The organism is Novosphingobium sp. 9U, assembly GCF_902506425.1.
Classification (GTDB): domain Bacteria; phylum Pseudomonadota; class Alphaproteobacteria; order Sphingomonadales; family Sphingomonadaceae; genus Novosphingobium.
The window spans coordinates 1-45,777 of record NZ_LR732540.1; the positions used below are offsets into that span (position 1 = coordinate 1).

The 45,777-nt window shown below is 66.6% G+C and carries 49 protein-coding genes, 1 tRNA gene and 1 pseudogene; 27 read left to right on the forward strand and 24 right to left on the reverse strand.

Annotation, left to right across the window (positions count from 1 at the left end; all coding sequences use genetic code 11):
• The 4 genes and pseudogenes from GV044_RS21985 to GV044_RS21470 all read left to right on the forward strand — a co-directional run.
• Positions 1 to 248 (forward strand): annotated as a pseudogene (locus GV044_RS21985) (12-oxophytodienoate reductase); the annotation flags it as partial.
• A gap of 18 nt (positions 249 to 266) precedes the next feature.
• The gene (locus tag GV044_RS21460) at positions 267 to 683 is read left to right on the forward strand and encodes a lysozyme inhibitor LprI family protein (RefSeq protein ID WP_159874504.1); all 417 of its coding nucleotides are present in this window, start codon (positions 267 to 269) and stop codon (positions 681 to 683) included.
• 94 nt (positions 684 to 777) lie between these two features.
• On the forward strand, positions 778 to 2,196 hold the full coding sequence (locus GV044_RS21465; protein ID WP_159874505.1) for a DUF4139 domain-containing protein: 1,419 nt from the start codon (positions 778 to 780) through the stop codon (positions 2,194 to 2,196).
• Complete coding sequence (locus GV044_RS21470) at positions 2,196 to 3,752, forward strand: DUF4139 domain-containing protein (RefSeq protein ID WP_159874506.1); 1,557 nt, start codon at positions 2,196 to 2,198, stop codon at positions 3,750 to 3,752. The genes GV044_RS21465 and GV044_RS21470 overlap by 1 nt, the downstream gene beginning before the upstream one ends.
• Here GV044_RS21470 and GV044_RS21475 read toward each other — a convergent pair.
• Together GV044_RS21475 and GV044_RS21480 are read right to left on the reverse strand one after the other, a co-directional pair.
• Complete coding sequence (locus GV044_RS21475; RefSeq protein WP_159874507.1) at positions 3,737 to 4,744, reverse strand: beta-propeller fold lactonase family protein; 1,008 nt, start codon at positions 4,742 to 4,744, stop codon at positions 3,737 to 3,739. The genes GV044_RS21470 and GV044_RS21475 overlap by 16 nt on opposite strands.
• Before the next feature lie 7 nt (positions 4,745 to 4,751).
• Positions 4,752 to 5,498: an SDR family oxidoreductase gene (locus tag GV044_RS21480; RefSeq protein WP_159874508.1), complete on the reverse strand. Its 747-nt coding sequence runs from the start codon at positions 5,496 to 5,498 to the stop codon at positions 4,752 to 4,754.
• A gap of 203 nt (positions 5,499 to 5,701) precedes the next feature.
• Between GV044_RS21480 and GV044_RS21485 the strand changes: the two genes are divergently transcribed.
• From GV044_RS21485 to GV044_RS21990, 4 genes are all read left to right on the forward strand, one after another.
• Positions 5,702 to 7,909, forward strand: a complete 2,208-nt coding sequence (locus GV044_RS21485; protein WP_159874509.1) for a hypothetical protein — start codon at positions 5,702 to 5,704, stop codon at positions 7,907 to 7,909.
• Entirely contained in the window at positions 7,906 to 8,958 is a 1,053-nt protein-coding gene (locus tag GV044_RS21490) for a zinc-binding dehydrogenase (protein WP_159874510.1), read from the forward strand. The genes GV044_RS21485 and GV044_RS21490 overlap by 4 nt, the downstream gene beginning before the upstream one ends.
• 137 nt (positions 8,959 to 9,095) lie before the next feature.
• Entirely contained in the window at positions 9,096 to 10,019 is a 924-nt protein-coding gene (locus tag GV044_RS21495; protein ID WP_201299203.1) for an MFS transporter, read from the forward strand.
• Positions 10,020 to 10,073: 54 nt separating this feature from the next.
• Entirely contained in the window at positions 10,074 to 10,325 is a 252-nt protein-coding gene (locus tag GV044_RS21990; protein ID WP_201299204.1) for a hypothetical protein, read from the forward strand.
• Positions 10,326 to 10,401: 76 nt separating this feature from the next.
• On the opposite strand, the gene GV044_RS21500 is transcribed toward GV044_RS21990, so the two are convergent.
• Positions 10,402 to 11,205: a TauD/TfdA family dioxygenase gene (locus tag GV044_RS21500; protein ID WP_159874511.1), complete on the reverse strand. Its 804-nt coding sequence runs from the start codon at positions 11,203 to 11,205 to the stop codon at positions 10,402 to 10,404.
• Positions 11,206 to 11,327: 122 nt separating this feature from the next.
• Here GV044_RS21500 and GV044_RS21505 point away from each other — a divergent pair, with 122 nt between their 5' ends.
• Positions 11,328 to 12,650 carry an amidohydrolase family protein gene (locus GV044_RS21505; protein ID WP_236555169.1) on the forward strand — a complete coding sequence of 441 codons (1,323 nt, stop codon included), beginning with the start codon at positions 11,328 to 11,330 and terminating at the stop codon, positions 12,648 to 12,650.
• Between the two features lie 150 nt (positions 12,651 to 12,800).
• Here the strand turns inward: GV044_RS21505 and dmpG are convergent, their stop codons facing one another.
• Positions 12,801 to 13,826: a 4-hydroxy-2-oxovalerate aldolase gene (gene dmpG, locus GV044_RS21510; protein ID WP_159874512.1), complete on the reverse strand. Its 1,026-nt coding sequence runs from the start codon at positions 13,824 to 13,826 to the stop codon at positions 12,801 to 12,803.
• Complete coding sequence (locus GV044_RS21515) at positions 13,826 to 14,767, reverse strand: acetaldehyde dehydrogenase (acetylating) (RefSeq protein ID WP_201299205.1); 942 nt, start codon at positions 14,765 to 14,767, stop codon at positions 13,826 to 13,828. Before GV044_RS21515 ends, dmpG begins: the two co-directional genes overlap by 1 nt.
• A gap of 77 nt (positions 14,768 to 14,844) precedes the next feature.
• Between GV044_RS21515 and GV044_RS21520 the strand changes: the two genes are divergently transcribed.
• The 4 genes from GV044_RS21520 to GV044_RS21535 all read left to right on the forward strand — a co-directional run bounded on the left by GV044_RS21520 (position 14,845) and on the right by GV044_RS21535 (position 18,247).
• On the forward strand, positions 14,845 to 15,657 hold the full coding sequence (locus GV044_RS21520) for an aspartate dehydrogenase (RefSeq protein ID WP_159874513.1): 813 nt from the start codon (positions 14,845 to 14,847) through the stop codon (positions 15,655 to 15,657).
• 71 nt (positions 15,658 to 15,728) lie between these two features.
• On the forward strand, positions 15,729 to 16,421 hold the full coding sequence (locus tag GV044_RS21525) for a GntR family transcriptional regulator (RefSeq protein WP_159874514.1): 693 nt from the start codon (positions 15,729 to 15,731) through the stop codon (positions 16,419 to 16,421).
• An 87-nt stretch (positions 16,422 to 16,508) separates the two neighbouring features.
• Positions 16,509 to 17,711: an NAD(P)/FAD-dependent oxidoreductase gene (locus GV044_RS21530; protein ID WP_236555170.1), complete on the forward strand. Its 1,203-nt coding sequence runs from the start codon at positions 16,509 to 16,511 to the stop codon at positions 17,709 to 17,711.
• Between the two features lie 14 nt (positions 17,712 to 17,725).
• Positions 17,726 to 18,247, forward strand: a complete 522-nt coding sequence (locus GV044_RS21535) for a cupin domain-containing protein (RefSeq protein ID WP_159874516.1) — start codon at positions 17,726 to 17,728, stop codon at positions 18,245 to 18,247.
• 245 nt (positions 18,248 to 18,492) lie between these two features.
• Here GV044_RS21535 and GV044_RS21540 read toward each other — a convergent pair whose 3' ends face one another.
• Genes GV044_RS21540 through GV044_RS21560 form a run of 5 tightly spaced genes read right to left on the reverse strand, consistent with a single transcriptional unit; the run spans position 18,493 to position 22,369 of the window.
• Positions 18,493 to 19,305 carry a protocatechuate 3,4-dioxygenase gene (locus tag GV044_RS21540; RefSeq protein WP_159874517.1) on the reverse strand — a complete coding sequence of 271 codons (813 nt, stop codon included), beginning with the start codon at positions 19,303 to 19,305 and terminating at the stop codon, positions 18,493 to 18,495.
• A 1-nt stretch (position 19,306) separates the two neighbouring features.
• Positions 19,307 to 19,564 carry a hypothetical protein gene (locus GV044_RS21545; protein WP_159874518.1) on the reverse strand — a complete coding sequence of 86 codons (258 nt, stop codon included), beginning with the start codon at positions 19,562 to 19,564 and terminating at the stop codon, positions 19,307 to 19,309.
• Entirely contained in the window at positions 19,561 to 20,385 is an 825-nt protein-coding gene (locus GV044_RS21550) for an alpha/beta fold hydrolase (protein WP_159874519.1), read from the reverse strand. Before GV044_RS21550 ends, GV044_RS21545 begins: the two co-directional genes overlap by 4 nt.
• Positions 20,386 to 20,396: 11 nt before the next feature.
• Positions 20,397 to 21,557, reverse strand: coding sequence for a Rieske 2Fe-2S domain-containing protein (locus GV044_RS21555; RefSeq protein ID WP_159874520.1), 1,161 nt, complete (start codon positions 21,555 to 21,557; stop codon positions 20,397 to 20,399).
• 26 nt (positions 21,558 to 21,583) lie between these two features.
• Positions 21,584 to 22,369, reverse strand: a complete 786-nt coding sequence (locus GV044_RS21560; protein ID WP_236555171.1) for a 2-keto-4-pentenoate hydratase — start codon at positions 22,367 to 22,369, stop codon at positions 21,584 to 21,586.
• Between the two features lie 69 nt (positions 22,370 to 22,438).
• Between GV044_RS21560 and GV044_RS21565 the strand changes: the two genes are divergently transcribed.
• Complete coding sequence (locus GV044_RS21565; RefSeq protein WP_159874522.1) at positions 22,439 to 23,434, forward strand: 2Fe-2S iron-sulfur cluster binding domain-containing protein; 996 nt, start codon at positions 22,439 to 22,441, stop codon at positions 23,432 to 23,434.
• Between the two features lie 89 nt (positions 23,435 to 23,523).
• Here the strand turns inward: GV044_RS21565 and GV044_RS21570 are convergent, their stop codons facing one another.
• Both GV044_RS21570 and GV044_RS21575 read right to left on the reverse strand, forming a co-directional pair.
• The gene (locus tag GV044_RS21570) at positions 23,524 to 23,814 is read right to left on the reverse strand and encodes a hypothetical protein (RefSeq protein WP_159874523.1); all 291 of its coding nucleotides are present in this window, start codon (positions 23,812 to 23,814) and stop codon (positions 23,524 to 23,526) included.
• 161 nt (positions 23,815 to 23,975) lie between these two features.
• A tRNA-Ser gene (locus GV044_RS21575) sits at positions 23,976 to 24,067 on the reverse strand.
• 258 nt (positions 24,068 to 24,325) lie between these two features.
• On the opposite strand from GV044_RS21575, the gene GV044_RS21580 reads away from it, so the two are divergent.
• From GV044_RS21580 to GV044_RS21590, 3 genes are all read left to right on the forward strand, one after another.
• Complete coding sequence (locus GV044_RS21580) at positions 24,326 to 25,141, forward strand: DUF1134 domain-containing protein (protein ID WP_236555172.1); 816 nt, start codon at positions 24,326 to 24,328, stop codon at positions 25,139 to 25,141.
• A 105-nt stretch (positions 25,142 to 25,246) separates the two neighbouring features.
• Positions 25,247 to 26,425, forward strand: a complete 1,179-nt coding sequence (locus GV044_RS21585) for an aromatic amino acid transaminase (RefSeq protein WP_159874524.1) — start codon at positions 25,247 to 25,249, stop codon at positions 26,423 to 26,425.
• A 20-nt stretch (positions 26,426 to 26,445) separates the two neighbouring features.
• A complete protein-coding gene (locus tag GV044_RS21590) occupies positions 26,446 to 27,045 on the forward strand; it encodes a GNAT family N-acetyltransferase (RefSeq protein ID WP_159874525.1) in 600 nt (199 codons plus the stop codon).
• Here the strand turns inward: GV044_RS21590 and GV044_RS21595 are convergent.
• From GV044_RS21595 to GV044_RS21620, 6 genes are all read right to left on the reverse strand, one after another.
• Positions 26,984 to 27,601, reverse strand: a complete 618-nt coding sequence (locus GV044_RS21595) for a riboflavin synthase (RefSeq protein ID WP_159874526.1) — start codon at positions 27,599 to 27,601, stop codon at positions 26,984 to 26,986. The two genes, GV044_RS21590 and GV044_RS21595, sit on opposite strands and share 62 nt — an antisense overlap.
• A 10-nt stretch (positions 27,602 to 27,611) precedes the next feature.
• Complete coding sequence (ribD, locus tag GV044_RS21600; protein WP_159874527.1) at positions 27,612 to 28,577, reverse strand: bifunctional diaminohydroxyphosphoribosylaminopyrimidine deaminase/5-amino-6-(5-phosphoribosylamino)uracil reductase RibD; 966 nt, start codon at positions 28,575 to 28,577, stop codon at positions 27,612 to 27,614.
• Positions 28,574 to 29,089, reverse strand: coding sequence for a hypothetical protein (locus tag GV044_RS21605; RefSeq protein WP_159874528.1), 516 nt, complete (start codon positions 29,087 to 29,089; stop codon positions 28,574 to 28,576). Before GV044_RS21605 ends, ribD begins: the two co-directional genes overlap by 4 nt.
• 48 nt (positions 29,090 to 29,137) lie before the next feature.
• Entirely contained in the window at positions 29,138 to 29,863 is a 726-nt protein-coding gene (locus GV044_RS21610; protein WP_159874547.1) for a M48 family metallopeptidase, read from the reverse strand.
• A 123-nt stretch (positions 29,864 to 29,986) separates the two neighbouring features.
• Complete coding sequence (locus GV044_RS21615) at positions 29,987 to 30,490, reverse strand: YcgN family cysteine cluster protein (protein WP_159874529.1); 504 nt, start codon at positions 30,488 to 30,490, stop codon at positions 29,987 to 29,989.
• A complete protein-coding gene (locus tag GV044_RS21620; RefSeq protein ID WP_159874530.1) occupies positions 30,478 to 31,098 on the reverse strand; it encodes an SCO family protein in 621 nt (206 codons plus the stop codon). Before GV044_RS21620 ends, GV044_RS21615 begins: the two co-directional genes overlap by 13 nt.
• Positions 31,099 to 31,198: 100 nt before the next feature.
• Here GV044_RS21620 and GV044_RS21625 point away from each other — a divergent pair, with 100 nt between their 5' ends.
• The 5 genes from GV044_RS21625 to ssb all read left to right on the forward strand — a co-directional run bounded on the left by GV044_RS21625 (position 31,199) and on the right by ssb (position 35,284).
• Positions 31,199 to 31,837 carry an ankyrin repeat domain-containing protein gene (locus GV044_RS21625; RefSeq protein WP_371741667.1) on the forward strand — a complete coding sequence of 213 codons (639 nt, stop codon included), beginning with the start codon at positions 31,199 to 31,201 and terminating at the stop codon, positions 31,835 to 31,837.
• Positions 31,838 to 31,841: 4 nt separating this feature from the next.
• Positions 31,842 to 32,528, forward strand: coding sequence for a COQ9 family protein (locus GV044_RS21630; protein ID WP_159874531.1), 687 nt, complete (start codon positions 31,842 to 31,844; stop codon positions 32,526 to 32,528).
• A 65-nt stretch (positions 32,529 to 32,593) separates the two neighbouring features.
• Positions 32,594 to 32,833, forward strand: coding sequence for a FeoA family protein (locus GV044_RS21635; RefSeq protein WP_159874532.1), 240 nt, complete (start codon positions 32,594 to 32,596; stop codon positions 32,831 to 32,833).
• A gap of 10 nt (positions 32,834 to 32,843) precedes the next feature.
• A complete protein-coding gene (locus tag GV044_RS21640; RefSeq protein ID WP_159874533.1) occupies positions 32,844 to 34,691 on the forward strand; it encodes a ferrous iron transporter B in 1,848 nt (615 codons plus the stop codon).
• Between the two features lie 23 nt (positions 34,692 to 34,714).
• Positions 34,715 to 35,284: a single-stranded DNA-binding protein gene (gene ssb / locus GV044_RS21645; protein ID WP_159874534.1), complete on the forward strand. Its 570-nt coding sequence runs from the start codon at positions 34,715 to 34,717 to the stop codon at positions 35,282 to 35,284.
• A gap of 46 nt (positions 35,285 to 35,330) precedes the next feature.
• On the opposite strand, the gene GV044_RS21650 is transcribed toward ssb, so the two are convergent.
• Together GV044_RS21650 and GV044_RS21655 are read right to left on the reverse strand one after the other, a co-directional pair.
• Entirely contained in the window at positions 35,331 to 35,843 is a 513-nt protein-coding gene (locus tag GV044_RS21650; protein ID WP_159874535.1) for a DUF177 domain-containing protein, read from the reverse strand.
• Positions 35,840 to 36,385 (reverse strand): ubiquinol-cytochrome C chaperone family protein, encoded by a 546-nt coding sequence (locus GV044_RS21655; RefSeq protein ID WP_236555173.1) that lies wholly within the window; start codon positions 36,383 to 36,385, stop codon positions 35,840 to 35,842. The genes GV044_RS21650 and GV044_RS21655 overlap by 4 nt, the downstream gene beginning before the upstream one ends.
• Positions 36,386 to 36,561: 176 nt before the next feature.
• Between GV044_RS21655 and GV044_RS21660 the strand changes: the two genes are divergently transcribed.
• From GV044_RS21660 to GV044_RS21680, 5 genes are all read left to right on the forward strand, one after another.
• Positions 36,562 to 37,050 (forward strand): outer membrane protein assembly factor BamE, encoded by a 489-nt coding sequence (locus GV044_RS21660; protein ID WP_159874550.1) that lies wholly within the window; start codon positions 36,562 to 36,564, stop codon positions 37,048 to 37,050.
• Between the two features lie 53 nt (positions 37,051 to 37,103).
• Complete coding sequence (gene hslV, locus GV044_RS21665) at positions 37,104 to 37,664, forward strand: ATP-dependent protease subunit HslV (protein WP_159874536.1); 561 nt, start codon at positions 37,104 to 37,106, stop codon at positions 37,662 to 37,664.
• Between the two features lie 119 nt (positions 37,665 to 37,783).
• Positions 37,784 to 39,085: an ATP-dependent protease ATPase subunit HslU gene (gene hslU / locus GV044_RS21670; RefSeq protein WP_159874537.1), complete on the forward strand. Its 1,302-nt coding sequence runs from the start codon at positions 37,784 to 37,786 to the stop codon at positions 39,083 to 39,085.
• A 174-nt stretch (positions 39,086 to 39,259) separates the two neighbouring features.
• Positions 39,260 to 39,658 carry a GFA family protein gene (locus tag GV044_RS21675; protein ID WP_159874538.1) on the forward strand — a complete coding sequence of 133 codons (399 nt, stop codon included), beginning with the start codon at positions 39,260 to 39,262 and terminating at the stop codon, positions 39,656 to 39,658.
• Between the two features lie 5 nt (positions 39,659 to 39,663).
• On the forward strand, positions 39,664 to 39,864 hold the full coding sequence (locus GV044_RS21680) for a DUF1737 domain-containing protein (RefSeq protein ID WP_159874539.1): 201 nt from the start codon (positions 39,664 to 39,666) through the stop codon (positions 39,862 to 39,864).
• Between the two features lie 75 nt (positions 39,865 to 39,939).
• On the opposite strand, the gene GV044_RS21685 is transcribed toward GV044_RS21680, so the two are convergent.
• The 4 genes from GV044_RS21685 to GV044_RS21700 form a co-directional block, all read right to left on the reverse strand.
• Complete coding sequence (locus GV044_RS21685; protein WP_159874540.1) at positions 39,940 to 41,760, reverse strand: ABC transporter ATP-binding protein/permease; 1,821 nt, start codon at positions 41,758 to 41,760, stop codon at positions 39,940 to 39,942.
• Between the two features lie 76 nt (positions 41,761 to 41,836).
• Positions 41,837 to 42,730, reverse strand: coding sequence for a retropepsin-like aspartic protease (locus GV044_RS21690; protein ID WP_159874541.1), 894 nt, complete (start codon positions 42,728 to 42,730; stop codon positions 41,837 to 41,839).
• Between the two features lie 109 nt (positions 42,731 to 42,839).
• Entirely contained in the window at positions 42,840 to 44,345 is a 1,506-nt protein-coding gene (locus GV044_RS21695) for an oligosaccharide flippase family protein (protein WP_159874542.1), read from the reverse strand.
• Positions 44,342 to 45,361 carry a glycosyltransferase gene (locus GV044_RS21700; RefSeq protein ID WP_159874543.1) on the reverse strand — a complete coding sequence of 340 codons (1,020 nt, stop codon included), beginning with the start codon at positions 45,359 to 45,361 and terminating at the stop codon, positions 44,342 to 44,344. The genes GV044_RS21695 and GV044_RS21700 overlap by 4 nt, the downstream gene beginning before the upstream one ends.
• Between the last annotated feature and the right edge of the window lie 416 nt (positions 45,362 to 45,777).

Sequence of the window (45,777 nt, forward strand, 5' to 3'; positions counted from 1 at the left end):
GCTCGATCGGGCTAGACCTCGATTTCCTCGTCAGCCTGGGAGAGGGCCGCACGGCCGAACTGGACCTCGCGCGCCTCGAAGACCTGATGCGGCGCTTCGATCGGGGCGACTTCGATCTCGTCGCCGTGGGCCGCGCGATGATCGCCGAGCCCGATTGGCCCAAGCTCGTGCAGGCAGGTGCGCTCGACCGATTGAAGCCGTTCGCGACAAGCCTGATGGCCGATCCGCTTATGGCGCATGTGAAGTAAGGCGGGCAGGGTGGCGGCATGAAGCTATCCGTCCTGTTCCTCCTTGCCCTGCCCACGGCCACTTGGGCGGCGGCCCCTGCCGACGATGCGACGCAGCGGTCACTCGACGCCTGCCTCGCCGCGCCTGGCGGAGCCTCTACTGCGGGACAGACCCAGTGCGAGGTGACGGCCCAGCAAAGCTACGACCGGCGGATGAACCGCGCCTACACGCAGCTCATGCGCAAGCTTCCGCCCGCCGCCGCGGCACGGCTGCGCGCCGCCCAACGGGCCTGGATTGCTTTCCGCGACGCGGATGAAGCCGCGCGATCGGCGCTGTATGAGACACGGCAGGGAACGATGTACGTGCCGATGCAGGCCGCAGCGAGTGCGCGCATCGTCTGCGACCGGGCGCTGGAGCTCGAAGGCCTGCTGCAGGTGATGACCATCGACGACTAGGAGGCCCGAACGCCGGCGGCTGTCATCGACGTTGCGTTGCAATGGCTTGCCGCACCCGGCATGGTGATGCCCTGAGAGTTTGGGGGGAACTGCAATGCGCATGGTACTGGCTGGCTGCATGGCCGCGTTGGTCGCCGCTCCGCTCGCTGCGCAGGAGGCGCCGACGCAGGAAGTCTTTGGGCAAACCAACGCGCAGGGCGACGTATCGGTCACCATCTACAACAACGATGTCGCGCTGGTTCAGGACGTGCGGACGCTCTCGCTCGGAAGTGGGCGCGTAAGCCAGAGCTTCCCGGACGTGAGCGCGCAGATCCGGCCCGAGACGGTATCGCTGGCCCTCGCCGATGCGGCCATTGTCGAGCAGAACTTCGACTTCGATCTGCTGACCCCGTCGAGCCTGATGGAGAAGGCAGTGGGCCAGACGATCACACTGGTGCGCACCAACCCGGCAACCGGTGCCGAGACTCGCGACGCGGCGAAAGTGCTGGCGGTGAACGGCGGCGTCGTGGTCGAAATCAACGGCCATGTCGAAGTGCTGCGCGACGATGGTCTGCCGGTGCGCGCCGTGTTCGACAGAGTACCTCCCGCCTTGCGCGCGCGCCCGACGCTGTCTGTGACGCTTGCCAGCACCCGCTCGGGCACCCGGCCCGCGGCGCTCTCGTATCTTACCGGCGGGCTGGGCTGGACCGCCGACTATGTCGCCTTGTTCGACGAGAAGAGCGGCAAGGTCGACGTGCAGGGCTGGGTCACGCTCAGCAACACCAGCGGTACCACCTTCCGCAGCGCCAAGACGCTGCTGGTCGCAGGCGATGTCGGCAGCACCGATGGCGACGACAACACGCGCTACCAGCCCCGCCCGCCCCGCGCCACCCGATACCAGCCTGGCACCGAGACGGCCGGGCGCGAGCAGCTGGGCGACTACTACCTCTATCCCCTGGCTGAACGGACCACCATCGCCGACAAGCAGACCAAGCAGGTCAGCTTCCTGGATGCCAAGGGCGTGGCGGCCAGCTCCGGCTATCGCTTCGAGAACACCTGGCTGGCACAGGCCGACCAGCTGCGCAGCGCACAAAGCGTGCTGCGTTTCGCCAATTCGGGCGCGGCGGGCCTGGGCGATGCACTGCCGGCGGGGACGGTGCGGGTCTACATGCGCGACGCGCGTGGCCAGCCGCAGTTCACCGGCGAGAACCGCATCGACCATACGCCACAAGGCTCCACCATCTCGCTGCCGACCGGCGATGCCTTCGACGTCAAGGTGCAGCCAGTGGTCGTCGCCCGCACGCGCCTGCCTAACGACCGCTGGCGCACCCAGATGCGCTACCGCCTGACCAATGCTCGCTCGCGCCCGGTCACCGTCGAACTGGTGCAGAGCGGTCTCGACTGGGTCGACACGCGGATCACCGAGGAGAGCCGCAAGAGCGAGCGGCGCGATGCCGGATCGACCGTGTGGCAAGTGCCGGTACCGGCCAATGCCGAGGCGGTGGTGACCGCCACGTTCGACACGCGCTACTGATGCGATTGCGGTTCTGCCCGGCCGTGCTGCTGGGCATGATCCTGGCCGCCGCGCCTGCATCGGGCCAGTCGGCGGAAGAGGGGCAGGTCGTCACCTCCAGCGGTCCTGACCGTCTCGCCCTGACGATCTACCGCGCGCCATACGGGCGCGGTGCGCTCCAGCTGTCGTACCTGAACGGCTTCGCGATGATCACCGAGACGCGCAAGGTACGGGTACCGCGCGGCCGCGCGACGCTGCGCTTCGAAGGCGTGGCCGAGGGCATCGTACCGGTCAGCGCCGTGATCGCCGGCCTGCCAGGCGGCACCATCGAGAAGAACCGCGACACGCGCCTGCTGTCCCCGGCATCGCTGGTGGACGGCACGCTGGGGCACCTGGTCACCATCGCGCGCACCGACAAGGCGACCGGGCGCACCGTTCGAGAGGATGCGACCGTGGTCGCCGGGCCGAGCGCCGCCACCCGCGGCGGGGTGGTGCTGCGCACGCCCACCGGGGTCGAGGCACTGCGATGTTCGGGCTTGCCGGAGAAGCTGGAGTTCGCACGCATCCCGGCGGGGCTGTCCAGCCAACCCGTGCTCAGCGTGGTGACCGACAGCCCTTCGGCACGGTCGGTCACGGTCAAGTTGACGTACCTGGCCAGCGGCTTCGATTGGCGCGCCAGCTACGTGGCGACGCTCGCGCGGGATGGCCAGTCGCTGGACCTGTTCGCATGGCTCACGGTCGGCAATCGCAATGCCCAGGCCTTCCCCGATGCCGACGTCAGTGCCGTGGCCGGGCGGATCAACCGGGTCTACACGCCGCAGGTGAACGCAAGGATCGCGGCCCTGCGGCTCGTCTGCTACCCGCAAGGTACCACGACGTCCGATTTGCGCATGCCGGAGGCGAGCGAGATCATCGTCACCGCCCGGCGTCGCAGCGAAGGCATAACGCCGCCAGCCTTGGTGATGGCGATGCCGGCTCCGCCACCGCCTCCACCACCTCCGCCTCCGCCGCCTGAGAACTTGGGCGACCTGAAGCTCTACCATGTGCCCCAGCATGTTTCGGTGCGCGCCAATGGCCAGAAGCAGATGGCGCTGCTCTCCAGCTCGGGCGTCAGGTACGAGCGGCGTTACCGGCTCACTGTCCGGCCCAATGCCTGGTTCCAGAATGCGCCGGCCTCGCCGGTGCTGGTTCTGACCAACACGCGCGAGGCGGGGCTCGGTATCGCGCTGCCTGCCGGGACAACGGCACTCTACGCCGCGAAATCTGACGGGGAGCGGCAACTCGTCGGCCTAGGCTCACTGACCGACCGCGCCGAAGGCGAAGTGTTCCGCCTTTCCGCGGGGAGCAGCTCGCAAGTGCTCGTCGATCACGCCCTGTCGGTGTCGCCGGCGCACGAAGGCGTGATCCGCGTGACCAACAGCAACGGTTTTGCGACGAAGATCGAAGTGCCGATCGGCGGGGGCGGCCAGAAGATCAAGGCACGCGGCGCTGACCTGCCGATCGTGGACGGCGTGCCGACCTGGTACGCGACAGTGCCGGCCGGCGGGACTGCGGAACTGCGCTACGGCTTCGACTGAGCCACGTCGGGGATCTCGATCAGGAACGCCGCGCCGGGTATGTTGGCGATTCGGCATGCGTCCTGCGCGTTCAGCGAGACATGCGCCACCCCGCCACCTTCCTCGTGCGCGACGATCACTTGGCCGCGATCCACCATGAGATGCCGGGGCGAGCTGCCGCCCGTATGGCTCCACTCGCGCAGGTGCAGCTGTTCGCCGTCGATGGCGAACCGCACGAGGCTGTCGTGGCCGCGGTTGGTGACCAGCACCGTCCCATCGCGATCGAGCGCCAAGTGGCCGCCCAGGTTGTCTCGAACGCCGTCATGCGGGCAGGTGGGCACGGCACCGACGCAGGCAAAGTCCGGACCTTCGCGCCGGAGCAGTAGCAACTGCGCGCTCAGCTCGCACACCAGTAAGTCATGCTCGGCATCCGGGTGCAACAGCAGATGACGCGGACCGGCGCCGGACGGGGCGGAAAACGCAGGCGCGGAGGCCACGATACGGCCGCGCTCCAGCTCGTGCCGGAACACGCGGTCGAGGCCGAGGTCGACATGGTACAGCACGTCATCCCCGTCGAACACGGCGCAATGAGCGTGCGGGCCCTCCTGGCGCTCGGGAACGGGGCCATGGCCTGACGGCCGATAACTTGAAAGCAGCTGGCGCGGTGCGCCGCTTTCTGGGTCGAGCGCAAAGGTGGTCAGCGTGCCATCGCCATAGTTCGCGCAGGCCAGAGTATGGCCATCGGGCGAAAGGCTGAGGAAGCATGGCAGTGCTCCGCCGCTCGGCAGGCTGGCGACGTGCTCCCAGGCGCCATCGAAGCGCCACGTCGCGATGCGCCCTTCCTCCTTCTCCTCGACCATGTAGGCGAGGCGGTGGCGATCGGACCACACGACGTACGATGCATCTTCGATGGCCCGCTCGCAGCCGGTCAACATCAGTCGGCCGCCATCGCGCTCGAGGCGGTAGAACCCTTCGCCGCCCTTCTCGCGGTACGATCCGACCCAGTTCGCCAAGGCGCGGTCAGCCCGTCTTCTGCTGGATCGGCTCGATCCGCAGCATGGGGATGTCGCAGCGGGTGGAGCGGGTCAGCACGAACTCGATGGCTTCCGCGATTTCTTCCGCGAACAGCATCTCGCCATGGGCGATTGCCTCGCGCTGTTCCTCGTCGGTGCACTCCTGCATGTCGCTGCCGACCGAACCGGGCTCGATCACGGTCACCCGCACGCCTTTGTCGCCCACCTCCTTGCGCAAGGTGAGCGCGAAGTGGTTGATGCCGCCCTTGGTCGCGGCATAGACGCTTTCGCCCGGCGCCATGATCTCCGGACTGATCGAACTCACCAGGACGATCAGGCCGGAACCTTGCGCGATCATGCGCTTGAGCGCGCCGCGCGCGCAGGCCAGGTAGCCGACGAGGTTGGTGTCGATGACATAGCGCCAATCCTCGTCGCTCATCTCGTGGAGCGGCTGGGCGCCGAGGGCCGCGCAGGCGATCAGCACGTCGATGCCGCCCAGGCGCTCATCGACCGCTTCGAAGATCCGCTCGATGTCCTCCGGCTTGCTGGAGTCGGCGGTCATGCCGCACTCGTCCGGCAGTCCGGCAAGTTCCAGCACCTGTGCGAGCGGTTCGGGTTCGCGCCCGAAGGTGAGCAGCTTGGCTTCCTGCTTGGCCAGCGCGAGAAACGTGGCTCTACCTATGCCGGTCGTCCCGCCGGTTAAAAGGATCCGTTTGCCAGCGATGGCCTCGTGAGGCGTCTTTTCCTGTGTCATGCACGATCAAGCGCACGCCGGTGCTGCAAGTTTCGCGAATGCAGGCGGGTCGGCGCTTTTCAGAAACCTTCGGACGCAGTTGCTTCTCGTACCTTAATCTAAGTCAAACAGGCAGTTATTTGCGTGAGAGGGCGTGGCAACTGATCGCAGCGGAACGCGTTCAGCCAGCACATTCGTCAACATGGCCGGAGGTACATGCCGCAATGCCCCAAGCCAGCACCATCGAAGCGATCTCTCCAGAGACGGCGCATGCCAGCAAGGTGCTCACCGACACGTCACCACCGCTCGCAAGCGCACGGCAGGGCGGACTGGATCTGGAGGCTCGCCTCGATCGAGATACCGTATGGCTGATTATGCGGCGCAACGGCGATGGCGGTCTGGCGCTGCGCATGCCGGTGTTCAGCGACGATGCCAAGCCGAGGGTCCTGAAAGTGGCCGGTGCGCTGCTGGCGTTGGAATGCAAAGGCACCCTTGGCACTGCGCACCTCGTGGTCACCGGCGAGCCGTTCGGGCTCGACCAGCTCCGCGCCACACTGCAGTTCAAGCCGGCTCAGGATCTCGCAATCGATTGGGTGCCGCGGGATCTCGTGCCGTTCAACGCTCGCGGCGAAGCCCAGGCGACCACCGGCAACATCGAGGCGCACCAGCGCAAGATGAACACTGGACTGCTGTACTTCACCTTGCAAGAGCCGGCTTTCGGCAAAGTGCTCTATCTGCAGAACCTGACTGCGTTAAACGATTACTTCAACGCCACCGGCAGCAATCCCGGTGAGGCGGTCACCGGTCGCTGGCCAGACCTGGGCTACCAGTTGCCGCGCAATCCCGAGACCGAGCGTGCCGTGCTGCCCAAGGGCCAGGACCTCACGCTCTACGACACGATCCTGTCGGTCCGCGGCTACCCGCAGACGGGCGAGACGGACTCGGCCTGGCAGTTCCTCGACATGCTGGGCGCGGTGTACCACTCGCTGAACCCACCCGAGCCGGGCTACCACGATTGGGTCAACCGGGCGCAACGCACCGTCGCCGACCTGGAGAGCGCGCCCGACACGCGCATCCGGCACTATGGCCACACGTATTTCCATCCCTACACCGCCAGCGAGTACCCGGACTCGATGGTGCAGCTGTCCATCGCCTCGGCCCTGCTCGACTGGGGGCAGTGGAACAAGGAAGAGCACCCGCTCGTCCGCGAGATCGTGGCAGGGCTGGGTAAGTTCTACGATCCCAAGCTCAAGACCTTGCGCCGCTACCTCCCCAACGTCGGCGAGGACAAGAACGCCAACGCAGTCGACAGCTGGTATCTCTACCACCCCATGCTCAACCTCTCGAACCTGGCGCTGGCGGGCAATGAGAAGGCGCGCGAGCTGTTCCTGGACAGCATCGAGTTCGGCATCAAGGCGGCGCATCACTTCGAATACAAGTGGCCGATCATGTACGACGTCACCGACTTCAGCGTCATCACCGATGTCGCTGAAGCGGACGACCGCGGGCAGACGGATGTGGGCGGCATCTACGCCTGGGTCATGCTCCAGGCGTTCGAGCTGACACACGAACGGCGCTTCCTGGACGAGGCGGAGAACGCCATCGCGGCAGCGCAAGGCATGCGCTTCGACCTCAACTATCAGGCGAACTTGACAGCTTGGGGTGCCGCGGCCTGTATCAGGCTGTGGCGGATCACCGACCGCGACGAGCATCTGCACCAGAGCTACGTCTATCTCGCCAGCTTCTTCCACAATTGCCAGATCTGGAAAAGCGACATCGGCCTGTCGCGCCACTGGACCAACTTCCTGGGCGTCACCTGCCTGCAGGACGCGCCCTACATGGCGGCCTACGAGTGCTTCGACAGCTTCGCTGCGTTCGAGCGCTACCTGGATTATGTCGGGGCCGACATCATCCCGGGCGTCAAGCTGCTGGTGAACGAGTTCTGCCGCTATGCGCTGGATCGGGCCTGGTTCTTCTACCCTGACGCGCTGCCTGAGGAGGCGCTCGCCACCGAGAACCGCAACGGCCATATCGATCCCAAATTGAATTTCCCGGTGGAGGATCTCTACCCCGACGGTCAGAAAAACGGCCAGGTCGGACAGGAGATCTACGGGGCGGGCGCGGCGCTGATCTATGCCACGCGCGCGTTTCACCGCCTCGACGACGCGCCGTTCCTGCTGTTCTGCGACAGCTTCGTGCGCGCCATGCATCGGTTGGACAGTCACACGCTGAACTTGCGGGTCGACGGGCATGAGACAACGCCGGTGCGCCTGGCGCTGCTACCGCTCGACGGCAAGGGCAAGACGCTGCAGCTCAAGCTCTGGACGGCCAACCGCGAAGAGCTCGAGATCACGCAAGTGGACGGGCGCTACGAAACCTGGGCGCCCTCCAACAATTCGCTGCTGCTGAGCTGGAAGGACGAAGCCCGATGAAAGCCGCGCTCAAGACGCAGGAAGGCACGTTCGAGGTCCGCGAGGTCGATCAGCCGGAACTGCCCGGACCCGACTGGGTGCTGGTACGCGTCCGTATCGCCGGGATTTGCGGCACCGACTTGCGGCACTGGCGCAAGCACGAGGCGGACTTGGCCGGCCACATCATGGGCCACGAACTCGCCGGCGACGTCGTGGCTGTCGGGGATGCGGTGAGCAACGTCGCCGTAGGTGATCGTGTCGTGGCGGAGACGGTGCTCGGCTGCGGCCATTGTGAATACTGCCGCGCACGCCAGTACAACATCTGCCCGGATCTCTACGCCACGCGGCGCCGCACCGTCTCGCGCGCCTATGGCCAGTTCCTGGTCGCGCCGGCGAGCCACATCTACCGCTTGCCTCAGCACATCAGCTTCGAGGAGGCCGCGCTGGTGGACACCTTCTCGGTCTGTCTGCATGCGCAGCACCTTTCCGGCTTGACCATCAACGATCGGGTCGCGGTGATCGGCGCCGGGCCGATCGGGCTAGGGCAACTGATGCTGGCCAAGGCCAGCGGGGCCGACATGTTGATCGTCGACCGCGTCGCGAGCTCGCTGGCGGTCGCACAAGACCTCGGCGCCGATCTGACGGTGAACCCTGAAGAGGACGATCCGGTCGCCGCGATCAAGGCGTTCACCGGCGGTCGAGGCGCGGACATCGTGTTCGAGTGCGCGGGCGGGACATCCATGCCTCAGACGCTACCGCTCGCCACGCAAATGGTCCGGCGCGGCGGCAAGGTGGTGATCATCGGCGGCTTCGATGCCGGCGTCACCGAGATCGGGCTGGAGTGGCAGCGCATCCAGATGAGCGAGATCCAGCTCATCCCTACCGCCAGCTTCGCCTGGCACAGGCTGAACAAGGAACAGGGCGAGGTGGTCGAGCTGATCGGCAAGGGCAAGCTCGACGCCAAGCGCCTGATCACCCACCGCTTTCCGCTCGACCGCATCAACGAGGCGTTCGCGTGCGGCGAAGGCAAGGCGCAGACCGGCGCCGTCTTCATCGCGATCGAGATGTAACCATTTGCGAGGATGAGAAGCCGTTTCGATCGGCATGACCCTCCGATCACATCATACAATCATACAGACATTGACAGCCAGACCGCTCCATCTATCCTGAGCCTTGTGCATCGGCACGGCAAGAAGGGTGGTGCAGCGTGGGGTCGTCTGGTTTTCGCTCTTGGGCGATCGTCGTCATCAGCCTGCTGGGCATTTCCACGGGGCCTGCCGCGTTCGGCCTTTCGTCGATCGGGATCGCGTCCGAACAGCTGGCGCGCGAGTTCGGGTGGAGCCGCACCGCTATCAGCGCGGCCGTATCGGTGATGATGCTGTGCACCGCGGCCTGCATGCCGATCGCCGGCAAGCTGATCGACACGTATGGCGCGCGCCGGGTCTTGATCCCATCGGTGGTGATCCTGGCGGCGTGCACCGGCCTGCTCGGCTTCGTGCACAGCTACTGGCAGTTCATCGCGCTCTACGCCGGCATGGGCACGATCGCGGTTGGCACCAACAGCACCGCCTACATGCGCGTGATCACCAGCTGGTTCGATCATCGTCGTGGCCTGGCGATCGGCATCGCCGGCAGCGGCACCGGTCTTGGCTTTGCCTACGTGCCGTTGCTGAGCCAGGCGCTGCTCGATCACGGTGGCTGGCGCATGGTCTACTTCGGTCTGGCCGGCGTGCTGTTGCTGGTGACCTTGCCGCTGGTGCTCATCGGCATCCGCGAGGCGGCCGCGCACGACGCCCCGCATGACCAACCCGATGTGCAGCAGGGGCAGAGCGGCGACAGCATGGGCGCAGCCATGCGCAAGCCTGACTTCTGGGTACTCGGCTCGATCTTCGTGGTGCTTGCCTTCGTGCTCTACGGCCTGATCCCGCATCTGGTGCCGATGCTGCAGGACCGCGGCGTCTCCGCTGCCGACGCGGCGGGCATCGCCTCGCTGTTCGGCATGGCCGCGTTCGCCGGTCGCTTGCTGATCGGGTTCATGGTCGACCAGTACGACGCGCGGCGTATCGCCATCCTGTTCTTCTCGCTCTCCGCGCTCGGCCTGGCGCTGCTCGCGCTGCCGCTGCCGGTCTGAGCCTTCCTGCCGGCCGCATTGCTGCTCGGCGGAAGCTTGGGCGCGGAAGTTGACATGCTCGCGTATCTCACCAGCCGCTACTTCGGCCTGCGCTGCTTTGCGCAGATCTTCTCGACGTTGTTCGCGGCAGTAATGATCGCGATGGGGCTGGGTCCGCTCGCGTTCGGCGCGGTGTTCGATGCGACCGGCTCGTACATCGCGGTGCTGGCGATTGGTGCGCCGATCTGCCTGGTGGCGTCGGGGCTGGTCCTGCTGCTCAGCCCTTATGGCCAGCGCGCGCGCGGCGGTCAGGTGTCGCTGACCTGAGCTGCGTTTAGCGCGCAGAAATAAGGGGAGCGCTCCGCGTGGAGCGCTCCCCTTTCTCTTTGCGGTCCAGCTGTCTTCAGGCGGCCTTCGCATCCTCGATTTGAACCCGGAAGCCCGAGCGGACCTGCGGATAGTAATCCCAGATCGCCAGGTGCTGGGTGCAGCGGTTGTCCCAGAACGCTACCGAGTGCGGCTCCCACTTGAAGCGGCACTGGAAACAGGCGTTCTCGACATGGCGGTAGAGGAAGTCGAGCACCGCTTCGCTCTCGGCCGGGGGGACTTCGTTGATGTGGCTGGTGAAGCCCTTGTTGACGAACAGCACCTTGCGGCCCGTCACCGGATGCTCGCGGATCACGGAGTGGGTGGAGATCGGGTACGATCCGGTCGGGTCGAAACGGCCGAATGCCAATCGCCCGTCGTGCACCGCCGTCAGGCCTTCGAGGTAGTCCTTCATCCGGTCCGACAGCGCGTCATAGGCCGCGTACATGCTGGAGAACGCGGTGTCGCCGCCTTCGGTCGGCAACGTATGCAGATAGAGGATGCTGCCCATCGGCGGCTTGGGCGCACAGGTCATGTCCGAATGCCATTCTTCCCCTGCAACGTGCTTCGACGTCTCGTCGGCGTGGAGCTTGCGCACTTCGGGGTGATCCGGGAGCCCCTTCAGCGCATGCGCCTGCAGGTTGCCGAAGTGTAGGCCCAGGCGCTTCAACGACACCGGATCGAGCGGCTGGTTTCGGAAGAAGATTACCTGGTGGTCAGCGATCGCCTGGTGCAGGTCGGTCACCTGCTCGGCCGAGAGCGGCTGGGTAAGGTCGACGCCGGAGATGATCGCGCCGATGCGCGGGGTCAGCTTCTCGGCCGTAATCGTTGCGTAGGACATGCAGGCTCCATCTAGGGTCGGCGCGGCAGCTTGGATCGCAGCATACCGCATTGCACGTATGATTGTATGACGATAATCTCAAGAACGCGCAAGTGGCGCGGGGCTCCTGTCGAGGTGAGGTTATGAGGAAACATACAGCGCGCAAGTGGATGGTGACAGGGGTCGGACTGGCGGCGCTGATCGCCGGGCCGGCCCTTGCGCAGGACCGCGTGATCCATGCCGGACATCTGTTCGATGGGAACAAGCGGGTGATGCAGGGAGCGAGCTCGATCGTGATCAAGGACGATCGCATCGTTGCGGTTCAGCCTGGCTTCGTGACGCCCGCGGGCGCCGAGGTGATCGACCTCAGCGACGAGACCGTCCTGCCGGGGCTGATCGATGCGCACACGCACGTGACCTCGCTGCCACGCACCGGCAACGCGATTGCCAAGACTATGACGTACTCGCCGCTCGACACCGCGCTGGCTGCGACGGTCAACACGCATGCGATCCTGCTCTCCGGCGTGACCACGGTGCGTGACCTCGGCGGGCTTTATGGTGCCGACATCGCGCTGAAAGCAGCGATCGAGCGCGGGTCGGTCGTGGGGCCGCGCATGTGGGTCGCCGGCGAGGCGATCGGGCCGACGGGCGGTCATAACGACTGGAGCCATGGCCTCGCCTCCGATGTCAGCCGGCCCGAGTTCGGCGAAGGTCTGGCCGATGGACCAGACGCGGTCACCGCGCTTGCCCGGCGCGAGCACAAGCTGGGCGCCAACGTGATCAAGATCATGCCGTCGGGGGGCGTCGTCAGCAGTGGCGACGATCCCAAGGCCAAGCTGATGTCCGACGCAGAGATCAAGGCGGCCGCCGATACCGCGCACGCGCTGGGGCTGAAGCTGGCGGCGCACGGGCACGGCAAGGCGGCGATCGATGCCGCCGTGCGGCTGGGCGCGGATTCGATCGAGCACGGGACCTACGCCGATGCCGAGAGCTGGGCGCTGATGAAGGCGCACGGCACCTACTTCGTTCCCACGCTGCTCACCACGCAGAAGCTCTACGACACCGCGCAGTCGCGTCCCGATGCGCTGACTCCTTCGACGCGCGCCAAGGTGCTGGCGATGGGCACGGGCAGCCAGAAGCTGACCAATGCCTACAAGGCCGGGGTCAAGATCGCCATGGGCAGCGACACCGGCGCGGGCGAGAACGTCAAGGAAGCGGCGCTGATGGTCAAGGCAGGCATGGCGCCGATGGACGTGCTGGTGGCGGCGACTGCGAACGGCGCCGACGTGATCGGCTCGGACGAGATCGGCAAGATCGCAGCCGGGCGTTATGCCGACATCGTTGCCACCAAGGGCGATCCGCTGGCGGACATGGCGGCAGTGGAGCGGATCGACTTCGTGATGAAGGGCGGCGTGGTCTACAAGCGAGGCGGCGTCGAGCAGCCGGCGTTGCTGGTGAATCCGTAAGCTAAACCCCCCTCCTCTTCAGAGGAGGGGCGGGGGGTGGTGGCGGAGCAAGCCAAGGCGCTGTTCCGCGCACCACCCCGCTGCGACTAGGGCCTGCTACGTAGACCCTAGTCTCGCTGCCCCTCCTCTGAAGAGGAGGGGAGCTCAGGCCTATCCGCCCCGCGCCAGATCCAGCGCCACGTCGACGATCATGTCCTCCTGCCCGCCCACCATGCGCCGCCGTCCCAGCTCCACCAGGATTGCGCGGGTATCCAGGCCATGATCCGCCGCCGCCTTCTCCGCGTGACGCAGGAAGCTGGAGTAGACGCCGGCGTAGCCCAGGCTCAGCGTCTCGCGGTCGACGCGCACGGGGCGGTCCTGCAGCGGACGGACCAGCGTCTCGGCGGCGTCCATCAGCTTGAACAGGTCGCAACCGTGCTGCCAGCCCTTGCGGTCGGCCGCGGCGACGAAGACCTCGAGCGGCGCATTGCCCGCGCCCGCGCCCATGCCGGCAAGGCTCGCGTCGATGCGGATCGCACCAGCCTGCACGCCGACCATCGAGTTGGCGACGCCGAGCGACAGGTTGTGATGCGCATGGATGCCGCGCTGCGTCTCGGGCTTGAGCGTGCGATCGTAGGCCTCGCAGCGCGCACGATAGCCGTCCATGTCGAGCGCGCCGCCGCTGTCGGTGACGTAGACGCAGTGCGCGCCGTAGCTCTCCATCAGGACCGCCTGCTGCGCCAGCGCATCGGGCTCGATCATGTGGCTCATCATCAGGAACCCCGAGACATCCATGCCAAGGTCACGCGCGGCCATGATGTGCTGGCGCGCAATATCGGCCTCGGTGCAATGCGTCGCGACACGGACCGAACGCACGCCCAGCGCATAGGCGTGCTTCAGCTCATCGATCGTGCCGATGCCGGGGATCAGGAGAGTGGTCAGCACACTGTGCTCCAGCACGTCCGCGACCGCCTCCAGCCACTCCCAATCGGTATGCGCGCCAAAGCCGTAGTTGAAGCTGGAGCCGTTGAGGCCGTCGCCGTGCGCCACCTCGATGGCGTCGACCTTCGCCTCGTCTAGCGCGCGGGCAATCGCCTGGACATGGTCGGTGCCGTACTGGTGCCGGATCGCGTGCATGCCGTCTCGCAGCGTCACGTCCTGGATGTAGAGCTTGGTCTGGGTGGGATCGAACACCATCACACCGCCTCCCTGGCGAGCCGGCGCGCCGCGATCTTCTCCGCCGTCGCGAGCGCGGCCGAGGTCATGATGTCGAGGTTGCCGGCGTAAGCGGGCAGGTAGTGCGCCGCGCCTTCGACCTCCAGGAACACGGTGGTCTTGATGCCCTCGAACGTGCCGAGCCCGGGAATGCGCACCGGATTGTTAGCGCCGAACCGCTCGAACTGCACCTTCTGCTTGAGGCGATAGCCGGGCACGTAGGCGGAGACTTGGGCCACCATCGCCTCCACCGCGGCCTCGATCGCCGCCTCGTCCGCGCCCGAGCTGAGCGTGAACACCGTGTCGCGCATCAGCATCGGCGGCTCGGCGGGGTTGAGCACGATGATCGCCTTGCCCCGTGCGGCGCCGCCGACTTGCTCGATGGCGCGGCTGGTTGTCTCGGTGAACTCGTCGATATTGGCGCGCGTGCCCGGCCCGGCGCTCTTCGAGGCGATGGAGGCGACGATCTCGGCATAGTGCACTTGCGCGACCGAGGCCACGGCCGACACGATCGGGATCGTCGCCTGGCCGCCGCACGTCACCATGTTGACGTTGCTTGCGCCCAGATGCGCGTCGCCGTTGACGACCGGGATCACGTAGGGGCCGATCGCCGCTGGCGTGAGGTCGATCATGACCTTGCCGGCCTCGGTCACCGCCGCGCTGTGCCGCGCATGTGCTCCGGCCGAAGTGGCGTCGAACACCATGCCGATCTCGGGCCAGACCGGCAGCTGGAGCAATCCTTCAAGGCCTTGCGCCGTCGTCGCCAGCCCCATGCGTTCGGCACGCGCCAAGCCGTCGGAGGCAGGATCGATGCCGACCATCGCCGCCATTTCCAGCACGTCGGAGTGCCGCATGATCTTGATCATCAGGTCGGTACCGATGTTTCCGGAACCGATGATCGCCGCCTTGATGTTGCCTGCCACGCGCACCCCTCGGTCGTTGCATTGTCTCAGATGGAGCGTAAAAGATGTATGATCGTCATACAAGGAGTTTTGGGCAGTTGAGCACGTCCGCTACCATCGGCATGATCGGCTTTGGTGCGATCGGCATGGAGATCGCGAGCGCCCTCGATCGCCTTGGCGAGAGCGAGCGGCTGGTCGCGACACTTGTGCGCGAAGGGCGCGCCGCGCCGCGTGCGGTCCATACGGCACACGACTTGCTGGGGGCGCAGCCCGGCGTGGTGATCGAATGCGCCGGGCATCAGGCGGTGCGCGACTATGTGCCGGCGTTGCTGGCCGACGGAGTGGACTGCATCGTGTCCTCGATCGGCGTGCTGGCGGACCCGGACATGGCCGCGATCCTGGCCGCTGCCGAGCAGGCCGGAGGCGGACGCCTGTTGCTTCCAGCTGGCGCGATCGCGGGCCTCGATGGTCTTGTCGCGGCTGCGCTCGCCGGCATCAGCCAGGTGACCTACACTTCGTACAAGCCGCCGCATGCATGGCGGGGCACGCTGGCAGAGCAGGCGATCGATCTCGATGCACCGGCAAGCGAGCAGGTGTTCTTCGAAGGCACCGCGCGCGAAGCGGCCGCCGCTTATCCCAAGAACGCCAACGTCTCGGTGGCCGTGGGCCTCGCCGGCATCGGCATCGACGCGACCCGAGTGCGGCTGGTGTCCTCACGCGAGGTGAGCGATCCGGTAGGCGTGATCGAGGCGGAAGGCGCATTCGGGCGGTTCCGCTTCGACATTCTGGCGCTGGCCTCTCCCAGCAATCCAAAGACCTCGGCGCTGACTGGTTACAGCCTGCTGCAATGCGCGCGGCTTGGCGGCGCATGGCCGGTATTCGCAATGGCGTGTGCAGGACGGCAAGCGTAATACGGTACGACATCGTACTTGAAGCTGCCACGGTCCCACTGCTACGCGAACGGTGAGAAGGAGAGGTCAAGTTGAACGTTGAAGATCTTCGCATCGTGGCTAATCCCACGCTGGTTCGTGAGCATGCGCTAGAGAAGATGCGCACCGCCATCGCCACCGGTCTCTACAAGCCTGGAACGCGGCTAGTAGAGCGGGAACTGTGCGATGCGCTGGGCGTCAGCCGTACTTCAGTGCGCGAGGCGATGCGCCAGCTGCAGTCCGAGGGCCTGATCGAGACCGGCGCACGCCGATCCATCATCGTCTCGGTGCTGAGTGCCGAAGACGCGTTCGACATCTATACGCTGCGCGAGATGACCGAGACCATCGCGATCCGCCGCCTGGTCGAACATGACGACGCCAAGGTGCTCAAGCGGCTACAGTCCGCCTACAAGGCGATCGTGAAGTATGCCGGAAAGGGCGATCTGCCGGCGCTCTCGGAAATGGCCGGGACCTTCTACGAAGAGATCCTGGACGGTTCGCGCAGCAAGGTCGTGCAGGAGACGGGCCGGCAATTGCTGAAGCGCGTCAGCTACTTGCGCCTGGTCTCGATGGGACAGCCCAAACGCGTCGAAGCCGGGCTCGAGGAGTGGGAAGCGATCGTCGATGCCGTGGCGGCGGGCAATGCGGATCGCGCCGCCGAGACGCTGGGTGAGCACATCCGCAATTCACGCGATGCGATCGTCGCCAGCTTGCGCAAGCAGGAGCTGCAAACCGCCGGAGCTTAGCTTGTATGATTTTATGATTGTCATACAAACTAAGCTCGTTAGTCTGGGTGCATGACGACGACGCGAGCGGCTGCTTTACAACGTGTGATGATCATCGGCGCCGGGCCGGTGGGATCGATCCTGGCCCTGGCGCTGCGGCAGCAGGGCGTGCCCGTGCTGCTGATCGACCAGCTCGCCGCGCCGGAGCGCGACTGCCGCGCCGCCTCTTGCCATCCGCCCACGATCGCGATCCTGGACCGGCTCGGGCTGCTGGACGATGGGCTGGAGCAGGGGCTGGTTTCGCCCGTGTTCCACTACCTCGACCGGGTCACGGGCGAGCAGGTCGGCCGCTTTGCGTTGCCCGAGATGCAGTCGCCCCCCGAGCATGCCTACGTGCTCCAGTGGGAGCAGTACAAGATCGCCGACACGGTCGCGGAACGGCTTGCGGCGGACCCAGAGGCTCAGATCCTGCGCGAGACCACGCTGCTGGGTCTCGAGCAGCAGGCCGACCGCGTGATCGCCACCGTGCGGCGCGGCGATGGATCGACCGAGCAGCTGGACGCGCCCTACGTGGTCGGTTGCGACGGCGGGCGCAGCACCGTGCGCAAGCTGTCTGGCATCGACTTCGAGGGCTTTACCTGGCCCGAGCGGTTCATCAAGATCGATACCCGCCACGACTTCACCACGCTCGGCCCCAAGATCAGCAACCGCAACTACTTCTCCGATCCGGACGAGTGGATGAACCTGTTCAAGGCGCGGGGCGAGGACGGGTCGGGCATGTGGCGCGCAGTCAGCCCGACGCTACCTGAGCAGGCGGACGAGGACCTGCTCTCGCCCGCGGCTATCGAGGCGCGGCTGCAGAAGTTCTGCCCCAAGCCCGGCACCTACGAGATCGTCACCGTGGCGCTCTACAACGTGCACCAGCGGATCGCCGCGACCTTCAACGAGGGGCGGGTGCTGCTGGCGGGAGACGCTGCGCACGTCAACAATCCGGTCGGCGGCATGGGCATGAACGGCGGCATCCACGACGCGATGAACCTGGCAGAGAAGCTGTCGATGATCCTGCACCACGGCGCCGAGGCCGAGCCACTGCTCGACCGCTACAGCCGTCAGCGGCGCAAGGCGCAGGTCGACGGCGTGCAGGCGCAGAGCATCGCCAACAAGCAGACCTTGGGCGAGAAGGACCCGGCCATCCGCGCGGCCAAGCTGGCCGAGATCGCGCATGCGTCGGCCACGCAGGACTTGCACGACGCCTTCATCCGGCGCGCCTGCATGATCGACAGCTACGCCGCCGCCGAAGCCACTCTCTGACCGGAGCCCTCGCCATGCAGACCGCCCGCCACGCCCGCCCCGCCGAGATCGCCGACTGGTCGCTCGAGCAGATCATGGACCGCTACGTCGCCCGCTTTGCGGATCGGGTGCCGGACTGGAACGCGTTCTCCGACGCCAGCATCGAAGGCTATCACCGCGCACAGCACCGCTTCATCGGCGCGGGTGCCTCGGGCAAGCACGACGATGGCAGCGTGGTGCCCGCGGGCAACTTCACGCTTTCGATCATGCTGGTGCCGCCTGGGCAAGGCAACGCCGCCCACACGCATGAGGTGGAGGAGGTGTTCTTCATCCTCCAGGGCCGCTGCACGGTGTTCGTCGAGGACGAGGCGGGCACCCGGCTTTCGAAGGAGCTGGGCCCGTGGGAGCTAATCTCGTGCCCGCCCGGCGTGATCCATGGCTATCAGAACGATACCGATGAGCCGTGTTACTTGCAGGTGGTTCTGGGGCGCGGCAAGCCGGAGGTCGCGGGATTTGCCGACCAGGCGCTGTTCGAGAAGCGTGAGGCGCATCTCTGAGGTGGGGGCGTCCCTGTCACACCCGTACTCCGTCAGTCCCGCGAAGCCGAATCCATCGCCTGGATCATTGGTTCGTCGCGCGCTGCTGCCCAAGCTGAGCGCGCCGCATAAGTTCGCCTCACTTCACCGTCAGCCTGTTCGAGAGCGCCAGGGATAGATCCGCCCTCGTGGGGTCGACGAAGGTAGGTTAGGTGTGCGCGCTCTCCGCCCGCATCCCTGTGTCGACCGAACGGAGAGGGAAGAGGTCAGCCTGCGACCTTTAGCTCCACGCCCGCCATGCCTGTCGCCCAGGTCGGCATCGCCTCGTAGAACACCGCTTCGCCGCCAGCGCCACCGGCCGCTGCTGCAGCGACGATCCAGGCGTTGATCTCCAGCCCACCATTGCCGGCGACCTCAAGGATTTCGGCATTGTCGCGCGCTGCCATGGCCGACAGGTCACCGGCCAGCACTTCGGCGAGGAAGGCCTGGTCCCAAGGCTCGTTGATCGTGCCTTCGCCCGGCATGCCGACCCAGTGCGACAGTCCGCCTGCGCCGAGCACGACCACCCTCTGCTCGCCCGGCAGTTGGTTCACATAAGCGCGCAGGACTTCACCCAGTTCGCGGCACTGTGCCGGGCTGGGCTCGGGATAGAACACGGTGTTCACGTAGAGCGGCACTGCCGGAATGCTGCGCGCGGGATCGACGATCCCGAGTGGGATCATCACGCCATGGTCGGGCTGGATGTCCTCGGCGGCCGAGATCTCGACACCCTGCGCGTCTGCGAAAGTCAGCAGCCCCGTGGCAAACTCAGGCGCGCCGGGGACGGGATCGCGCGGCAGGCCCATGTCGCCGAGCGGGTGAAAGGTCTCCGCCGTGCCAACCGCGAAGGGCGCCGGCGCCCCCAGGCTAAAGTTGTTGAGGTGATCGCTGGACACCACCACCAGCACGTCGGGCTCCAGCGCCCGGATGCGCCGGCCGATCTCGCGCATGCCCTGGAACACGCGCTCGGACTGCTCGTCGACCCCCTCAGGGCTACCGAGCTGGTGCGACATCGCGAAGGCGCCAACGATCTGGCCCATGTTATCTCCGGTCGAAGAAGTGGCTGATGGCGAAGAACGGCATGGTCGGCCGCCCCGACCAGATCAGCCACTTGATGACGTAGTTGCCGTGCACGCCCAGCTGCGAGATCTCGTCGCGGCTGCCTGTCAGGAGCACCGTGCGCTCATCCTCCGGCACTTGAAACCTGTCGAACAGCGCATCCGGTTCCGACTTCACCAGGGCCCGGTCTTCGGGATGGCGTACCAGATGCTCGATCAAGGCGTGGACGGCGACGCTCATGCCGCCGGCTTGCCGAGGAAGCGCAGCACTGCGCCGCAGAAGTCCTCGGTCTGCTCGATCATCGCCCAGTGGCCGCAATGGGGGACGATGTAGCCCCAGCTGTTGGGCAGCAGCTCCAGGAAGCGATAGGCGCGCGGCAGGATCGAGACGCCGTCCTGCTTGCCGTTCACCACCAGCACCGGCTGGGTGATCGTGGTCAGGCGTTCCTCGTCGTAGTTCAGCGTGCCCTTGCGTGTCTCGGCGTTCACTGCCTCCAGCGCCGCCTTGGCTGCCTCGTCCTCGAGCAGTTGGTAGCGGTACTCCACCATCTCGCCCTGAGGCTCGTAGCCGGGCGCGGTGAGGCCGACGATGACGCGGCGCATGCCCTCGCGCGTGAAGTCGTAGTGCAGGGTCGCCGCCAGGTTGGGCGAGGGCTTGGGTGGGATCGGCAGACCGGCGCTGCCCATCAGCACCAAAGCCGAGAGCAGCTCTGGCCGGTCCAACGCCACGCCGATCGCGGTCGCACCACCCATCGAGTTGCCGACGATCGCCACGCCGGTGAGGCCCATAGCGTCGAGGAAGTCGGCCATGTGGCGGTTGCGGCCGGGCTGGTCGTAGACGTAGCTTTCCGGTGATGGCTTGTCGGTCTTGCCGAAGCCGATCATGTCGGGCGCGATCACCCGAAAATGGGGCGCGAAATGCGCGAAGCAGTCCTTCCAGTTGCCCCAGCTGTCCGCGCCAGCGCCGCCGCCGTGCACCAGCACCAGCGGCGGACCTTCGCCCGCCTCCAGGTAGTGGGTGCGCACGCCATTCGCGTCGACGAAGTTCGAAGTGATCTCCATGCCCGTGCTCCTCAGCGCAGATCGATCTTCTGCTGGATGCCGCGACCATGGCGGCTGGCGAGGCGGCGCCAGGCGAGGATCGTCTCGTCCGGCTCGCACAGCATCTCGTCCACCCAGCCGTAGTCGTCGGCGTAGAACGGCTCGGTCACTTCGCGCGCCCAGATGTCGTCGCCGTTGAAGCCGTCGAGCGCGTGAGGCTTCCACGTCGCTTCGAACTCGTTGGCGAAGTTCACCTCGTCCGCGGGCGTCGGGCAGTGCTTGCCGATCGTCTGCACGTAGAGGTGGCGGTCGGCATCGAGCGGCACGTACCACTCGAATTGCGTCAGCCCGCCGGTCGGAAAGCTGTCCACCTTGAGTACGCCGGGCAGCCAGATCGAGGTCCCAACCGAAGCCGAAGTCCCCTGCACCTGTGCCGAGCGCGGTCCGCTGACCACGATCTCGCCATCGATCACGCCGTCCCAGACGGGCTTGTGCTGCGCGAAGTCGTCCATCACGCCCTTGGGGCCGTCCTCCTCCTCGATCAGCTGCACTGCGCCAGGCAGCGGCGTGTGGCCGATCGGAAAGTTGAAGGTGCGGAAGTGGCGGAGCGTCGTGTCCTTGTGGATGAAGATGTGCAGCGCGTCGAAGCCGTTCTCCGCGCCCAGGCGCCAGTTTGAGTTCACGACGCGGTGCTTGCCCAGGATCATGACGTCATCGTCGAGGAAGCCGGGCGGCACGTCCTTGGCAAGGTCGTGCAGCTCGTCCGCGTCGCCCAGGAACACGAAGATCAGGCCCTTCGCCTCGGTGGCCGGGTAGGTGACGATCTTGCGGCGGTTGATCAGCTTGCTCTCCGGCACCGCCAGGATGTTGACCAGCTCACCGGTCTGAAACCGGTAGGTGTAGCCGTGGTACCAGCAGGTGATCGTGTCCTTGGTGTAGCAGTCGGGCTTCTTCGACAGCGGCACGCCGCGATGCAGGCAGCGGTCGCGCATGGCGTAGACCTTGCCCTCGATCCGCTTGAGCAGCAGCCGCTCGCCCAGCAGCTCGATGACTTCCAGCTGGCCCTCGCCCAGCTCCTTGGAAAAGCGCACCGGGTACCAGTGATTGCGGAAGCCCAGCTTGGCTTCGACATAGCCCTTCCAATCGCCGACCATGCTGACGACTTCGGGATTGACCAGCGGCTCTTCGTTCATCGTAGTGTCCTCGGAAGGTAGGATTTTCAGCGGAAGGAGGTGGCGACAGTGCCAAGACCCTCGATGGTGGCGTGCACCGCGTCGCCGGGAGAGACGGGGCGCATCGGGCCCAGCGCTCCGGTCAGGATGACCTCGCCCGCGCACAATGGATGGCCGAGTGCGTGGCTGGTGCGCGCCAGCCAGGCCGCGGCATTGAGCGGGCTGCCCAGGCAATCGCGGCCATGGCCTTGCGAAACGGTCTCCCCGTTGATCGTCATGGTCATCGCGCAGTTCGCCAGGTCCAGTCCATCGAGGCGCCGCGCCGGTCCGCCCAACACGACCAGTCCAGCCGAGGCATTGTCCGCCACGGTGTCGAGAATGCCGATCTTCCAATCGGCGATGCGGCTGGCGACCACTTCGAGCGAGGGCACCGCGTAAGCGGTCGCGGCGATCACGTCGGCCACCGTGGCGTTCGCCATATCGAGGTCGGCACCCAGGATCAGCGCGACTTCGGCCTCGATCCGCGGCTGGCGCAAGTCGGCATGATCGAGCACCGCATTGTCGCCGAAGACCATGTCGTCGGTGAGATGGCCGAAGTCCGGCTGGTCGACGCCGAGCTGGCGCTGCACTGCGGGCGAGGTCAGCCCGATCTTGCGACCCACTACGCGGCGACCTGCCGCAAGCCGTCCCCCGATCTGCAGCAACTGCACTTCATAGGCCTGCGCGATATCCGCCAGGCCTTCCGCAACAGGCGCGATCGGCTGGCCTTGGTATGCCTCGGCAAGGCGCCGGGCGATATTCGCAGACGATTGTGAAGCAACAGATTCGTTCACGCTCTTCCCCTGTATTCGATATGATCGTATGACAAACATTCACCCTGCTTGTCGAGGAGGAAGTTCACGATGTTTCGCGCCACGTTGCAGTTCCAGGATGGCGGATCGTTCGAACTCGATGTTCCCGAGGGGCGAACGCTGGTCGAAGCCGCGCTCGAAGCCGAGGCGCCGCTGCGGTCTGACTGCATGAGCGGCACCTGCGGCTCATGCGTCGGGCGGCTGCTGCGCGGCGAAGTGACGCGCGACCCAATGGATCAGTCGATCGTCAGCGAAGACGAGGCGGCGGCAGGCATCTACCCGACCTGCCTGACCCGCCTGGGCTCGGACGCGCGGTTCGAACTCGATTACCCACTCGATCCTTGCCCCAGTCCGCCGACGCGCATGCGCGCAGAACTGGTGTCGAGCGAGCGTGTAGCGACGACGGTGTCACGGCTGGTGATGCGGGTGGACGATCCGGACGCTTTCCGCTTCCAGCCGGGCCAATACTTGCGGCTGCGCCCGCCTGGCCTGCGTGTAGCACGTGCCTACTCGATCGCTTCATCGCCGGCCTCGCTTCCGCTCGTCGAATTGCTGATCCGCCATGTCCCCGGCGGGCAGGTCAGCGGATGGCTCGACGGGGACGCTGCAATCCCCGGGGCGACGATGACCCTGCAAGGGCCGCTTGGCGGATTTGCGCTCGACGACCGGACCGGCCGCGCGGTGTTCGTCGTGGGCGGAACCGGACTCGCGCCGGCCATGGCGATGATCCGCGCCCATGCCGGGCGGCTGCCGATGCTGCTGTGCTTCGGCTGCACGCGGCCAGAGGAGCTGTTCCTCCATGACGAGCTGCGCGCGCTCGAGGCAGCGACGCCGGGCCTGGAGGTGCGCGTGGCGCTGATGGAAGGCGCCTCGGGCACCATCCGCGCGGGCACGGCCGTGGCGCTGCTCGCGGGCGATCCGGTCGCGGGATCGAGCTATCACTTGTGCGGCCCCCCGGCGATGGTGGATGCCGCACGCGCGGCCTTGCGCGCCGAAGGGGTCGGTCCCGAACGCATCCGCGCCGAACGATTCGCCGTCGGCGGCTGAGGCGGGACCGGCGCCTGTGAGCAACGAGCTGTCAGGTACTGCTCGGGACGGTCACCTCCGGCATGCCGACGGACTTTGCGTCCGCTGCTCTAAAGAGGTCGGTCGATCTCAAGCAGTTCCAGCGGATGGTCCAGAGTGCCCGTGCCGACGAACAGGCGGCTGACGCCAATATCCTCGGCCCACGCCACGCCGGTCGCTTCCGCTTCCTGGGCGGTGGCGAAAAGTTGCGTGTCGATGACCGACACCGATTCGTCGTCATTGTCCTGCGAGCACAACGCCGATGCGGTCAGCTTGTAGTTCCCGCCCGGCTGTTCTTCGATCCGGATGCAGTCGACATCGACGGGGGCCTGCTTGCCGATCGGTAGTCTGATGATTTCCATCGCGCGTTCCTTGCTGTCCCTGAGGACTAACGCGGTCGAGAAGTATCGGCTCCGGACGGAGTGGCAGCACGATGAAACGCGGCGCGCTCTGGAGCGTCAATGTAGTATCGCGAGCGATGGCTGACAGGCGCCGAATGTTCAGGACGGGCCGGAACAGGCGCTGGCGGAGACGCCGGGATTCGAACCCGGGGTGCCCCCTTAAGAGCACGACGGTTTAGCAAACCGCTGGTTTCAGCCACTCACCCACGTCTCCGGATGCGGCCTTGAGGGCGCGGCTATAGCGAGGGAGGTGGAGGGCGGCAAGGGGGGTGCAGGCGTGCTCCGGCATTCATGGGCACATTTCCGTCTGTCCTTGCTCCGCCTTCGGTTGGTCGCAAAACGGAGTCGGCCAATCGCCCGTTCATTGTTCGATCAGCCGCGATCTCGTTTACCAACGGTTGGGTGCGACCAAAGGCGATTGCCGATACGTCGCGTGCGCCGGCCATGGGCGCGGGAGGGGTTTGCGAAGGCCATGAACATCTTGACGTTACGATCACGCTGGGCCCGCGCCGTTGCGGCATTGGGGCTTGCCTCGATGGCGCTCGGAACGCCGGCTATGGCGCAAGTGCGCTCGGTCGATCCCGATGCCGCGATCGACGGCGATCTCTCGCCCGGCCAGAACACATCGGCACCAGCGCCGACGCGCGATTATCCAGCGCCGACGAGCTCGGCGGGCACTTCCGGCAACGGCACGCCGGTGGATACGACATCGGGCGCTCCCGCGACGACGACGAGCGAGCCGCCGGCTTCGGTGGACGATTGGAGTCCGCAGTCGATCGGTACTGAGGCGAACACGCCGCAGGGCAGCACGTACCGCAAGGACGACCTGATCGGCGCGGCCGAGGGCGTGTTCGGGAAGGGCGCGCAAGGACTTGCCAGCCTGATCGAGGATCTGCTGAAGAAGCAGGGCGAGCCCAACGCCTACATCGTCGGGCGCGAGGGCTCGGGCGCCATCGGTGTGGGCCTGCGCTATGGCTCGGGCACGATGCACCACAAGGTGGAGGGCACGCGCGCGGTGTACTGGACCGGGCCGTCGATCGGCTTCGACGCCGGCCTGAATGCGGCGAACGCCTTCGTGCTGGTCTACAACCTCTACGACACCGAGGACCTCTACAAGCGGTTCCCGGCGGGTGAGGGGCAAGCCTACCTGATCGGCGGCTTCCACGTCAGCTACATGCGTCGCGGCAACGTGGTGCTGATCCCCGTCCGCATGGGCGCGGGCGTGCGCCTGGGCATCAACGCGGGTTACATGAAATTCACGCACGAGCAGAAGTGGCTGCCGTTCTGAGGTTCGGTGCAGAGGCGCGGTAAGCCCGCCAGCCGCCCCTCCGCTGGAAAACCGCCACTCTGCGGCTTGCCGGAAGGGGCAGTGCACAGTAAGGCCCCGCCCGCCATGCTCAGCAACCTCAAGCAACAGCCCGCCGACGCGCTCCTGGCGCTCATCAAGCTCCACAACGCGGATCCGCGCGCCGACAAGATCGACCTCGGCGTCGGCGTCTATCGCACCGGGCAGGGCGACACGCCTGTGTTCGCCGCGATCAAGGCGGCCGAGAAGAAGCTGTTCGAGGAGCAGGACTCCAAGGCCTACCTCGGCCCTGAGGGCGACATGGCCTTCGTCGAGGCGCTGATGCCCTACGTGTTCGGCAAGGATACCGCCGACATGGGCGGCCGCATCGAGGGTATGCAGACGCCCGGCGGGACCGGATCGCTGCGCGTGGCGCTCGCGATGGCGAAGCGCGCAGGGATCGAGCGCATCATCGTCGGCGTGCCAAGCTGGCCCAACCATGCGCAGATCTGCGCCGACCTTGGCCTCGCCGTCGTGGAATTCAATCACGCCACCGCTGCCGGCCAGACCGATATGGACGCGCTGCGCGGCGCTCTGGCGCAAGCCGGCGCCAGCGACGCGATCCTGCTGCACGGCTGCTGCCACAACCCCACCGGCATCGACTACTCGCACGCCGAGTGGGACGAAATTGCGCACCTGGTCGCCGAGGCCAAGGTGCTGCCGATCCTCGACCTCGCCTATCAGGGTCTGGGCAACGGCATGGAAGAGGACGCCTATGGCGTTCGCCGCGTGCTGGTGGCCGTGCCCGAGGCGTTGATTAGCTATTCGTGCGACAAGAACTTCGGCCTCTACCGTGACCGCGTCGGCGCGCTCTACGTCATGGCCGCGGTGCCCGAAGACCTGCCGCGCTTGATGTCGAACGGGCACGTGCTGGCGCGCGCCAACTGGTCGCAGCCGCCGGACCATGGCGCTGCCGCCGTGCGCGAAGTGCTGGCCGATGAAGCGCTCACTGCGCAGTGGCTGGACGAACTCGACCAGATGCGTGAGCGGATGCGCCAGGTGCGCGCCAAGCTCGCCGCTGCCGGCACCGCTGGTGCGGTCGATCTGACGCCCATGGGCGGGCAGAACGGCCTGTTCTCCATTGTGCCGCTCAGCAAGGAGCAGGTGCTGGAGATGCGTGAGAAGCACGGCATCTACATGGCGGCATCCGGCCGGATCAACGTGGCCGGGCTGACGATGGGCAACATCGACAAGTTCATCGCCGCGGTGGCGGATGTGGCCGCCTAAGTATCGGGGCTGAGTACCAGATGGACCGGCAGCCGATCCTCGATGGGGAGCGGTTGCTGCTCCGCCCGCTTGTTCGCGAGGACTGGGCGGCGCTCTACGCCATCGCGTCCGATCGCGAGATCTGGGCTGGCCATCCCTCGCACGACCGCTGGCAGGAGCCGGTGTTCCGCGCCTTCTTCGAAGACGCGCTCGCAGGCGGAGGCGCGCTGGCAATCGTCGACAAGGCGACCGGCGCATTGATCGGCTCTTCTCGCTACGGTGGCGAGGGCGACGCGAAGCTATCCGGAGCCATCGAGATCGGCTGGTCGTTCCTGGCGCGCAGCTACTGGGGCAAGGGCTACAACGCCGAATTCAAGCGGCTGATGATCGCGCATGCGCTGGCACACTACGAGCGGGTCGAATTTCAGGTGGGCGCTGACAACGTGATCTCGCGCGGTGCCATGGCCAACATCGGTGGGCAGTTGGTGCCCGGCCTAGGTGCGACGTACGAGCGTTGCGGCGTCATGGTTCACCACGTGGTGTTCGAGATCACCCGCGAAAGCTTCGCGTTGGGGCCGCTCAGCCGCGCAGGCTCTGCATCCGCTGGAGATAGCGGGCGAGCACGTCGATCTCCAGATTGACTTTGTCGCCTTGCTGCAAGGTGCCGAGCGTGGTCACCTCTGCGGTGTGGGGGATGATGTTGACCGCGAAGTGGCAGCTGCCGTCGGGCTGGTCGGTCACCTCATTCACGGTGAGCGAGACGCCGTCGATGGTGATGGACCCTTTCGCCGCCAGGTAAGGCGCCAGTTCGTGCGAGATGGCGAAGCCGATCCGGCGCGAGTCGCCGTCCGGGCACACGCCCAGCACTTCGCCCACCCCGTCGACATGGCCGGTGACGATGTGGCCGCCGAGCTCGTCGCCAAGCTTCAGCGCGGGCTCGAGGTTCAGCGTGGTGCCTTCGTGCCAGCGGCCCGGCACGGTACGCGCGACGGACTCGCCCGAGATATCGACGGCGAACCATGCGTCGCCCGCCGTGCCGCCCTTGTCGACCACGGTCAGGCACACGCCCGAACAGGCGATCGAGGCGCCCATGGCGATGCCTGCCGGATCGAACGGGCAGGCGATGACGGCACGCAAGTCGCCGGATTGGCGCGCTTCGCGAATGGTGCCGAGGGCGGTGACGATGCCGGTGAACATGGATGCTGCCTTAGCCTCGGCGTGCGTAGACTTCCAGCGTGTCGGGCCCAAGCTGCCGACGATCGGTGAGTTGCCACTGCCCGTGCGCCGTGCTCAGCGTCGCTAGGCCGATGTTGCCGATCCCCGGCCGGCCACCACCGATGACGATCGGCGCGCGATAGATCAGCAACCGATCGACCGCGTTCGCAGCCAGGAACGCGGACGCTGCGCCGGCGCCTCCTTCGACGAACAGGTACTGCACGCCCATCATCGACCTGAGTGCATCGGGCGAACTCAGGGCGTGCCAGCCGTCGGGAGCGACCCCGCGCGTCAACACCCAGCGCTGCGGCGATCGATCGGCAAGTCCGGGCAGGCGCACATCGAGGCGCGGGGCATCGCTGCGCAGCGTCCCGCCGCCCACCAGGATCGCGTCGGCCCGCGCACGCATGGCATGCGTATGCGCGCGCGCGGCCTCTCCAGTGATCCACTGGCTTTCCCCGCTTGCCAGCGCGATGCAGCCGTCAAGTGAAAGCGCGAGTTTGAGGGTGACCTCCGGGCGACCCAGCCCGGTGCGGACGAGATAGCCCGACAGACTTTCCTTGCAGGCAGGGGAGGTGACCAGATCGCACTTGATCCCGGCATCGCGGATCCGAGCGATACCTTGCCCCGCGGTGCGCGAGTCGGGGTCCGCGCAGCCTACGACGACACGTGCCGGGCCGGAGGCGCAGACCAGATCGGCACAGGCCGGTCCGCGCGCCGAGATATGCGCGCAGGGTTCCAGCGTCACGTAGAGCGTCGCCCCCTGCGCTGCCTCGCCGGCAGCTTCGAGTGCCATCGCCTCCGCATGCGGCCGACCGCCGGCTTGCGTCCAGCCGCGCGCGACGACTTTCCCCTCGCGGACGATGATCGCGCCAACACCCGGATTGGGTCGGCTGAGCGGCCTTGCGCGAGCGGCGAGGCTGGCCGCGGCAGCGAGCCAGCGCTGGTCGTCGGTCACTGCGGTGGGGAAGCGGGGGCGGCAGGCGCGGCCGTCGGCTTGCCCTCTGCCGCGAGTTCCGCGTTCGCTTCCTGTCGGCGCTTGCGGATGGCTTCGAGCTCCGCCTTCTTCTCGGCGGCGTTCTGGGCATCGGCTTCGCGCGCGATCTTGTCGACGTCCATGCCCGACCAGCGGCCGAGCTCCTTGTACAAGTTGCGCACATCGGCATCGCGCCGTGCGCGATCGAGCGCCAAGGCCTCCTTGCGCTTCTGGTTGGCGATGTTCGAGGCCTCGATCTCGGCGTCCGTGCGATGCGCAGGAAAGACGGTGATGTATGTGACCTTGGGCGGATGATGCGGCGCGCTCGCCTCCTGGCCCATCATCACGTAGAACACGCCGAAGGTGCAAACTGCGGCAACAGCGGCGAAGCGCCAGCGGTTGCCGCCCGCCTGGCGCCAGACCTCGCGAAAATCGGCGATCATGCCGGTGGGCGATACGTCCGCCCACATTCCGGATCGTTTGAACAATGACATGGCGCCAAGATAGGGCATCGCGGCGGCCGGCGCCAGTTGCCGGAACGGTCAGCCGAACGGCTGGTAAAGCCCGCGCCCTTCGCGCTTGAGCCAGGTGTTGGCAGCGGCGACATCGCCTTCGAACATTCGATCGAGGCACGCGTGGAAAGCCGGTGAGTGGTCGAAGTGGACGAGGTGGGCGACTTCGTGAGCAACCACCGAGCGGCGTACAGCGTCGGGAGCCATCACCAGCCGCCAGTTGATTCGGATCGCGCCGTTCGCGGCACAGCTGCCCCAGCGGCGGGCCGCGTTCGATAGCGCCAGGCTGGAGGTAGGGCGTCCGGCAAGAGCGCAATAATGCTCCAGATCATTGGCCAGGAGCGCGCGCGCTTCGGCCTGGAGCCAGCGGCGCACGCGCGCTTCGATGGCAGTCTCGGGGCCGCCGATCAGGAGCATGCCTGCGTCCACGACCGGGCGGCGCCGCGCGGCGGGTTCGTGCCGGATCGCCAGCGCTTCGCCGCGAAAGCGGATGGTCGCGCCAGGGGCGACCGTCGATTTCGTGGGCAGAGCCGTCAGTTGCCGCTCCAGCCATTCGTGGCGGGAGCGGGCAAAGGCGAGCGCCTCGGCCGTCCGCGCCCAGGTCGGGATGGAGATGCGCACCTCGCTGCCGTCCGGAGATAGGCGCATGGTCATCCGCCGCGCGCGGTCCAGCCGGCGTACGACGATGGGCAGTTCGCGTCCGGCCACTGCGAGGCTCGGGACAGCGCGCGGGTCGCGCCGCAGCCAATCAAGCATCACGGACGAGCCGGCCAGGTTTCGGATGTGCTTGCTGCAGCCAGGATGTCGAGAATGTCGCCGCTGCTGACCCTGTTACGGGTGTCGCTATGAATGAGAAAGGCGTGGCGGCATCGCTTACCATCAATCGACGTCCCACGGATCGCCTTCGGACTCGATCTCATAGCCTTCCATGCCATCCGGCCAGATGATGTGTTGCTCCAGCGGCCCGGCCACGGTCTCACTGACCACCCGGTCGACGATCGACACACCGGCGCGATGCACTGCGTCACGGTCGCCCGAGATGAGGTAATGCCAGCCCGGCAGCGGCTCGCCCGCGGCGCGCAGGCGGTAGGCGCAAGTCTGCGGCAGCCAGTCCAGCGAGCCGGAGTTGCGCGCCGTCAGCCGCATGCAGTCGGGCACGAAGCGGCGCCGGTCGGCATAGCTGGAACAGCGCGCGGTCTTGAGGTCGAGCAGCTTGCAGGCGACATTGGTGTGGTAGACCTCGCCCGTATCGGCGTCCTCCACCTTGTGCAGGCAGCATTGGCCGCAACCGTCGCACAAGGCCTCCCACTCGCGCTTGTTCAGCGTCTCGAGCGGCCGCTCCCAGAACTGCGCGCGAAACTCGGAGCTGCCTATTTCACCCATGTGCCCAATTCCGCCGCGACGGCGTCGGCGCCCTTGTCGACCGGCAGCATGGCCAGCGGCTTGCCGTCCGGGTCCATGAGATACGCGATGCGGCTGTGGTCCATGAGGTATCCGCCTGAGCTCTCCTTGCCCTTGCTATAGTAAGCGGCGAAGGCCTTGGCCGCCACTGCCACTTGGGCCGGCGTGCCGGTAAGACCGACCAGGCGGGGCGAGAACGCGGCCGTCCACTGCCCGACGACCGCGGGCGTATCGCGCGTCGGGTCGATGGTGATGAAGATCGGCTGGACCTTCGCCGCGAGCGCCGGCTTGCTCTGGTCGAACGCGCTGAAACCCTTCATCAGCACTTGCATGTCAAGCGGGCACGCGTCGGGGCAGAAGGTGTAGCCGAAGTAGACGATGCGGTACTTGCCCTTGAAGCTGTCCCACGTGACCGTCTTCCCGTCCTTGTCGATCAGCGTGAACGGACCGCCGATCGCGGCGCCTTCCAACGGCGGGCGCTGCTCGTTGGCGGCGGGCTGACCGCCAGAGTTGCAGGCGGCAAGAAGAAGCGGGCTCATCAGGAGCGCGGCAAGACACAGGAGGCGATGGATCATGGCGCGGCGGTTCATGCTCTGCTAAACGCGCCGGTGCAAGGGCAGCCCTGCGGCAGGACTCGTGCGCCCTTGTTCCAAAACCGGGCGCGCGAAAAAGATGCGAAGGAACAACGAAGTGTCGAAGCTTGGCGGATCGCGTGCGGGACGGATGGTTCGGGCAGCGGTGATCGCGATGGTGGCAAGCGGGATCGGTCTTTCGGTTCCGGCGCAGGCCCAGTTCTCCGAAGGGTACAAGTTCCTCGAAGCGGTACGCAAGAAAGAGGGCGAGAAGGTCGAAGCTGCGCTCCAGTCCGGCGGCGGCACGATCATCAACACCCGCGACGTGACCAGCGGCGAATCGGCCCTGCACGTCGTCACCGCGCGCCGCGATCTTACCTGGCTGCAGTTCCTGGTCGCGAAGGGCGCGAACGTGAACGCTCGCGACGGGCAGGGCCGCACGCCGCTGCAGGTCGCGATCAACCTGGGCTGGCGCGATGGCGTGGGCGTGCTGCTTGGTCGGCAGGCCAACACCGAAGTCGCCAACGACGCGGGCGAGACGCCGCTGATCTCCGCCGTGCACCGCCACGATGTCGAACTGACCAAGCTGCTGCTGCAGGCCGGTGCCAACCCCGACCGTGCCGACAATTCCGGACGATCCGCGCGTGATTACGCGACACTGGACGGACCGAACAATGCGTTGCTCTCCGCCATCAAGACGGAAACGAAGCCCGGCGCCAGCAAGGCCAACAAGCCCACCTACGGCCCGTCGCTCTGAACCGATGACCACCGATCTCGCCATCTCGGGCAGCGAACCCCACCACGACACGTCGCTGGATGACCTGCGCCTTCGCCTTGCACCGTTGATCGCCGATGCCGCCGTGTTCGACGGCTGGAGCGCAGAGGCGGTCCGCTCAGCGGCGGAGCAGGCCGGGGTGGACGCAGACGTTGCGGCTTACGCATTTCGCGGCGGCGCGATGGAGATGATAGCCGCCTGGATCGGCTCCGTGGACCTCGCCATGGCACGCGCGCTGCCGCGGAGCGAAGTCGCCGCGCTGCCCGTGCGGGAACGGATTCGCCGACTGGTGCTCGCGCGGCTCGATGCGATCGCCGGGCAGGAAGAAGCGCTGTCGCGGGCAATGGCGATCATGGCGATGCCGCAGAACGTGGCTCGGGCCCTCAAGCTCGGCTGGAGCAGCGCCGACGTGATGTGGCGCCTCGCTGGCGACGTGGCGACGGACTACAATCACTATACCAAGCGCACGATCCTCGCGGGCGTCTATGGCGCGACCCTGGCCGTCTTCGCCGATGATCACAGCACGGGCAAGGCGGAGACCCGTGCTTTCCTCGACCGCCGGATCGACGGCATCATGCGCTTCGAGAAGACCAAGGCGCAGCTGCTGCGCCCGGCCGAGCAGCGCTTCAGCATGGCCCGCTTCCTAGGCCGCTTGCGCTACCCCGCACGCTAGCCATTTCCGCTCGCAGTTATTGCGAACCAGTTGCAATACCTTGCGCAATCTGGCAGCGGGCGATGATGACTCTCGATCTCCTTCCCGCCGGACAGAGCGCCCGGATCGTGGCTGTCGACTGGAGCGTGCTGGTGGACGAGGAGGCTCGCCGCCTGCGCGCACTCGGGCTGGATGACGGCGCTCGCGTGAAGGTCAGTCACCGCGGTGTATTCGGCGGCGCGGACCCCATTGCACTGGCAGTCGGCCGCATGACGGTGGCGGTGCGCCGGGCGCATGCGGCCGCGATGGAAGTCGAAGTCTTGTGAGCCATCTCTCGTGAGCAAGCCGCGCAAGATCGCGCTGGTCGGCAATCCCAACGCCGGCAAGAGCGCGCTGTTCAATGCGCTGACGGGCGCACGCCAGAAGATCGCCAACTATCCCGGCGTCACCGTCGAGCGAAAGTCGGGCCGCATGGTGCTGCCTTCTGGCGAGCCGGTCGAGATGACCGACCTGCCGGGCTCCTACTCGCTGGACCCGACCAGCCCTGACGAGGAAGTCACCGCCAAGGTGATCCGCGGGGAATTCACCGGCGAGTCGGCGCCCGACGCGCTGATCGTGGTGCTCGACGCGTCTAATCTGGAGCAGCACCTGGTCTTCGCCCAGGAGATCATCGCGCTGGGCAAGCCGACGGTGGTGGCGCTCAACATGGTCGACCTGGCCGAGCGCGACGGACTGGTCCTAGATCCGGTGGCGCTGGAGCAGGCCCTGGGCATCAAGGTCGTGCCCACCGTCGCTGTGCGGCGGCGGGGCCTGACCGAGCTTGCCGAAGCCGTCGCCCATGCCGAGCTGCGCCATCCCGGGCCGGGCCTGACTCAGCTGACCATGACCGAGCGACGCGTGGCGGCGCACGCGATGGCGGATGCGGCGATCCTGTCCGAATCGAAGCGTCATCGCCTGCACGCTCGGCTCGATCGCACGTTGCTCCATCCGTGGCTCGGGCCGCTGATCCTGTTCGCGCTGCTGTTCGTGGTGTTCCAGGCGGTGTTCGCCTGGGCGACGCCGTTCGCCGATGGACTGGAAGCGGGCGTCAACCTGCTGAACGCTGGCGTCAACGACGCGGTGCCACCAAGCCTGGCGCGTGATCTGCTGACCGACGGCATTCTTGCCGGCGTCGGCGCGGTCGTCGTGTTCCTGCCGCAGATCGTGATCCTGTTCTTCTTCATCCTGGCGATGGAAGCCTCGGGCTACATGGCCCGCGCCGCGTTCCTGATGGACCGGATGATGGCGCGGGTCGGCCTGTCGGGCCGCAGTTTCATCCCGCTGCTCTCCAGCTTCGCCTGCGCCATTCCGGGCATCATGGCGACTCGCAGCATCACCGATCCCAAGGACCGGCTGACGACGATCCTGATCGCGCCATTGATGACTTGCTCGGCACGCCTGCCGGTCTACGCGGTGATCATCGCCGCCTTCATCCCACAGCGCACGGTCGGGCCGGGCATCGGACTGCAGGGCCTGGTGCTCTTCGCGCTCTACATCGCCGGCATCCTGGGCGCGATGGTCGTGGCGCTGATCCTGCGCAGTTCCGTGACCAAGGGCGCGGCCAGCGGCTTCATCATGGAACTGCCCAAGTACCAGCTGCCCGCGCCCAAGGACCTCTTGCTCGGCCTGTGGCAGCGCGCGTGGATCTTCCTGCGCCGCGCGGGCACGATCATCTTCATGGTCACGGTCGTGCTGTGGCTGTTGCTGAACTTCCCCCGCGCGAGCGAAGGCCAGAACCAGGTCGACGCCTCGATCGCGGGCAAGATTGCCAATGGCCTGGCGGTCGTCGTCAAGCCGATCGGCTTCGATCGCGACATGGCGCTGGCGCTGATCCCGGCGATGGCCGCGCGCGAGGTGGCGGTCAGCGCGCTGGCGACGACTTACGCGGTCGCGGCTCCGGCCGACGATGAGGATGCGCAGGCGATGGCGCTGGGCGACCAGCTCAAGTCGCGCTGGACCCTGCCGATGGCTCTGGCCTTCCTGGCGTGGTTCGTCTTCGCACCGCAGTGCATGTCGACCATCGCGGTGACGCGCCGCGAAACGAATGGGTGGAAATGGCCGGCGTTCATGTTGGCTTACCTGTTCGGCCTTGCCTATATCTTCGCCGGAATCACATACTGGAGCGCCGTCGCCCTCGGCCTCTAGTCTCCCGCTAGGAAGAGAGAACAATGGCAGGCAGCGTCAACAAGGTCATTCTGGTCGGCAACCTGGGGGCCGATCCGGAGGTCAAGTCGTTCCAGAACGGCGGCCGCATCGCGAACCTGCGGATCGCCACCAGCGAGAACTGGAAGGACAAGAACTCCGGCGAGCGCAAGGAGCGCACCGAGTGGCACTCTGTCGTGCTCAACTCGGACGGCCTGGTGGGCGTCGCCGAGCGGTTCCTGCGCAAGGGCAGCAAGGTCTACATCGAAGGCCAGCTGCGCACCCGCAAGTGGCAGGACCAGTCGGGCAATGATCGTTATACCACCGAGATCTCGGTTGGCGGCATGGGCGGGGTGCTCACCATGCTCGATGGCGCCCAGGGCGGCGGCGGTAGTGGTGGCGGCTCGCGCGGCGGTGGTGATTGGGGCGGCGGTGGCGGCAGCCGCTCGTCGGGCGGCGGTGACGATTGGGGCGGCGGCAGCTCGCGCGGTGGCTCGTCTTCGGGCGGTTCGTCGGGCGGCAGCGACTGGGGCCGGACCGGCGGCTCGTCGGGCGGCGGCTTCGGCGACGACCTGGACGACGACATCCCGTTCTGATCGGAGCGCTAGAACATCCTCTCCCCGCAAGGGAGAGGACTTCACGTTACAACTTAAGATCTTTCAACGCCGAGAACGGGCTCGCGTCCTCGCCGCCATTCAGTTCGGGTCGTTTGCGGGCGTCGTCGGCTTCGGGGCCGGTCAGGAACGGATCGATCGCCAGGCCCAATGTCTGCGCCACCGCTTCGCCCAAGTCGAAGTGGCTGCCGGCATAGTCGATCTCGTCGAACTCCTCGGCGCTCAGCTCGATCTCTTCGTCGGGACCATACGTGCGCGCTTCCGGCACGAAGCGCACTTTGATCGGTTCATCGACCGAGACCGGCAGGTCCTCCGCGGAGACGGCGCAGGGCTGGACGATCTGGGCGCGGACGCTGCCGACGGCCTCGACCGTCCGGTCCTTGCGGTGGAGCACGACATCCGCCTCTAAGCGATCGACCCGCACGATCCCAAAGCGTCGCGCCAGTGCGGCACGCTCGGCCTCGCTGGCGTCCAGGTGCACCGCCTTGCCCTCGCACTGGCGCACGTCGAACTCGCGGGAGAACTCCGGCTTGGCGCTCATCGTGCGATCTTTCCCGCCAGCAGGTCGTCCGGGCTCGTGGCGTCGAGCTGGTGCCACAGCGCGAGCACGGCCGCGGCGAGTGCGGGCTTGTCGGCCTGGTCGATCAAGGTGACGTTGCGTTCCAGAACCGGCACCAGCGCCGTTTGCGGATCGCTGGCGGCCATGGCCTCGCGTAGTGCGCCGATCCGCCCGCCCAGCGTGCTGACCAGCTTGCCCATGCGTTTGCCGACGACCAGATCACCCACGCCCGACTGGCGCAACTGCCCGTCCATGTCCTCGACGAAGAGCTCGGTGAGGCGTGCTGCCAGTACTTTCAACTGTTCTTCCCGCTCCATCCGCAGCAGGACCAGGGAAAGCACCATCGTCACTGCATCGAACCGGCCGGGCACGGTGTCGGCAATGCCGCCTTGCGCATACCACGGCTTTTCGCGCGCGATCTCGACCGTGCGGTGCCAGAGCGGGCGAACCGGAGCGCGGTCGTCGGACGTGCGGCCCAGCAGGCGATCGATGAGGGACAAGGGACGGGAGCCTTTCGGGTGCATGGAACGAGGCGTTCAGGGGCAATTCAATCGAGCGGCCGCAACGGCCATTGCGCAGTCGGGTGCGTGACCGTAAGGCTCGAACCCGATTGATCTGGCCGAACGTCTCGGCCGATATATGGGCGGCAGGGCTGCTGGCAATGGCCGGCGCACGGCCGCTGCGGACTGGAGTGGGAATAATGCGCAGCTTCGGGCAGATGGCCTGGCTCTCCGTGGCATCGCTCGGCCTCGTGGCGGCAGCGAGTGGCTGCACTTCGATCACCGACCACCGCGGCTACATCATCGACCAGGCCCTCGTCGATGCGGTGCAGCCCGGCGTCGACAATCGCCAGTCGGTGGAAAAGACGCTCGGCCGTCCGACCTTCACCAGCCAGTTCGGCACGCAGGACTGGTACTATATCTCGCAGAACGTGAAGACACCGCCGTTCCGCCGGCCGCGCACCAGCGACCAGACGATCTATCGCCTGCGCTTCGATCCTGCCGGCAACGTCGCCGCGATCGACAAGCGCGGCATGGAGAAGGTCGCGCGGTTCAGCCCCGAAGGCGATAAGACGGCAACTCTGGGCCGCCATCGCGGCCTGCTGGAGGATCTGTTCGGCAACGTCGGCACCGTCGGTACTGGCGGCGGAGGCGCGGCACCGACCGGCGGTCCGAACGGCAGCCAGTGATGCTTACGATCGGCGCGGATTGAAGACCCGCCGCGCCGACATATATCCCCGCCATGGACAATAGCGGGGCGAGCCACGGCCTCATCCAGTGGCACGGGACTACCATCATCGGCGTGAAGAAGGACGGCAAGACCGTCATCGCCGGCGATGGTCAGGTTTCCATGGGCAACACCGTCATGAAGCCGAACGCGCGCAAGGTGCGGCGGATCGGCAAGGGTGAAAAGGTCATTGCCGGGTTCGCCGGCGCGACGGCCGACGCCTTCACCCTGTTCGAGCGTTTGGAGAAGAAGCTGGAGCAGTACTCCGGCCAGCTGACCCGCGCCGCGGTGGAGCTTGCCAAGGATTGGCGGACCGACAAGTACTTGCGCAACCTGGAAGCGCTGATGATCGTCGCTGATGAGACCGCGCTGCTGGTGCTCACCGGCAACGGCGACGTGCTCGAGCCCGAAGCCGGGATCGCCGCGATCGGCTCTGGCGGAAATTATGCGCTCGCGGCGGCCAAGGCGATCGACCAGTACGAGGCCGATGCCGAGGTGATCGCCCGCAAGGCCATGGCGGTCGCTGCCGACATCTGCGTCTTCACCAACGATCGCGTGACGGTGGAAACCGTCTGACCTCATCTCCCCTCCCGCTTGCGGGAGAGGGGTCGGGGGAGAGGGTGTCGAACGCTGCTCATCCCTCAACAATCTTCCCCCAGCCCTTCCCGCATGCGGGAGGGGAGAAGGACACAAGCATGAACTCCTCCCTCACCCCCAAGGCCATCGTCGCCGCGCTCGACTCGCACATCGTTGGCCAGACCGAGGCCAAGAAGGCCGTCGCCGTCGCACTGCGCAATCGGTGGCGGCGGCAGCGCCTCCCCGCCGAACTGCGCGACGAGGTCACCCCCAAGAACATCCTGATGATCGGGCCCACGGGCTGCGGCAAGACCGAGATCAGCCGTCGCCTGGCCAAGCTCGCCGACGCGCCGTTCGTGAAGGTGGAAGCCACTAAGTTCACCGAGGTTGGCTACGTCGGCCGCGACGTCGAGCAGATCGCCCGCGATCTCGTCGAGGAAGCGATCCGGCTCGAAAAGGAACGCCGGCGCGAGTCGGTGCGCGAAGCCGCGAGTAAGGCGGCGATGGAGCGGCTGTTGAACGCGCTCGTGGGTGACAGCGCCTCCGAGGCGACGCGCGCCGCGTTCCAGCAGCGCATCGTCGAGAACGCGATGAACGACACAGAGGTCGAGATCGAGGTGGAGGACGCCCCCGCCGCGCCGATGGAGATCCCCGGAATGGGCGGCTCGGTCGGCATGATCAACCTGGGGGACATCATGGGCAAGGCGTTCGGCCAGAACAACCTGAAGCGCCGCAAGATGAAGGTGCCCGCCGCCTGGGACAAGCTGGTCGACGAAGAGTCCGAGAAGCGGCTCGACCAGGATGACGTCAACCGCACCGCATTGGCCAATGCCGAGACCAACGGCATCGTCTTCCTGGACGAAATCGACAAGATCGCCGTCTCCGACGTGCGCGGCGGCTCGGTCAGCCGCGAGGGGGTGCAGCGCGATCTGCTGCCGCTGATCGAAGGCACGACGGTGGCTACCAAGTACGGGCCGATGAAGACCGACCACGTGCTGTTCATCGCCAGCGGAGCCTTCCACGTTGCCAAGCCCAGCGACATGTTGCCCGAACTGCAGGGCCGCCTGCCGATCCGCGTCGAGCTGAAGGCGCTGACCGAGGAGGACTTCGTGCGCATCCTCTCCGAAACGCGCGCGAACCTGGTGGCGCAGTACAAGGCGCTGCTCGAGACCGAGAAGGTCACTGTCGAGATCACTGCCGACGCTATCGCCGAGGTCGCCAGGATCGCCGCGCAAGTGAACGAGAGCGTCGAGAACATCGGCGCGCGGCGCCTGCAGACGATCATGGAGAAGCTGCTGGAGGAACTCAGCTTCGAGGCCGAGGACCGTCAGGGCGAGACGGTGACCATCGACGCGGGCTATGTACGCGAGCGGTTGACAGAACTGGCCGGCGACACCGACCTGTCTAAGTATATCCTGTAGGCTGCCAGCGACCGCTCCCGTCCGCCCGGGCTCGACCCGGGTCCGGTTGCGGCATCGCACAACATGGCATCACGCGGCCGGCAACCTCGTGGCATGGCGGAACAAGCCCGGGTCGACGCCGATCCCTTTCCTCAGCCCGGGTATGTGCTACGTCTCGTGCAGAGGAGACCAGCCATGCCAATCGAAGGCGGATGCCGATGCAAGCAGGTGCGCTACAGCGTTGAGGGTGAGCCGCAGCACACGGCCTTGTGCCACTGCTCCGACTGTCGCAGTTCCTCGGGCGCTCCGGTGGTAGCCTGGACAGCCTTTAACGCCGATCGATTCACCGTCACCGCCGGAGAGGCGCGCGTCTACAATGGCGCGGGCGAAGCATACCGGCACTTCTGTGGGAACTGCGGCACCGGACTGTGGTACGTCAACGAGCCGTACCTTCCCGGGATCGTCGACATCCAGACGGCCACCTTCGACGACCCCGAGGCGTTCGTCCCTGGCGCCCATATCCAGGTGGCCGAGGAGCTCTCGTGGATGAGGACTGCGCACGATCTTCCGCATTTCGATCGCTATCCGGGCTGAGCGCCATGTCGATCCCGCCCGACGACCGCCCCGTCTATCGCCTGCTCACCGGCAAGGACGACCGCGCCTTCTGCGAGCGCGTGTCCGAAGCGCTGGAGCAGGGCTGGCGGCTCTACGGCTCGCCATCGCTCCATTGGGACACGTCCGAGAACTGCATGAAGGCGGCCCAGGCGGTAGTGTGGAAGGATGCTGAGGTGATCAAGTAGGCGGTTCTGCAGCGACCAATCAACGCCACGGACGGGGAAGGTAGTGGGTTAGGTAAGAGTAGCCGCTTGTCAGGCCTACTCCGCCGCTTCCTCGAACTCTTCCTGCTCGGCCGCCTGCCGCGCCCACATCTCGGCGTAGAGACCATCGCGCCGCAGCAGGTCGAGGTGGCTGCCGCTTTCCGCCAGCTGCCCATCCTGCAGCACCAGGATCTTGTCCGAATCCGCAATCGTCGAGAGCCGGTGCGCGATCGAGAGGCTGGTGCGGTCCTCTGAGACACGATGCAGCGTCGCCAGGATGTCCTGCTCGGTTCGGGTGTCGAGCGCGCTGGTGGCCTCGTCCAGCAGCAAGATCGGCGGGTTCTTCACCAGTGTGCGGGCGATGGCGACACGCTGCTTTTCACCGCCTGAGAGCTTGAGGCCGCGCTCGCCCACTTCGGTGGCAAAGCCTTGCGGCAGTCGCTCGAGCAATCCCGTCAGCGCCGCGCCGCGTGCTGCGGCCTCGACGTCCGCCTGGGTCGCGTCTCCGCGGCCGTAAGCGATGTTGTAGCCAATGGTCTCGTTGAACAGGACCGAATCCTGGGGGACGATGCCGATCGCGGCGCGCAAGCTCGCCTGCGTCACCTGCGCGATGTCCTGCCCGTCGATCAGGATGCGCCCTGACCACGGATCGTAGAAGCGGAATAGCAGCCGCGCGATGGTCGACTTGCCGGCGCCCGACGGCCCGACGATGGCATAGCTCTGGCCCGCGGGCACCTCGAACGAGAGCCCCTTCAGGATCGTGCGGTCCTTCTCATAGCCGAACAGCACATTGTCGAACACGACCGAAGGCCGCTGGATCACGAGCGCCGGCGCGCCAGGCACGTCGGCGACTTCCTGCGGTTCGTCGAGCAGGCGGAACATCTCCGCCATGTCGATCAGGCCCTGGCGGATGGTGCGATAGACCATGCCGAGCATGTCAAGCGGGCGGAACAGCTGCGCGAGATAGGTCTGCACGAACACCAGCTGGCCCGCGCTGTAGCGGCCCTGCCACCAGCCATAGACCGTCCACGCCATCGCCGCTGCCATCAGCAGGTTTACCACGAGCCCTTGCGCGATGTTGAGCAGGCCGAGGCTGTTCTCGCTCTTCACGGCGGCATGGGCGTACTCGGTGGTGGCCTGGGCATAGCGCACCTCTTCGCGCTTCTCGGCGCCGAAGTACTTCACCGTCTCGTAGTTCAGCAGCGAATCGACTGCATGGGCCAGCGCCTTGCCGTCGAGCCGGTTCATCTTCTCGCGCAATGCGGTCCGCCACTCGGTGATGGCGCGCGTCACCCAAATGTAGGCGATCACCGCCAGCGCGGTCGCGGTGACGAGCGGCCAGCCGAAGTTCAGCTGGAAGATCACGCCGACCACCACCAGCTGCAGCACGGTGGGCGCGATGTTGAACAGCATGAAGTACAGCATCGTGTCGATGCTCTTGGTGCCGCGCTCGATCACCTTGGTGACCTCGCCGGTGCGGCGCGCGAGGTGAAAGCGCAGGCTCAGCTTATGGAGCTGTGCAAAGACGTTCTCGGCCAGGGAGCGGGTGGCGTCCTGGCCGACACGCTCGAAGACGATGTTGCGCAAGTTGTCGAACCCGACGCCTGCGAACCGCACCGCCGAGTAGGCCAGTACCGTCAGCATGACGAGCGTCAGCGCCTTGGGTCCGGTCGCGCCCATCGCGTCGATGGCCCATTTGAGCAGGTAAGGCAGCACCAGCTGCGAGGCGGTGGAGGCCAGGATCAGCAGCGTCGCCACCACGATCCGCAGCCGCAGCGCCGGATTGTCGCGCGGCCACAGGTAGGGGAGGAAGCGGGCGAGCGTCCGCCATCCGTCGTGACGGGCCTTGGGATCGCGAACTGCGGTATCGGGTGGCATCGCGGGGGTATGTAGGGAGGCGAGGCGCTCAACGCAAAGCGCTGCAAGATTCTCGCTCGTAGCGAGACTCAAGCGCTCACCGGGCTACATCGAAGAACACCTTGCGTGACGCAAAATCGATGGCGATGCGGCGAAACGATCGCATCTCGCGCATGCCCAGGAAGATCGCCGGCTTCTCCGCCAGCTTCAGCCCGGCAAAGGCAGGCGCATCGGCAAAGGCGATGAGGACATTGCTCACCTGCAGCGTATCGAGCTTGAGCTGGCGGGCGATGCCGAAGTCCGCAACCAAGGTCTGGCCGGTGACGCTGGCCAGCGAACCGACGCCTGCCGACTTCTTGCGCAGCGCTCGTTGCAAGGCGCGATTGCCGATCGTCCCTTGGGCGCCGGTATCCACCACCACGTCGACGCGCACGCCGTCGATCAGTGCATTGGTGAGGATCAGCCGCCCCGAGCGCCGGCGCGCGCGCACGACGATCTCGTAGCCGCTCGCCGGGCCGATCTCGCGCGGGGTGCCGATGGCGATGGTCTGGCGGACGAAATCGAGCACCACCCGCTGGCCTTGCAGCGAGTCGGTGCCGATGATCCCGTCTGCCCCCATGTGCCGCCCTTCGAGCAGCGGCACGACCAGCCCAGCAACCGATTGTTGGCCGAACGCAAGCTGCTCCACGTGCGCGGTAGCCACCTGGTTCACCCCCGCCACGCCGACGATGCGCACTGACGGTCCCTGCGCCAGCGCCAGCCGGCTTGCGACGGCAGTCGACAGCACGGTGCGCTGCGATCCAGTGTCGATGAGGAAGCTGTATGGTCCGGAGCCTTGCACGGCAACGGGAACGGTCATGCGCGCGGCCGCGTCACGTGCCGTCTCGATGAGGTCGATGTCCTCGGGCGCTGCGGTGGGGAGCGTCTGCTGAGCGCCCAAGATCAGGGGATCGGCGATCAGCAAGGCCAATGCGGCGGTCAGTCCCGGCATGATCTCCTCCGAGCCGCCCCGATCTACGCGGAGTCGCGCTGGGCATCAGCGTATCACTGCGGGCGCAGGAAAGCGAGGAAACCGCAAGCCTAGACGCGACGGTCCCGATTCAAGCAGCCCGCATTCTCAGCCGATGCACCAGAGGCTCCACCGCATGCCGCACCGTCGCTACCAGATCTTCGCGAGCAGGATGGCGCAGCACGAACACGCCCAGCAGCCACGCCGCGCCAGAGGCGAGCGCCGCCATCGCCAGCCCGGCGAAGCCCAGGGTCGCCGGGCTGCGCCACACGTGCGCGGCATAGAACGCGGGAAGGGCGGTCAGCACGGCCACACCCGCGCTGCTCGCGTAGATCCGCCGCATCACCGGCCAGCGAAAGCCGACCATCCGGTGCAGCCAACCCGCGTAGATAGCGACCCAGCCCAGGCCCCAGACCAGGCGCGAGGCGGCAGCCGCCTCCACGCCCATCGCGGCGCCGGCGGCCAGGGTGACGATCGACAGCGCCGTGTCGGCCAGGTTGAACCACAACAGCTGCTTGATCCGGCCGAGCAGGATCGGCAGGTCCATGTGCAACGGGAGCGCCACGAAGCAGCACTCGGCCAGCGCCACGAAGGCCAGCAACGGTGCGGCCTGCGACCATCCCGGCCCGTAGAGCAGCAGGATCACCGGCTCCGACAGCACCGCCAGCAGGACCATGGCCGGCCAGACGACCGCGCCGTGCGCCGCGACCACCCGTTCGTAGTAGGGCCCAAGCTCGCGTCCTTCGTCGCGCAGCCGGGCGAACGTCGGATAGTAGATCGCGCTGACCGCGCCGGCCACGAGGTAGTGCAGCTGCGAAGCGAGCGCGACCCCGCGGCTGAACAGGCCCGCCGCCGCCATGCCCTGCATGCGCCCGACGATAAGGTCGGGCGTGCGCATGCCCAGGCCTCCCGAAAGGTACAGCAGTGCGCTGCCCGATCCGAAGCCGACGATCTCCTTCATCCGCTCGAGCCGGACGCTCAGCGACAACGGCGCCGGCTGCCACAGCTGCGCTACGACCGCGCGCACGGCGGACTGCGCGATCATCGCCCAGGCCAATGACTCCGCCGAGAAGCCGGATGCAGCCAGCACCAGAGCGCACGCGCTGTTCGCTACAGCTCCAGCACAGTTGATCGTGAACGTCGCGCGAAAGTCGAGTCGTCGTGAGAGCAGGGCAACCGGCACCACGCTCCAGGGATTGAGCAGGTAGGAGGCAGCGATCAGCCCCAGGATGCCGAACAGCCGCGGCTCTCCGTAAAACCGCGCGACCGGCCAGGCCAGCGCCATGATCAGTGCGGCCACCACGAACGAGAACAGCACTGCAATTACAGTGCAGTGGCGTACGGTGTCCGGATCGGCAGTAGGATGGCGACCGATGTAGCGGGTCAGCCCGAAGTCCTGGATGATCGACAGGATCATCGCCGCCGCCAGCGCGACCGAGAACAGGCCGATCTCCTCGGGCTTCAGGAAGAAGCGGGAGATGACGACAGAGGTGACGAACTGCAGCGCGAAGAGGCAGTACTGGCTTCCCGCCGCCCACAATGCGGCCGAGCGCACGCTGCCCTGTCCCCGTCCGCTATCGGATGCCGCCTCGCTCATGACGAGGCGCCGGGCGAAACCGCCAGCGTCGCCGCGAGCCGCAGCGCGCGCACCGGCTCGCCGAAGCGCAGCAGGCGCACCACAGTGCGCCACATGCCATCCCGCCGGCCGCCATCGCGAAGATGCCGGATCAGCAGGTCGAAACCTTCCTCGCGCATGGCCTGGGCCGAGTAGAGCAGGCCAAGCGCCACTTGTTCACGCACCTGGCGCGACACGCCGGGACGCCCGAACAAGGCGTCGAGTTCGTCGATCGCAGGCAGGCGCTGCAGGCTTGCCGTCGGATCGGGCCGGCCGGCCTGGCGCTCTTCCCAGGCAAGCTGCGCAACCGCGGTGCCGAATTGCTGCTCGGTCGAATGGCGCGCAGAGACCTGCCCTGCATAACGGCGGTAACGCAGCAGCCGCTCGGGGATGTTGCCCAGCTTGGTGACGCTGGCGAGCCGCAACCACAGGTCGAAGTCCTCGCAATGGCGAAACGCGGCATGATATCCTCCGACGGAGCGCACCACATCGCGACGGTACATCGCCGCAGGGTGACAGATCACCTGTTGTCCTTCTGCGATCGTCGCCAGCACTTCGTCATGGGTAATGGGGTGGTCCGCGCCGGTGCGGAACATCGGCTCCCCATGCTCGCCCATGTCCTCGCTCCAGGAGCCGACGACGCCATGATCGGGATGTTCCGCCAGGAATGCGAGCTGACGCTCGAAGCGGACCGGCCGGCAGATGTCGTCGGCATCCATGCGCGCGATCACCGGGGCTTCGGCGCGCGCGATCAGCTCGTTGAGGCTTGCCACCAGTCCGCGGTTCTCGCGTACGATCGGTTTCACCCGGGCGTCCACCCGCTCGTAGCTGCGCAGGATGGAGGCGGTGGCATCGGTCGAGCCATCGTCTAGGATCAGGAACTCGAAGTCGCCGAAGCTCTGGCCGAGCACGCTGTCGATCGCGGCCGCAAGGAAGCGCTCGCCATTGTAGACGCTCATGGCGACCGAGAGTGCAGGGGGACGCGCCGGACTGGCCATGTGCCTCGTGGTATCCAGTGATCGGCGGCTCAGGTGACCGCCAGTACCTGCCTGCGCAGATACCCGTCTGCAGTAAAGAAAGGGTGAGGAGGCCGCTGCGAGGGACGAGGCACGTCTAAGGGCAGCGAGCCGGCAGGCGTATTCGCTTCATCGGCGGCCTGTTTGACGCTTACGGAAAGGAATTCCGGCCCATCACACCCTGGATTGTCTCCCAAACCCGCGCAAATCCGCCATTTCCGCATTCGCATGAAACTTTTTTGAAAATAGTGTTTGACCGACTCAAGTGCCCTCCATATATGCCGCTTCACCGGACGGGACGACGCCACTGAGTGGCTCCACTGCCTGGTCGCCAACATGACGGACAACTAAGTCCCCCACCTGAAAAGCGGGGGATGATTGGTTGTCCGGCTTTACTG

Bases quoted from the DNA above. Each gene is read 5' to 3' on its own strand.
- GV044_RS21460 (WP_159874504.1), top strand. From the start codon at position 267: ATGAAGCTATCCGTCCTGTTCCTCCTTGCCCTGCCCACGGCCACTTGG.
- GV044_RS21465 (WP_159874505.1), top strand. From the start codon at position 778: ATGCGCATGGTACTGGCTGGCTGCATGGCCGCGTTGGTCGCCGCTCCG.
- GV044_RS21470 (WP_159874506.1), top strand. From the start codon at position 2,196: ATGCGATTGCGGTTCTGCCCGGCCGTGCTGCTGGGCATGATCCTGGCC.
- GV044_RS21480 (WP_159874508.1), bottom strand. From the start codon at position 5,498: ATGACACAGGAAAAGACGCCTCACGAGGCCATCGCTGGCAAACGGATC.
- GV044_RS21485 (WP_159874509.1), top strand. From the start codon at position 5,702: ATGCCCCAAGCCAGCACCATCGAAGCGATCTCTCCAGAGACGGCGCAT.
- GV044_RS21490 (WP_159874510.1), top strand. From the start codon at position 7,906: ATGAAAGCCGCGCTCAAGACGCAGGAAGGCACGTTCGAGGTCCGCGAG.
- GV044_RS21990 (WP_201299204.1), top strand. From the start codon at position 10,074: ATGCTCGCGTATCTCACCAGCCGCTACTTCGGCCTGCGCTGCTTTGCG.
- GV044_RS21500 (WP_159874511.1), bottom strand. From the start codon at position 11,205: ATGTCCTACGCAACGATTACGGCCGAGAAGCTGACCCCGCGCATCGGC.
- GV044_RS21505 (WP_236555169.1), top strand. From the start codon at position 11,328: ATGAGGAAACATACAGCGCGCAAGTGGATGGTGACAGGGGTCGGACTG.
- dmpG (WP_159874512.1), bottom strand. From the start codon at position 13,826: ATGGTGTTCGATCCCACCCAGACCAAGCTCTACATCCAGGACGTGACG.
- GV044_RS21530 (WP_236555170.1), top strand. From the start codon at position 16,509: ATGATCATCGGCGCCGGGCCGGTGGGATCGATCCTGGCCCTGGCGCTG.
- GV044_RS21535 (WP_159874516.1), top strand. From the start codon at position 17,726: ATGCAGACCGCCCGCCACGCCCGCCCCGCCGAGATCGCCGACTGGTCG.
- GV044_RS21540 (WP_159874517.1), bottom strand. From the start codon at position 19,305: ATGGGCCAGATCGTTGGCGCCTTCGCGATGTCGCACCAGCTCGGTAGC.
- GV044_RS21545 (WP_159874518.1), bottom strand. From the start codon at position 19,564: ATGAGCGTCGCCGTCCACGCCTTGATCGAGCATCTGGTACGCCATCCC.
- GV044_RS21550 (WP_159874519.1), bottom strand. From the start codon at position 20,385: ATGGAGATCACTTCGAACTTCGTCGACGCGAATGGCGTGCGCACCCAC.
- GV044_RS21555 (WP_159874520.1), bottom strand. From the start codon at position 21,557: ATGAACGAAGAGCCGCTGGTCAATCCCGAAGTCGTCAGCATGGTCGGC.
- GV044_RS21565 (WP_159874522.1), top strand. From the start codon at position 22,439: ATGTTTCGCGCCACGTTGCAGTTCCAGGATGGCGGATCGTTCGAACTC.
- GV044_RS21570 (WP_159874523.1), bottom strand. From the start codon at position 23,814: ATGGAAATCATCAGACTACCGATCGGCAAGCAGGCCCCCGTCGATGTC.
- GV044_RS21580 (WP_236555172.1), top strand. From the start codon at position 24,326: ATGAACATCTTGACGTTACGATCACGCTGGGCCCGCGCCGTTGCGGCA.
- GV044_RS21585 (WP_159874524.1), top strand. From the start codon at position 25,247: ATGCTCAGCAACCTCAAGCAACAGCCCGCCGACGCGCTCCTGGCGCTC.
- GV044_RS21590 (WP_159874525.1), top strand. From the start codon at position 26,446: ATGGACCGGCAGCCGATCCTCGATGGGGAGCGGTTGCTGCTCCGCCCG.
- GV044_RS21595 (WP_159874526.1), bottom strand. From the start codon at position 27,601: ATGTTCACCGGCATCGTCACCGCCCTCGGCACCATTCGCGAAGCGCGC.
- GV044_RS21605 (WP_159874528.1), bottom strand. From the start codon at position 29,089: ATGTCATTGTTCAAACGATCCGGAATGTGGGCGGACGTATCGCCCACC.
- GV044_RS21610 (WP_159874547.1), bottom strand. From the start codon at position 29,863: ATGCTTGATTGGCTGCGGCGCGACCCGCGCGCTGTCCCGAGCCTCGCA.
- GV044_RS21615 (WP_159874529.1), bottom strand. From the start codon at position 30,490: ATGGGTGAAATAGGCAGCTCCGAGTTTCGCGCGCAGTTCTGGGAGCGG.
- GV044_RS21620 (WP_159874530.1), bottom strand. From the start codon at position 31,098: ATGAACCGCCGCGCCATGATCCATCGCCTCCTGTGTCTTGCCGCGCTC.
- GV044_RS21630 (WP_159874531.1), top strand. From the start codon at position 31,842: ATGACCACCGATCTCGCCATCTCGGGCAGCGAACCCCACCACGACACG.
- GV044_RS21635 (WP_159874532.1), top strand. From the start codon at position 32,594: ATGACTCTCGATCTCCTTCCCGCCGGACAGAGCGCCCGGATCGTGGCT.
- ssb (WP_159874534.1), top strand. From the start codon at position 34,715: ATGGCAGGCAGCGTCAACAAGGTCATTCTGGTCGGCAACCTGGGGGCC.
- GV044_RS21650 (WP_159874535.1), bottom strand. From the start codon at position 35,843: ATGAGCGCCAAGCCGGAGTTCTCCCGCGAGTTCGACGTGCGCCAGTGC.
- GV044_RS21655 (WP_236555173.1), bottom strand. From the start codon at position 36,385: ATGCACCCGAAAGGCTCCCGTCCCTTGTCCCTCATCGATCGCCTGCTG.
- GV044_RS21660 (WP_159874550.1), top strand. From the start codon at position 36,562: ATGCGCAGCTTCGGGCAGATGGCCTGGCTCTCCGTGGCATCGCTCGGC.
- hslV (WP_159874536.1), top strand. From the start codon at position 37,104: ATGGACAATAGCGGGGCGAGCCACGGCCTCATCCAGTGGCACGGGACT.
- hslU (WP_159874537.1), top strand. From the start codon at position 37,784: ATGAACTCCTCCCTCACCCCCAAGGCCATCGTCGCCGCGCTCGACTCG.
- GV044_RS21675 (WP_159874538.1), top strand. From the start codon at position 39,260: ATGCCAATCGAAGGCGGATGCCGATGCAAGCAGGTGCGCTACAGCGTT.
- GV044_RS21680 (WP_159874539.1), top strand. From the start codon at position 39,664: ATGTCGATCCCGCCCGACGACCGCCCCGTCTATCGCCTGCTCACCGGC.
- GV044_RS21685 (WP_159874540.1), bottom strand. From the start codon at position 41,760: ATGCCACCCGATACCGCAGTTCGCGATCCCAAGGCCCGTCACGACGGA.
- GV044_RS21690 (WP_159874541.1), bottom strand. From the start codon at position 42,730: ATGCCGGGACTGACCGCCGCATTGGCCTTGCTGATCGCCGATCCCCTG.
- GV044_RS21695 (WP_159874542.1), bottom strand. From the start codon at position 44,345: ATGAGCGAGGCGGCATCCGATAGCGGACGGGGACAGGGCAGCGTGCGC.
- GV044_RS21700 (WP_159874543.1), bottom strand. From the start codon at position 45,361: ATGGCCAGTCCGGCGCGTCCCCCTGCACTCTCGGTCGCCATGAGCGTC.